Origin of the sequence: Brevundimonas sp. (assembly GCF_016742135.1) — a bacterium.
Lineage (GTDB): Bacteria > Pseudomonadota > Alphaproteobacteria > Caulobacterales > Caulobacteraceae > Brevundimonas.
In genome coordinates this window covers 1-52,051 of the sequence record NZ_JACVCG010000002.1, presented here as the reverse complement: position 1 = coordinate 52,051, position 52,051 = coordinate 1, and the positions used below count along the sequence as shown (strand labels likewise).

General features: G+C 66.3%; 69 protein-coding genes and 2 pseudogenes (1 of these 71 cut by a window edge). 22 read left to right on the top strand and 49 right to left on the bottom strand.

What is annotated here, in order from left to right:
* Positions 1–354, bottom strand: the 5' portion of a protein-coding gene (gene pdxH, locus IBJ06_RS03790) for a pyridoxamine 5'-phosphate oxidase (RefSeq protein ID WP_292157423.1). Its footprint begins 327 nt before the window's first position; the window shows 354 of its 681 coding nt (coding positions 1–354); its start codon is at positions 352–354; its stop codon lies off the left edge, out of view.
* 112 nt (positions 355–466) lie between these two features.
* On the opposite strand from pdxH, the gene IBJ06_RS03785 reads away from it, so the two are divergent.
* Positions 467–1,171 (top strand): DnaJ C-terminal domain-containing protein, encoded by a 705-nt coding sequence (locus tag IBJ06_RS03785; RefSeq protein WP_292157421.1) that lies wholly within the window; start codon positions 467–469, stop codon positions 1,169–1,171.
* Between the two features lie 12 nt (positions 1,172–1,183).
* Positions 1,184–2,269 carry a chorismate synthase gene (gene aroC / locus IBJ06_RS03780; protein ID WP_292157419.1) on the top strand — a complete coding sequence of 362 codons (1,086 nt, stop codon included), beginning with the start codon at positions 1,184–1,186 and terminating at the stop codon, positions 2,267–2,269.
* A gap of 19 nt (positions 2,270–2,288) precedes the next feature.
* On the opposite strand, the gene IBJ06_RS03775 is transcribed toward aroC, so the two are convergent.
* Positions 2,289–3,608, bottom strand: a complete 1,320-nt coding sequence (locus tag IBJ06_RS03775; RefSeq protein WP_292157417.1) for a PAS domain S-box protein — start codon at positions 3,606–3,608, stop codon at positions 2,289–2,291.
* Positions 3,609–3,805: 197 nt separating this feature from the next.
* On the opposite strand from IBJ06_RS03775, the gene IBJ06_RS03770 reads away from it, so the two are divergent.
* A complete protein-coding gene (locus IBJ06_RS03770; RefSeq protein WP_292157414.1) occupies positions 3,806–4,501 on the top strand; it encodes a pirin family protein in 696 nt (231 codons plus the stop codon).
* A 67-nt stretch (positions 4,502–4,568) separates the two neighbouring features.
* Positions 4,569–4,841 (top strand): hypothetical protein, encoded by a 273-nt coding sequence (locus tag IBJ06_RS03765; protein ID WP_292157412.1) that lies wholly within the window; start codon positions 4,569–4,571, stop codon positions 4,839–4,841.
* Between the two features lie 3 nt (positions 4,842–4,844).
* Here the strand turns inward: IBJ06_RS03765 and queE are convergent, their stop codons facing one another.
* Together queE and queC are read right to left on the bottom strand one after the other, a co-directional pair.
* Positions 4,845–5,477 (bottom strand): 7-carboxy-7-deazaguanine synthase, encoded by a 633-nt coding sequence (gene queE, locus IBJ06_RS03760; protein ID WP_292157410.1) that lies wholly within the window; start codon positions 5,475–5,477, stop codon positions 4,845–4,847.
* The gene (gene queC, locus IBJ06_RS03755; protein ID WP_292157408.1) at positions 5,474–6,190 is read right to left on the bottom strand and encodes a 7-cyano-7-deazaguanine synthase QueC; all 717 of its coding nucleotides are present in this window, start codon (positions 6,188–6,190) and stop codon (positions 5,474–5,476) included. The genes queE and queC overlap by 4 nt, the downstream gene beginning before the upstream one ends.
* A gap of 212 nt (positions 6,191–6,402) precedes the next feature.
* Between queC and IBJ06_RS03750 the strand changes: the two genes are divergently transcribed.
* The 7 genes from IBJ06_RS03750 (at position 6,403) to IBJ06_RS03720 (ending at position 10,975) form a co-directional block, all read left to right on the top strand.
* Positions 6,403–8,028, top strand: coding sequence for a response regulator (locus IBJ06_RS03750; protein ID WP_292157406.1), 1,626 nt, complete (start codon positions 6,403–6,405; stop codon positions 8,026–8,028).
* 52 nt (positions 8,029–8,080) lie between these two features.
* Positions 8,081–8,542: a PaaI family thioesterase gene (locus IBJ06_RS03745; RefSeq protein WP_292157404.1), complete on the top strand. Its 462-nt coding sequence runs from the start codon at positions 8,081–8,083 to the stop codon at positions 8,540–8,542.
* A complete protein-coding gene (locus tag IBJ06_RS03740) occupies positions 8,539–8,934 on the top strand; it encodes a PaaI family thioesterase (protein ID WP_292157402.1) in 396 nt (131 codons plus the stop codon). Before IBJ06_RS03745 ends, IBJ06_RS03740 begins: the two co-directional genes overlap by 4 nt.
* A 66-nt stretch (positions 8,935–9,000) precedes the next feature.
* Positions 9,001–9,375 (top strand): hypothetical protein, encoded by a 375-nt coding sequence (locus IBJ06_RS03735; RefSeq protein WP_292157400.1) that lies wholly within the window; start codon positions 9,001–9,003, stop codon positions 9,373–9,375.
* Between the two features lie 33 nt (positions 9,376–9,408).
* Positions 9,409–9,762 (top strand): hypothetical protein, encoded by a 354-nt coding sequence (locus IBJ06_RS03730; RefSeq protein ID WP_292157398.1) that lies wholly within the window; start codon positions 9,409–9,411, stop codon positions 9,760–9,762.
* A gap of 90 nt (positions 9,763–9,852) precedes the next feature.
* Positions 9,853–10,281, top strand: coding sequence for a hypothetical protein (locus IBJ06_RS03725; protein ID WP_292157396.1), 429 nt, complete (start codon positions 9,853–9,855; stop codon positions 10,279–10,281).
* 58 nt (positions 10,282–10,339) lie between these two features.
* Positions 10,340–10,975 (top strand): helix-turn-helix transcriptional regulator, encoded by a 636-nt coding sequence (locus tag IBJ06_RS03720; RefSeq protein WP_292157394.1) that lies wholly within the window; start codon positions 10,340–10,342, stop codon positions 10,973–10,975.
* A gap of 62 nt (positions 10,976–11,037) precedes the next feature.
* On the opposite strand, the gene IBJ06_RS03715 is transcribed toward IBJ06_RS03720, so the two are convergent.
* The 3 genes from IBJ06_RS03715 to IBJ06_RS03705 all read right to left on the bottom strand — a co-directional run bounded on the left by IBJ06_RS03715 (position 11,038) and on the right by IBJ06_RS03705 (position 14,995).
* Positions 11,038–11,517: an SH3 domain-containing protein gene (locus tag IBJ06_RS03715; RefSeq protein WP_292157392.1), complete on the bottom strand. Its 480-nt coding sequence runs from the start codon at positions 11,515–11,517 to the stop codon at positions 11,038–11,040.
* A 306-nt stretch (positions 11,518–11,823) separates the two neighbouring features.
* Complete coding sequence (locus IBJ06_RS03710) at positions 11,824–13,494, bottom strand: lysine--tRNA ligase (protein ID WP_292157390.1); 1,671 nt, start codon at positions 13,492–13,494, stop codon at positions 11,824–11,826.
* A gap of 37 nt (positions 13,495–13,531) precedes the next feature.
* Positions 13,532–14,995 (bottom strand): response regulator, encoded by a 1,464-nt coding sequence (locus tag IBJ06_RS03705; RefSeq protein ID WP_292157387.1) that lies wholly within the window; start codon positions 14,993–14,995, stop codon positions 13,532–13,534.
* 96 nt (positions 14,996–15,091) lie between these two features.
* On the opposite strand from IBJ06_RS03705, the gene queA reads away from it, so the two are divergent.
* Positions 15,092–16,177, top strand: coding sequence for a tRNA preQ1(34) S-adenosylmethionine ribosyltransferase-isomerase QueA (queA, locus tag IBJ06_RS03700; protein ID WP_292158509.1), 1,086 nt, complete (start codon positions 15,092–15,094; stop codon positions 16,175–16,177).
* Between the two features lie 456 nt (positions 16,178–16,633).
* A complete protein-coding gene (locus tag IBJ06_RS03695) occupies positions 16,634–17,377 on the top strand; it encodes a glutaredoxin family protein (protein WP_292157385.1) in 744 nt (247 codons plus the stop codon).
* An 11-nt stretch (positions 17,378–17,388) separates the two neighbouring features.
* Here IBJ06_RS03695 and IBJ06_RS03690 read toward each other — a convergent pair whose 3' ends face one another.
* The 4 genes from IBJ06_RS03690 to crcB are packed head-to-tail and all read right to left on the bottom strand — an operon-like array spanning position 17,389 to position 20,203.
* The gene (locus tag IBJ06_RS03690; RefSeq protein WP_292157383.1) at positions 17,389–18,150 is read right to left on the bottom strand and encodes an ATP12 family protein; all 762 of its coding nucleotides are present in this window, start codon (positions 18,148–18,150) and stop codon (positions 17,389–17,391) included.
* Positions 18,147–18,821 (bottom strand): HAD-IA family hydrolase, encoded by a 675-nt coding sequence (locus IBJ06_RS03685; RefSeq protein WP_292157380.1) that lies wholly within the window; start codon positions 18,819–18,821, stop codon positions 18,147–18,149. The genes IBJ06_RS03690 and IBJ06_RS03685 overlap by 4 nt, the downstream gene beginning before the upstream one ends.
* Positions 18,822–19,844, bottom strand: coding sequence for an RluA family pseudouridine synthase (locus IBJ06_RS03680; RefSeq protein ID WP_292157379.1), 1,023 nt, complete (start codon positions 19,842–19,844; stop codon positions 18,822–18,824).
* Positions 19,808–20,203, bottom strand: coding sequence for a fluoride efflux transporter CrcB (gene crcB, locus IBJ06_RS03675; protein ID WP_292157378.1), 396 nt, complete (start codon positions 20,201–20,203; stop codon positions 19,808–19,810). Before crcB ends, IBJ06_RS03680 begins: the two co-directional genes overlap by 37 nt.
* Before the next feature lie 251 nt (positions 20,204–20,454).
* On the opposite strand from crcB, the gene IBJ06_RS03670 reads away from it, so the two are divergent.
* On the top strand, positions 20,455–21,594 hold the full coding sequence (locus IBJ06_RS03670; RefSeq protein ID WP_292157376.1) for a hypothetical protein: 1,140 nt from the start codon (positions 20,455–20,457) through the stop codon (positions 21,592–21,594).
* 3 nt (positions 21,595–21,597) lie between these two features.
* Here IBJ06_RS03670 and IBJ06_RS03665 read toward each other — a convergent pair whose 3' ends face one another.
* The 4 genes from IBJ06_RS03665 to IBJ06_RS03650 form a co-directional block, all read right to left on the bottom strand.
* Positions 21,598–22,107, bottom strand: a complete 510-nt coding sequence (locus IBJ06_RS03665) for a hypothetical protein (RefSeq protein WP_292157374.1) — start codon at positions 22,105–22,107, stop codon at positions 21,598–21,600.
* 17 nt (positions 22,108–22,124) lie between these two features.
* Complete coding sequence (locus IBJ06_RS03660; protein WP_292157373.1) at positions 22,125–22,889, bottom strand: RluA family pseudouridine synthase; 765 nt, start codon at positions 22,887–22,889, stop codon at positions 22,125–22,127.
* Positions 22,890–22,930: 41 nt separating this feature from the next.
* Positions 22,931–23,371, bottom strand: a complete 441-nt coding sequence (locus tag IBJ06_RS03655) for a hypothetical protein (protein ID WP_292157371.1) — start codon at positions 23,369–23,371, stop codon at positions 22,931–22,933.
* A gap of 75 nt (positions 23,372–23,446) precedes the next feature.
* Positions 23,447–24,751: a replication-associated recombination protein A gene (locus tag IBJ06_RS03650; RefSeq protein ID WP_292157369.1), complete on the bottom strand. Its 1,305-nt coding sequence runs from the start codon at positions 24,749–24,751 to the stop codon at positions 23,447–23,449.
* Positions 24,752–24,794: 43 nt separating this feature from the next.
* On the opposite strand from IBJ06_RS03650, the gene IBJ06_RS03645 reads away from it, so the two are divergent.
* Positions 24,795–25,208, top strand: a complete 414-nt coding sequence (locus tag IBJ06_RS03645) for a VOC family protein (protein ID WP_292157367.1) — start codon at positions 24,795–24,797, stop codon at positions 25,206–25,208.
* Positions 25,209–25,215: 7 nt separating this feature from the next.
* Here IBJ06_RS03645 and IBJ06_RS03640 read toward each other — a convergent pair whose 3' ends face one another.
* Positions 25,216–26,598, bottom strand: coding sequence for a trypsin-like peptidase domain-containing protein (locus tag IBJ06_RS03640; RefSeq protein ID WP_292157365.1), 1,383 nt, complete (start codon positions 26,596–26,598; stop codon positions 25,216–25,218).
* Positions 26,599–26,752: 154 nt separating this feature from the next.
* Here IBJ06_RS03640 and IBJ06_RS03635 point away from each other — a divergent pair, with 154 nt between their 5' ends.
* Genes IBJ06_RS03635 through IBJ06_RS03620 form a run of 4 tightly spaced genes read left to right on the top strand, consistent with a single transcriptional unit; the run spans position 26,753 to position 30,410 of the window.
* Positions 26,753–27,667, top strand: a complete 915-nt coding sequence (locus IBJ06_RS03635) for an ABC transporter ATP-binding protein (protein ID WP_292157364.1) — start codon at positions 26,753–26,755, stop codon at positions 27,665–27,667.
* Positions 27,651–28,532: a hypothetical protein gene (locus tag IBJ06_RS03630; protein ID WP_292157362.1), complete on the top strand. Its 882-nt coding sequence runs from the start codon at positions 27,651–27,653 to the stop codon at positions 28,530–28,532. Before IBJ06_RS03635 ends, IBJ06_RS03630 begins: the two co-directional genes overlap by 17 nt.
* A gap of 3 nt (positions 28,533–28,535) precedes the next feature.
* Positions 28,536–29,465 (top strand): hypothetical protein, encoded by a 930-nt coding sequence (locus IBJ06_RS03625; RefSeq protein ID WP_292157360.1) that lies wholly within the window; start codon positions 28,536–28,538, stop codon positions 29,463–29,465.
* A gap of 21 nt (positions 29,466–29,486) precedes the next feature.
* Positions 29,487–30,410: a hypothetical protein gene (locus tag IBJ06_RS03620; RefSeq protein ID WP_292157359.1), complete on the top strand. Its 924-nt coding sequence runs from the start codon at positions 29,487–29,489 to the stop codon at positions 30,408–30,410.
* 57 nt (positions 30,411–30,467) lie between these two features.
* Here IBJ06_RS03620 and rplQ read toward each other — a convergent pair whose 3' ends face one another.
* The 31 genes and pseudogenes from rplQ to IBJ06_RS03465 all read right to left on the bottom strand — a co-directional run bounded on the left by rplQ (position 30,468) and on the right by IBJ06_RS03465 (position 48,846).
* Entirely contained in the window at positions 30,468–30,887 is a 420-nt protein-coding gene (rplQ, locus tag IBJ06_RS03615) for a 50S ribosomal protein L17 (protein WP_292157358.1), read from the bottom strand.
* Positions 30,888–30,996: 109 nt separating this feature from the next.
* Entirely contained in the window at positions 30,997–32,016 is a 1,020-nt protein-coding gene (locus tag IBJ06_RS03610) for a DNA-directed RNA polymerase subunit alpha (protein WP_292157357.1), read from the bottom strand.
* Positions 32,017–32,102: 86 nt separating this feature from the next.
* Positions 32,103–32,492: a 30S ribosomal protein S11 gene (gene rpsK / locus IBJ06_RS03605; RefSeq protein ID WP_209120471.1), complete on the bottom strand. Its 390-nt coding sequence runs from the start codon at positions 32,490–32,492 to the stop codon at positions 32,103–32,105.
* Positions 32,493–32,508: 16 nt separating this feature from the next.
* Complete coding sequence (gene rpsM, locus IBJ06_RS03600) at positions 32,509–32,877, bottom strand: 30S ribosomal protein S13 (RefSeq protein ID WP_123285870.1); 369 nt, start codon at positions 32,875–32,877, stop codon at positions 32,509–32,511.
* A gap of 135 nt (positions 32,878–33,012) precedes the next feature.
* Entirely contained in the window at positions 33,013–33,681 is a 669-nt protein-coding gene (locus IBJ06_RS03595) for an energy transducer TonB (protein ID WP_292157355.1), read from the bottom strand.
* Positions 33,682–33,789: 108 nt separating this feature from the next.
* The gene (locus tag IBJ06_RS03590; RefSeq protein WP_292157353.1) at positions 33,790–34,356 is read right to left on the bottom strand and encodes an adenylate kinase; all 567 of its coding nucleotides are present in this window, start codon (positions 34,354–34,356) and stop codon (positions 33,790–33,792) included.
* A gap of 15 nt (positions 34,357–34,371) precedes the next feature.
* Positions 34,372–35,757: a preprotein translocase subunit SecY gene (secY, locus tag IBJ06_RS03585; protein ID WP_292157352.1), complete on the bottom strand. Its 1,386-nt coding sequence runs from the start codon at positions 35,755–35,757 to the stop codon at positions 34,372–34,374.
* A gap of 260 nt (positions 35,758–36,017) precedes the next feature.
* Positions 36,018–36,464 (bottom strand): annotated as a pseudogene (rplO, locus tag IBJ06_RS03580) (50S ribosomal protein L15); the annotation flags it as partial.
* Between the two features lie 171 nt (positions 36,465–36,635).
* Positions 36,636–36,830, bottom strand: coding sequence for a 50S ribosomal protein L30 (gene rpmD / locus IBJ06_RS03575; RefSeq protein ID WP_292157350.1), 195 nt, complete (start codon positions 36,828–36,830; stop codon positions 36,636–36,638).
* 2 nt (positions 36,831–36,832) lie between these two features.
* Positions 36,833–37,441, bottom strand: coding sequence for a 30S ribosomal protein S5 (gene rpsE / locus IBJ06_RS03570; RefSeq protein ID WP_123285842.1), 609 nt, complete (start codon positions 37,439–37,441; stop codon positions 36,833–36,835).
* Between the two features lie 11 nt (positions 37,442–37,452).
* The gene (rplR, locus tag IBJ06_RS03565) at positions 37,453–37,815 is read right to left on the bottom strand and encodes a 50S ribosomal protein L18 (protein ID WP_292157346.1); all 363 of its coding nucleotides are present in this window, start codon (positions 37,813–37,815) and stop codon (positions 37,453–37,455) included.
* 3 nt (positions 37,816–37,818) lie between these two features.
* On the bottom strand, positions 37,819–38,352 hold the full coding sequence (gene rplF, locus IBJ06_RS03560) for a 50S ribosomal protein L6 (protein ID WP_292157344.1): 534 nt from the start codon (positions 38,350–38,352) through the stop codon (positions 37,819–37,821).
* A gap of 1 nt (position 38,353) precedes the next feature.
* Complete coding sequence (gene rpsH / locus IBJ06_RS03555; protein ID WP_292157342.1) at positions 38,354–38,752, bottom strand: 30S ribosomal protein S8; 399 nt, start codon at positions 38,750–38,752, stop codon at positions 38,354–38,356.
* 13 nt (positions 38,753–38,765) lie between these two features.
* A complete protein-coding gene (gene rpsN, locus IBJ06_RS03550; RefSeq protein WP_123285846.1) occupies positions 38,766–39,071 on the bottom strand; it encodes a 30S ribosomal protein S14 in 306 nt (101 codons plus the stop codon).
* 19 nt (positions 39,072–39,090) lie between these two features.
* Entirely contained in the window at positions 39,091–39,648 is a 558-nt protein-coding gene (rplE, locus tag IBJ06_RS03545) for a 50S ribosomal protein L5 (RefSeq protein ID WP_292157339.1), read from the bottom strand.
* The gene (rplX, locus tag IBJ06_RS03540) at positions 39,648–39,956 is read right to left on the bottom strand and encodes a 50S ribosomal protein L24 (protein WP_292157337.1); all 309 of its coding nucleotides are present in this window, start codon (positions 39,954–39,956) and stop codon (positions 39,648–39,650) included. The genes rplE and rplX overlap by 1 nt, the downstream gene beginning before the upstream one ends.
* 2 nt (positions 39,957–39,958) lie before the next feature.
* Positions 39,959–40,327, bottom strand: a complete 369-nt coding sequence (gene rplN / locus IBJ06_RS03535; protein WP_123285849.1) for a 50S ribosomal protein L14 — start codon at positions 40,325–40,327, stop codon at positions 39,959–39,961.
* 18 nt (positions 40,328–40,345) lie between these two features.
* A complete protein-coding gene (gene rpsQ / locus IBJ06_RS03530; RefSeq protein ID WP_292157333.1) occupies positions 40,346–40,594 on the bottom strand; it encodes a 30S ribosomal protein S17 in 249 nt (82 codons plus the stop codon).
* Between the two features lie 10 nt (positions 40,595–40,604).
* Complete coding sequence (gene rpmC / locus IBJ06_RS03525; RefSeq protein ID WP_292157331.1) at positions 40,605–40,802, bottom strand: 50S ribosomal protein L29; 198 nt, start codon at positions 40,800–40,802, stop codon at positions 40,605–40,607.
* On the bottom strand, positions 40,799–41,239 hold the full coding sequence (gene rplP, locus IBJ06_RS03520) for a 50S ribosomal protein L16 (protein ID WP_209120646.1): 441 nt from the start codon (positions 41,237–41,239) through the stop codon (positions 40,799–40,801). Before rplP ends, rpmC begins: the two co-directional genes overlap by 4 nt.
* A 3-nt stretch (positions 41,240–41,242) precedes the next feature.
* On the bottom strand, positions 41,243–41,995 hold the full coding sequence (gene rpsC, locus IBJ06_RS03515) for a 30S ribosomal protein S3 (RefSeq protein WP_286692693.1): 753 nt from the start codon (positions 41,993–41,995) through the stop codon (positions 41,243–41,245).
* Positions 41,995–42,375, bottom strand: coding sequence for a 50S ribosomal protein L22 (gene rplV, locus IBJ06_RS03510; RefSeq protein ID WP_123285854.1), 381 nt, complete (start codon positions 42,373–42,375; stop codon positions 41,995–41,997). The genes rpsC and rplV overlap by 1 nt, the downstream gene beginning before the upstream one ends.
* A 3-nt stretch (positions 42,376–42,378) precedes the next feature.
* Positions 42,379–42,657 (bottom strand): 30S ribosomal protein S19, encoded by a 279-nt coding sequence (gene rpsS, locus IBJ06_RS03505; RefSeq protein ID WP_209120648.1) that lies wholly within the window; start codon positions 42,655–42,657, stop codon positions 42,379–42,381.
* 2 nt (positions 42,658–42,659) lie between these two features.
* Positions 42,660–43,493, bottom strand: a complete 834-nt coding sequence (gene rplB / locus IBJ06_RS03500) for a 50S ribosomal protein L2 (RefSeq protein WP_292157322.1) — start codon at positions 43,491–43,493, stop codon at positions 42,660–42,662.
* Positions 43,494–43,497: 4 nt separating this feature from the next.
* The gene (locus tag IBJ06_RS03495; protein WP_292157320.1) at positions 43,498–43,803 is read right to left on the bottom strand and encodes a 50S ribosomal protein L23; all 306 of its coding nucleotides are present in this window, start codon (positions 43,801–43,803) and stop codon (positions 43,498–43,500) included.
* Positions 43,803–44,441: a 50S ribosomal protein L4 gene (gene rplD, locus IBJ06_RS03490; protein ID WP_292157318.1), complete on the bottom strand. Its 639-nt coding sequence runs from the start codon at positions 44,439–44,441 to the stop codon at positions 43,803–43,805. The genes IBJ06_RS03495 and rplD overlap by 1 nt, the downstream gene beginning before the upstream one ends.
* On the bottom strand, positions 44,441–45,211 hold the full coding sequence (gene rplC / locus IBJ06_RS03485; protein WP_292157317.1) for a 50S ribosomal protein L3: 771 nt from the start codon (positions 45,209–45,211) through the stop codon (positions 44,441–44,443). Before rplC ends, rplD begins: the two co-directional genes overlap by 1 nt.
* Before the next feature lie 19 nt (positions 45,212–45,230).
* Positions 45,231–45,536, bottom strand: coding sequence for a 30S ribosomal protein S10 (gene rpsJ, locus IBJ06_RS03480; RefSeq protein ID WP_003164367.1), 306 nt, complete (start codon positions 45,534–45,536; stop codon positions 45,231–45,233).
* Positions 45,537–45,825: 289 nt separating this feature from the next.
* Positions 45,826–46,689: a DUF2807 domain-containing protein gene (locus IBJ06_RS03475; RefSeq protein WP_292157315.1), complete on the bottom strand. Its 864-nt coding sequence runs from the start codon at positions 46,687–46,689 to the stop codon at positions 45,826–45,828.
* 71 nt (positions 46,690–46,760) lie between these two features.
* Positions 46,761–47,681 carry a cupin-like domain-containing protein gene (locus IBJ06_RS03470; protein ID WP_292157313.1) on the bottom strand — a complete coding sequence of 307 codons (921 nt, stop codon included), beginning with the start codon at positions 47,679–47,681 and terminating at the stop codon, positions 46,761–46,763.
* Between the two features lie 16 nt (positions 47,682–47,697).
* Positions 47,698–48,846 (bottom strand): GNAT family N-acetyltransferase, encoded by a 1,149-nt coding sequence (locus IBJ06_RS03465; RefSeq protein WP_292157311.1) that lies wholly within the window; start codon positions 48,844–48,846, stop codon positions 47,698–47,700.
* A 191-nt stretch (positions 48,847–49,037) separates the two neighbouring features.
* On the opposite strand from IBJ06_RS03465, the gene IBJ06_RS03460 reads away from it, so the two are divergent.
* From IBJ06_RS03460 to IBJ06_RS03450, 3 genes are read left to right on the top strand one after another with little or no spacing between them, the layout of a single operon-like run.
* A complete protein-coding gene (locus IBJ06_RS03460) occupies positions 49,038–49,199 on the top strand; it encodes a hypothetical protein (RefSeq protein ID WP_292157309.1) in 162 nt (53 codons plus the stop codon).
* Positions 49,199–49,969, top strand: a complete 771-nt coding sequence (locus tag IBJ06_RS03455) for an SGNH/GDSL hydrolase family protein (RefSeq protein WP_292157307.1) — start codon at positions 49,199–49,201, stop codon at positions 49,967–49,969. Before IBJ06_RS03460 ends, IBJ06_RS03455 begins: the two co-directional genes overlap by 1 nt.
* 56 nt (positions 49,970–50,025) lie before the next feature.
* Entirely contained in the window at positions 50,026–51,144 is a 1,119-nt protein-coding gene (locus IBJ06_RS03450) for a L,D-transpeptidase (RefSeq protein ID WP_292157305.1), read from the top strand.
* Here the strand turns inward: IBJ06_RS03450 and IBJ06_RS03445 are convergent.
* Both IBJ06_RS03445 and tuf read right to left on the bottom strand, forming a co-directional pair.
* Positions 51,141–51,473 (bottom strand): hypothetical protein, encoded by a 333-nt coding sequence (locus IBJ06_RS03445; RefSeq protein WP_292157303.1) that lies wholly within the window; start codon positions 51,471–51,473, stop codon positions 51,141–51,143. The two genes, IBJ06_RS03450 and IBJ06_RS03445, sit on opposite strands and share 4 nt — an antisense overlap.
* A 195-nt stretch (positions 51,474–51,668) precedes the next feature.
* Positions 51,669–52,051, bottom strand: a pseudogene (gene tuf, locus IBJ06_RS03440) (elongation factor Tu); the annotation flags it as partial.

Genomic DNA, 52,051 nt, shown 5'->3' with positions numbered 1-52,051 from the left:
AACCTGCCGCCGCAGGGATTTCCAGTGGAACATCAGGGCCGCTCTGGGCTGCCCTTCCAGCTGCTGTCCCTTGTCGCTCTCACGGTTGGAATAGAAGGTCAGACCGGCCCGGCCGACATCCTTGAGCAGCACCATGCGACAGTCCGGCAATCCTTCGTCATCGACGGTCGCCAGCGCCATGGCGTTGGAGTCGTTGATCTCATGCGCCTGCGCGTCGGCCAGCCATCGCTCCAGCAGGGCGAAGGGTTCGTCGCACGCGAACTCGGTTTCATCGCTGTTGGCGGCAAGCGCGGCGGCATAGTCGCGGGCATAGTCCTCGCGCGACGGGCTGGGCGGGATGACGGGGATGCTCATGGTGGCGTTCTAGCGCTGACCGACGCCTCCTGCGAGGGCCAGCGTCACGGTTAACCCGGCATTGACCCTGTTCGTGGCTTTTGGTCGCATGAACGGTGCGGACACCTCCCCCTTGACCTATCGCCAGGCGCTTGCGGTGCTGGGCCTGCCCGGTCCGGTGGATCATGAGACGACGCGTCAGGCCTTTCTGCGCGCGGTCAAGGCGGCGCGCCCCGACCATTCCGCCGGGGACGCCGAACGGTTCCGCGAGGTCATCGCCGCCTGGCATGTCATACAGGCCGAGGGCCCGGCCCGGCCCGCCCTGGCCCCGCCGATGCGTCGCACGGCGGCCCTGCCGACCCTCTCGATCGATCCCGTGTTGGCCTTGCATGGGGGCCCGGTCATCACGCGCCACCGGGGACGAGCCTTCCGCCTGACCCTGCCCGCCGGTCTGAGGGCGGGTGACCATGTGCGGCTGAAGGGTGCCGGTCGCGACGAGAGCGACCTGTTCCTCGCGGTCCGGATCCGGGCGGCCGACGGACTGTCGGTGCTGGGCGACGACCTGTTCATGCAGGCCGAGGTCTCGCCCCGGGTGCTTCAGGACGGCGGGCGTGTCGAGGTGCTGACCCACGCCGGCCCCCGCAATGCCTGGGTGGTCGCGGGTCTCGAGCCACCCGTGCGTCTGCGGCTGAAGGGGCTGGGCCTGCCCGCGCGGGGCCGTCATGGTCAGGGCCACCTGTTCATCACCCTGACGCCGGCCGAGGAAGCGCCCTCGGCGGCCGAACATCTGCTGGACCGCTTCGCCCGGGTCTGGACGACCGCGCCGCTTGCGGCCTAAGGCCAGAGGGCCATGTCCCACAACAGCTTCGGCCATCTGTTTCGCGTGACCACCTGGGGCGAAAGCCACGGGCCGGCGATCGGCTGTGTCATCGACGGCTGCCCTTCCCGGATCCCCCTGACCGAGGCCGACATCCAGCCCTGGCTGGACCAGCGGAAGCCGGGTGGCAGCCGCTTCGTCACCCAGCGACGCGAGAGCGACACATTGCGCATCCTGTCGGGCACCTTTGACGACGGCGATGGCCCGGTCACGACAGGCACCCCCATCAGCCTGCTGATCGAAAACGAGGATGCGCGATCGAAAGACTATGGCGAGATCGCCCGCGCCTTCCGCCCCGGTCACGCCGACTACGTCTATCAGGCCAAATACGGTGTGCGGGACCACCGGGGCGGCGGCCGCTCCTCGGCGCGCGAAACGGCCCTGCGGGTGGCGGCGGGCGCGGTCGCCCGGCTGATCCTTGGCCCCGACGTCGCCATCCGCGCGGGCGTGGTCCAGATCGGCCCACACCGCATCCCGGACGACGCGCTCGACTTCGGCGCCGTTCAGGACAATCCGCTGTTTGCCGCCTCAGCCGACGTCGTTCAGCCCTGGTCCGACTATCTGGACGGCGTGCGAAAGGCCGGGTCCTCGATCGGAGCCGTGGTGGCGCTGGAAGTCACCGGCGTGCCCGTCGGCTGGGGCGCGCCGCTTTATGCCAAGCTGGATGCCGAACTGGCCGCCGCCCTGATGTCGATCAATGCCGCCAAGGGGGTCGAGATCGGCGCCGGTTTCGCCTCGGCCGAACTGTCGGGCGAGGACAATGCCGACGAGATGCGGCTGGGCCCTGACGGCCAGCCGGTCTTCCTGTCGAACAAGGCCGGCGGCATCCTGGGCGGCATCTCGACCGGCCAGCCGATTACGGCGCGGGTGGCCTTCAAGCCCACTTCTTCCATCCTGACACCGCGCCGGACTATCACTCGCGACGGCACCGAGACCGAACTGCGGACCAGGGGCCGTCACGACCCCTGCGTTGCCCTGCGCGCCGTGCCGGTCGTCGAGGCCATGGCCGCCTGCGTCCTGGCCGACGCCCTGCTGCGGCACCGGGCGCAAGCGGGGTGATGAGCCCACATTTCCCGCGTCAGAGCGGGAATGCGACCTTCACGACCAGCCCGGTCGGTTCCCACTCGCGGCTGAGGGTGCCGTTCAACTGGCGCACGACATTGACCTGGAGCGATGATCCAAAGCCCTCTCGCAGCGGGGCGACCACGGCCGGGCCGCCGGACTCGCGCCACACCAGCATCACCTGACGCGCCTCGAGCGTCCAGGTGACCGAGACACGCCCGCCACCACTGCTGCAGGCCCCGTATTTGTTGGCGTTGGTCGCCAGCTCATGGAGCAGCATGCTGAGGGGCTGGACCTGATCGGGTGACAGCATGACCTCGGGGCCGCTGGCGTCCACACTGTCCTTGGGACACAGCGCTTCCAGTTCTTCCCGCACGACGTCTTCCAGCCGCCCGCCTTCCCATTTGCGGCTGGCCAAGGACGTCTGGGCCCGCGCCAGGGCGCTGATGCGACCCGCAAGGATCTGCTTGTAGGTTTCAACATCATCGGCGCGCGTCAGGCGCGTGAGCGACTGCACGATCGAAAGGACATTGCGCGCCCGGTGGTCGACCTCATGCATCAGAAGCCTGCGCGCCTCCTCGCTGCGCTTCTCCTCGCTGATGTCCCGCACCTCGATCACGGTGCCGACGACGTTCGCCGCATCATCCCGGATCGGGCTGGCGGTAAAGGCGACCGGATAGAAGGAGCCGTCCTTGTGGACAAAGACTTCTTCCCCTTGGGTGCCGACCTTCTCGGGGAAGGCGCGGTCGATGGCGCATTCCGAGAGGGGGAAGGGCGAGCCGTCCGGATAGGTGTGGTGGATGACGTCGTGCAACGGGCGCCCGATCGTCTCATGGAAGGCATAGCCGGTCAGCTTTTCCGCCGCCCGGTTCATGAACACACAGTGTTGCCGCTCATCCATCAGGAAGACGGACATGGTCGTATTGCTCAGGATGCCGTCCAGTCGCAGGGCCGTGGCACGGAGCTCGGACTCCATGCGACGGTAATCTGTCGTGTCCTGGATCGCCGCATAGAAGACGGCATCATCCCCGTCGGCGATCAGCTGCAGCTTCACAGCCACATCATACTCTGTTCCGTCCTTGCGTCTGTGAACGGTGTCGAAGTCCAGCCTTTCGACCTCGCCCGCCTTGAGCGGTTCAATCAGGACAAGAAAGGCATCGCGGGTCAGGCGCGGCTTGAGGTCCCACGGCGTCAGACCCGCCAGCTCCTCGATGCTGTATCCCAGGTTGTCGCGGGCCCCCTTGTTCACGAGCCGGAACCGGAAATCTTCGGCGCCGAATATATAGACTTCGCTCGCGGCGCCCTCGACGATGCGGCCAAGGCGTTCGCTCGTCATACCTCCGGAATTTGGCATGACGAGAAAACTGTCGCTCCGGCGGGCAAAGGGAAGGACTATCCGTATAGAAGCGCCAAAGCCGTGGCAATGATCGCAGCCCGGCGCATCAACACCCTTTTCGTCACTGACACTGTTACCTATATAGCCCCCGAACCGACGCGGCATCGCCCGCGTTCCACCCTCAGGGAGACCGCATCATGATCGACGTCCGACCCTTCAACACTCTCGGCGGTGCAGACCACGGCTGGCTGAAGGCCCGCCACCACTTCTCGTTCGCCAACTACTACGACCCGAACCGCATGAGCTGGGGCCGGCTGCGCGTCTGGAACGACGACGAGATCGCCGCCAAATCGGGCTTCCCGCCCCACCCCCACGCCGACATGGAGATCATCACCTATGTCCGCACGGGTGCCATCACCCACGAGGATTCGATGGGCAATCGGGGTCGCACCGGCGCGGGCGATGTCCAGGTGATGAGCGCAGGCACCGGCGTGCGCCACTCCGAGTTCAACCTCGAGGACGAGACCACCACCCTGTTCCAGATCTGGATCGAGACCGACAAGCCCGGCGCCAGACCCGGCTGGGGCATGAAGCCCTTTCCCAAGTCCGACCGCAGCGGCAAATTCCAGGTGCTGGCCTCGGGTGACCCCGATGACGGTGCCCTCGACATCAACGCCGACGCCCGCGTGCTGGGCGCGACGCTCAAGGCCGGCGAGAGCCTTACCTATGACCTGGCCGAAGGCCGCCGCGCCTATCTGGTGCCGGCCGTCGGCACGGTCGAGGTCAATGGGACCGTGCTCAGTGCGCGCGACGGTGCCGGTATCAAGGACGAACCCACGATCACGGTGACCGCCCGCGAGGACGCCGAACTGGTCATGGTCGACAGCCGCTAGACCCGTCCTCAGTCCTTGTTCATCATTGGCCGGTAACCCTGTTTCCGACCTCGGGGAGTACCGGCCAATGATCCGTCCTGCATCGCGTGTGATTTCGCTCGCCGCCCTCGTGGGCTGCACCCTCATGCTGCAGGGCTGCCTGGTCGGCGCCGTGGTGGGCACCGGCGCGGCGGTGGTCGGCGGCACCGTCAAGGCCACCGGGGCCGTGCTGGGGGCCGGGGTCGATGCTGTCACCACTTCGGACGAAGAAACCCGACTGAAGCGCGAACGCGAACAGCGCGACTGGGAGCGCGAGCAACGCCGCTGCGAACAGCGCCGCGCCTCGGGCCGCGCCTGCTAGGCCTTACCGCACGCCGATGTATTTGTGGGTCTGGACACTCAGCCGCCACCGGGGGTGGGTCAGGCAGTAGTCGAAGGCGGCCGCAGTATTGGCCGCTACGTCGGGGCCGTCCATCGGCTGCAGCCAGAACCGCTCGAAGTCGAGATCGGCGAACCGTTCAGGCCGAGCCGTATCCTGCGGATAGACCAGTTTCAGTTCCTGACCCGAGGTCTGGACCACCGGCGCATCGGCCTTGGGGCTGACGCAGATCCAGTCGATACCGGCGGGGGCCGCGATCGTGCCGTTGGTCTCGACCGCGATGTCAAAGCCCCGCGCATGCAGGGCGTCGATCAGCGGAACATCGAGCTGAAGCAGCGGCTCGCCCCCGGTACAGACGACCAGGGGCCGTCCTCCCTGTCCGGTCCAGAACCCGGCCACATGGTCCGCCAGCATCTCTGCGGTCGTGAACTTGCCCCCGCCGTCGCCGTCGGTGCCGACAAAGTCGGTGTCGCAGAAGGTGCAGACGGCGGTCGCCCGGTCCTGTTCGCGCCCGCTCCACAGGTTGCAGCCGGCAAAGCGCAGAAAGACAGCCACGCGCCCGGCCTGCCCGCCCTCGCCCTGCACTGTCAGGAAGGTCTCCTTGACCGAATAGGTCATGCCGCCACCCATTCGGCATGGCCGCGCGCCCGCAGCTCGCACGCCGGGCAGGTGCCGCAGCCATAGCCCCAGGCGTGGCGCTGCGAGCGGTCGCCACGATAGCAGGTATGGCTGGCCTCAACGATCAACTCGACCAGAGGATCACCGCCGAGCTCATGGGTTAAGGCCCAGGTTTGGGCTTTGGTCAGGGCCATCAGCGGCGTCTCGATCTGGACCGGCTTGTCGAGGCCCAGCGACAGGGCGCGCTCCATGGCGTCGATCGTCTCGCGGCGACAGTCGGGATAGCCCGAGAAGTCGGTCTCGCACATGCCACCGACCAGCACGTCCAGCCCCCGCCGGTCGGCCAGCGCCGCCCCCACGCTCAGAAAGACCAGATTGCGTCCCGGCACGAAGGTGGTGGGCAGGCCGCGCGCATCCATCTCCATGGCCTTGTCGGCGGTCAGGGCGCTGTCGGCGATGGCACCATAGCCGGTCAGGTCGACGACATGGTCCGGGCCCAGACGGTCCGCCCGGTGCGGCAGGGCGGTATGCATGCCGTCACGCACCGCCAGCCGGGCCTGCATTTCGACTGCATGGCGCTGGCCGTAGTCGAAGCCGACCGTCTCGACGCGCGGATAGCGTTCCAGCGCCCAGGCCAGGCAGGTCGCACTGTCCTGACCGCCCGAGAACAGGACGAGGGCCGAGGCGGCGGGCTGTGGGTCGAAAGCGCTCATGACAAATCTGCGGTCGGCCCCATCCCGAAGGATTTCTGGCCGCGCGCATGCAAAAAAGCCCGTAAAGGCGGGAGATGCGCCTCATACACCCGCGACCGGGCCGATGCAAAAGCGTCAAAAATGCGGCGGGGAAATCGAAGTTTCCGATATTTACCAATCCGAAAATGGTTCCCGGTTAAGCCTCACATCCAGTTGAGGGAGTAACGGTCAGAATGCCGACGATCGAAACGCTGACCGAAAGGGCCGCGCCGGTCCCGCCCGAGACACTCGGAGCCGAGGTCCTTGCCCGCTTCAGGGAATTTCCTGACACGCTTGTGATACCGGTGGTCAGGAATGATCGACCCGTCGGCCTCATCGAGCGCAATACCTTCCTGCTCAAGATCGCGGGGCCGCTCGGCCATGCCCTTTACGCCAATCGGCCCATTACCGAGCTGATGGATGATGATCCCTCGGTGGTCGAAGCCGGGGTCCGCATCGACAGCTTCTGCGATGCCATTCTGGGTTCAGGGCCCGACGCGTTGACCCGGGGGTTTATCGTCACCCGTCAGGGCAGATACTGGGGCGTCGGCACGGTCATCTCCCTGCTGAAGGCCATCAATGACGAGCAGCGCCGCCAGAATGCCGAGCTGACCGAGCAGGCCCGCGTCCTGTCAGACTCCCGTACACAGGCCCTGTCAGCCGCCCGCGCCAAAAGCCAGTTCCTGTCGATCATGAGCCATGAGCTCCGCACCCCGCTGAACGGGGTGCTGGCCGTGGCCGAGCTGCTGCGCCGTCAGCCGTTGAACGCGACCGCCCAGTCGCACGTCCAGACGATCGTCGATTCCTCCGAGGTCCTGCTGCAGATCCTGCAGGATGCCCTGGATCTGTCGCGCGCCGAGGCCGGCGAACTGGACATCAACCTGCAGCCGACCCCGCTTCGGGCCCTGATGGATGATGTCGCCGCCATGTGGGAGCCGCGCGCCTCGCAGGACAACGTCCATCTGATCGTCAGCTATGAAGGCGACACCGAACTGGTGGCCCGGGTCGATCCCGTCCGGATCAAGCAGATCTTCAACAACCTGATCGGCAATGCCCTCAAATTCGCGCGCAACGGCATGGTCGAGGCCGGGCTCAAGGCCTGGATCGAGGACGACCGCGTCATCATGCAGGCGCGGGTTCGCGATGACGGCCCGGGGGTCGCCCCTGACCGCGTCGATGTCATCTTCGAGCCCTTCGTGCACGGCTCCGGGCCTGACGGAGCGGGTCTGGGTCTGGCCATCTGCCGCCAGATCGTGGACCGATTGGCCGGTCGTATCTGGGCCGAGAACAATCCGGGCCGGGGCGCGACCTTCGCCTTCGACATCTCGGCCGAGCGCGCCGAGCGACCCATAGAGGCCGAGAGCAATGTCTCGGACATGGTCGAGTCGGACATGATCGCCAATCCGCACATCCTGATCGTGGACGACAATGCCACCAACCGGGTTGTGGCCCAGGCCCTTTGCGAGATGTTCGGCTGCACGTCCGAAACCGCCGAGGACGGCATGGAAGCTCTGGACGCGGTCAAGGCCCGCGACTTCGATCTGGTCCTGATGGACATCAAGATGCCGCGCATGGACGGGCTTCAGGCCACCCAGGCGATCCGCAAGCTCAAGGGTCCGATGCGCGACGTGCCGATCATCGCCCTGACGGCCAATGCTGATCCCGAGGACGCCCGCCGCTATATCGCCTCGGGCATGGCCGCCGTGGTCGAAAAGCCGATCAAGCCCGAACGCCTGCGCCATGCGATGAACGCCGCCCTGTCCGCCCCCCATGCCGAGGACGAGGCCGCAACGGACGAACCGCAGGTCGCCGCGGGCTGACGCGGGACATTCCGCCATTTGCAGGCGTCGCCCGGCGCGATAAGCACGGGGCATGGACGTTCCCGCAATCGCCCCGCTTCTGCCGCAACTGGCCTCGGGCGCGGCCCACACCCACGCCCTCGGCTTCACCTATGAGTCGCTGGACGGTGACCGGGTTCGCATCCGGGTGCCCTGGCGCGAGGATCTGGTGGGTGATCCCGACACCGGGGTGATCGCGGGCGGCGTGGTAACCACCCTGCTCGATCATGTCGGCGGGCTGGCCGTCTGGGTGTCGCTGGACAATTTCAAGCCCCTGGCCACCCTGGACCTGCGCGTCGACTATATGCGCGCCGCCCGGCCGCGCACCGACCTGATCGCCGAAGCCCGCTGCTATCGCCTGACCCGGTCCATCGCCTTTGTCCGCGCCTGGGCGTTCGAGGACGCGCCCGACGATCCTGTCGCGGCGGCCCAGTCCGCCTATATCCTGACGACGACCCGGCCCCAGCGTCGTCCGAAGCCGGAGGCGGGGGAATGAGCCGCGTCATCGAGGCCATGCCCTATGCCCGCTTTCTCGGCCTGACCGTGGAACAGGCCAACGACACCCTGACCGTGACCATGCCCTTCTCGGATCATCTGATCGGCAATCCCATGCTGCCGGCCCTGCACGGCGGGTCGACCGCGGCCCTGCTGGAAATCACCGCCATGGCCCAGGTGGCCGAGAGCTTCCCCGGCATGCACCTGCCCCGCCCGATCAATGTCTCGGTCGCCTATCTGCGCTCGGGCCGGCCCCAGCACGTCCATGCCCGCGCACGGATCAACAAGGCGGGGCGTCGTGTCGCCCATGTGCTGGCCGAGGCCTGGCTGGAGGACGAGGCCCAGCCCATCGCCGCCCTGACCGCCCACTTCCTGCTTGAAGACAGCTTTTAGTTGTAAGTCATAATTAGTCATGGTTGCATGACCCCGTGGCAAGCCGCCACGGGGGGAGATTCGCACATGACCCGTTCCGATATCGGCCAGACCCTGGCCCTTCGCCTCTATGCCGCCGAGACGGCGATCGACTCAGCCCTGGTCCAGACCGCGCGACTGGCAGCCTATCTGCCCGAGGCCCGGGCCGGGGCCTATTTGTCTGCGGTCACGGGCCAGAAGGCCTTTGACGAGACGGCCCGCTCCGTTGTCGCCCTGGCCGAGGCCCGCGGCCACATCGTCCGCACCCATGGGTGTCTGGCCGCCCTCGCCCGAAAACTCGGTCTTGATGCCTTGGCGGTTGGTCCCGTCGACAAGCCTGAGGACGGCCCTCCCATCGGTGGCGGCTCCACCGGTGTCATTTCTTCAAAAACCCCAGTTTCAAGCAACGCTGAAGCGTGTTAAGGTTTCCTTAACCAAAGTTGCCTGGAGGCTTTTATGGACCGAACTCAAGTCATCGCCGGTGTTGCCAAGGATCTGCACGCCACGGAAAAGGCCATTGATGCGGCCATCACCCAGACCACCACCCTGGTCCAGTCGATGATCGGCGCCCGCGCCCTTCTGGAAGTGTCGCCCGTCGCCGGCGCCGGCAGCCAGGCCAAGGCCATGGAGACCATCGCCGCCCTGGGCGAAGCGCGTTCGGCCATCGTCGCCTGCCACGCCGAGCTGCAAAAGGACCATCGCAAGATGGGCTGGGGCGTCTATGCGGTCGGTCCGGTGAACAAGCCCGACGATTGGGAAACCCCCGTGGGTGGTACTCCTCCGACCAAGGGTCACCTGCGCGTCGCCTGAATTCGGCGTAATGTTTGATACCGGACATTCCGGTCAAACCCGATTCAATGCATGATCGCCCTCTGAGTGTTTCGCTCAGGGGGCGATCTCATGTTTGACACCCTGGCAGCACAGATCGGCGCGGTCTTCATCGTACTGGTTCTGGGCTTCGCCTTCCTGAAAGGCGAGGAGACCGAGCGGATCGCCGCCGGCGCCTACGGGCTTGGCTGGCTGGCGTCGCTGCTGGTGCAGACCGACAGTGACCTCTACAATGCCCAGTGGAGCATGCTGGGCATCGACATCGTCATGCTGCTGGTGCTGGGTGCCCTGGTGTGGAAATCCCACCGCACCTGGCCGACCTGGGCCTGTGCCGCCCAGCTACTGGTCGTCACCGCCCATGTGCTGATGGCGTTGGATACGCGGCCTTCGATCGCCTCCTACTACACCGTCATTAACCTGGCCGGTTACGGCGTGCTGGTCGCACTCGCCGTCGGCACCTTCTGGGCCTGGCAGGAACGCCGCGCGGCGGGGTTGGAATAGGCTTCTTTTCCTATATCCTGTCGTCCTGATTCGCGGAGCCCCCTGCCCCGGAGACTGTGTGCCGCTCGCTCATGCCCAGATATGGCGGGGCCTTGACCGGCTGGCGCAGGCGCAGGGGCTGACGGCGTCGGGGCTGGCGCGGCGGGCGGGGCTGGATCCGACCGCCTTCAACCCCTCCAAGCGTCAGGGACCACCCCCCGAGGGGCGGCTGCGCTGGCCCTCGACCGAAAGCCTGACCCGGGTTCTGGCGGTCTGTGGCCTGTCGCTGGGCCAGTTCGCCCGTCTGGCCGAGGATGCGGAAGAACCGCCCGCCGCCGTGCCCCTGCTGGGCCTGGCCCAGGCGGGTCAGGACGGCTTTTTCGACGAGGCCGGCCTGCCGACCGGTGAGGGCTGGCTGGAGACCGACCTGCCCCAGCCGCGCGACGGGCTGTACAGCCTCGAGGTGTCGGGGGACTCCATGGCCCCCCTGTACCGGCCGGGAGACAAGCTGATCGTCGATGCCGAGTCCCGGCCCGTCCGGCGCGGTGACCGGGTGGTGGTGCGCACCCGTTCGGGCGAGACCCTGGTCAAGGAGGTCGAGCGCGGCGACGCACGCGGCCTGACGCTGCGGTCGATCAATCCTGAGTATCCGCCGCGCCAGATCGAGACTGCCGATCTGGCCTGGGTCCGCCGCATCCTCTGGGTCAGCCAGTAGGGCGCAAGAAAACGGGGCGCGCCCCGCCGGACACGCCCCGCCCATCCCGCGTCAACGGGCGATCAGTAGGTCAGATAGTGGGCGCTGACCCAGCCGCCGTTGCTCAGCTGGACCCATTCACCCTGGGATCCCGTGGCCTGAACCGACTGGCCAGCGCTCAGGCTGCCGATCTGGCGATAGTTGGTCCCCGGGCCCGAGCGGACCCGCAGATTGCTGGTGGCGCGCAGGGTCGTGACGCCGCCTTGGGCCTGGGGGGCCTGTCGGGCGCGCTCACGCTGCTGCTGGCAGCCGATGTAGGAGCCGGCCGCGGCACCGGCCGCCGCACCGGCCACAGCGCCCAGTTCGCGCTCATTGCGGGACACCTGGCTGCCCGCCAGGGCGCCCAGCACGCCGCCGATCACGGCCCCGGTCTGTTGCCGTCCGCCCGGGGCGTCGCAGTTGGTGATACCGTTGGCAGCCTGGGCATTGGCGATACCCGGCACCGCCGACATCGCCACAAGGGCCGCACCGGCCATCAGGGCCCGGTTGATCATCTTCGACATGACTCACTCCTTCAGTGTCATCGATGTCGGGAAAATGCGCAGCCTCACCCAAAGGCTCCCGTGAACGGGTCGTTGTTTTCGGTTCATATTTCTGGCGCTACCGCTCGCGACACGGTCGCTCGCTGCTTGAGCGCGGGGTTTTTGCGCTACCGCTCGCGACGCGGTCGCTCGCTGCTTGAGCGCGGGGTTCTTGCGCTACCGCTCGGCTCGCGGAGCCTCGCTGCTTGAGCGCGGTACATTCCTCCCCCATCGGGGGAGGGGGACCCTCCGTCGCCCATGGGCGAAGGAGGGTGGAGGGGGCCGACCCTACCCCGCCAGCTCGCCGCGCGCGCCCTTCTCGATCAGCTTGATCGTCTGCGGCAGGCCATAGATGGCTGCGAACGACCCAAAGCGCGGCCCCTGCGACGCGCCCAGCAGCACCTCATACAGCGCCCCGAACCACGCCCGAAGGGGCTGGAAGTCGTGCGCCTTGCCGACCGCATAGACCTCGTTCTGGATCACCTCACCGTCGGTCGTGTCAGCCGGCAGGGCCTTCAGCCGCGCGGCCAGATCCTCGAACGCCGCCGTCTCCTGCTCCGTCGGGGCGCGATAGGTCTTCGCCGGCTTCACGAAGTCCTCGTAATAGTTCAGCGCATGCCCCATCAGCCGGTCCAGCGTCGGCTCGGTCTCCGGGGTGGCCTCCGGCAGATATTTGGCGAAATAGGCCCACAGCTGCGCCTTGGACGAGGCATTGGCCACGCCGACCAGGTTCAGCAGCAGGCTGAACGACACCGGGCTGGCGACCTTCGGCGGGGCCCCCGCATGGATCGACCAGACGGCATTGTCGATCCGCTTGGCCGGCTCCTGCGTCTGGAACTGGTCGATGAAGCTGAGATAGTCGTCGATCGCGCGCGGAATGACGTTGAAGTGCAGGCTCTTGGCCGACTTCGGCGACTGGAACATGTACCAGCTCAGGCTCTCGGGCGTGCCATAACGCAGCCACTCGTCCATCGTCAGGCCATTGCCCTTCGACTTGGAGATCTTCTTGCCCTCGATGTCGAGGAACAGTTCATAGTTGAAGCCCTCGGGCGGCGTGCCGCCCAGCGCCCGGCAGATCTTGGACGCTTCCCGCACGCTCTCGATCAGGTCCTTGCCCGACATCTCATAATCGACGTCAAGTGCCGTCCAGCGCATGGCCCAGTCGGGCTTCCACTGCAGCTTCACATGGCCGCCCGTGACCGGCACCTCGGTGCGGCCGCCCGCCGGATCGTCAAAGACGATGGTGCCCTTCTCGACATTCCGCTCCAGCGTCGGCACCTGCAGCACATGACCGGTCACCGGGCTGATCGGCAGGAAGGGCGAATAGGTGGCGCGCCGCTCCTCGCCCAGCGTCGGCAGCATGATGGCCATGACCGTGTCATAGCGCTCCAGCATGCGCAGCAGGGTCGCATCGAACCGGCCCGAGCGATACTGCTCGCTGGAGCTCATGAACTCATAGTCAAAGCCAAAACTGTCCAGGAAGGCCCGCAGCCGCGCGTTATTGTGCGCGCCAAAGCTGTCGTGCGTGCCGAACGGATCGCGCACCCGGGTCAGCGGCAGGTGCAGGTCCTCTCGCAGCATCTCCGGGTTCGGCACGCCGTCCGGCACCTTCCGCAGGCCGTCCATGTCGTCCGAAAACGCGATCAGCCGCGTCGGCCAGTGGTCACCGGTCAACGCGCGAAAGGCGTTGCGCACCATGGTCGTGCGCGCCACCTCGCCAAAGGTGCCCATATGCGGCAGGCCCGACGGTCCATAGCCGGTCTCCAGGATCACCGGTCGCCGCAGCGCCTCAAAGGTCGCCAGCGCCTCATCCGCCTTGCCCGCATCGATCAGCACCCGCGCGGCATTCAGCTCGGCGTCCGACAGCCGCTTCTTCAGCACATGGGCCAGCAGGTTGCGGGCTTGTTCAAACGGCCACGAGCGGGCCTCACGGGCGAGGGTTTCAAGGTTCTGCAGCATGCCCGAGCGTTTGCAGGGTCAGCGCCGCCCGGTCAACTCACGCCGCGGCGGCGCTCGCCTCCGCCCACTCTTCGCGCCAAGGGCGGTTGGCCTGGGTGAACAGTTTGTCGAACATCTCGGCGGCGTTCAGGGGCTTGGCGATGCAGTCGTCCATGCCGACGGCGAAATAGAGCTCCAGCTGCTCGGCAAGCGTATTGGCGGTCAGGGCGATGATCGGCGTCGCGGCGACCTCGGTGCCGAGCGCGCGGATGCGGCGGGTGGCCTCGACGCCGTCCATGACCGGCATCTGGATGTCCATCAGGATCACGTCCCAGCCACCGCGCCGGGCCGCCTCGACACCCTCGGCGCCGTCATCGGCGGTCTCACAGATCACACCCTGGGCGGTGAGCAGGGTCGAGACCAGCACCCGGTTGCTCTCATTGTCGTCGACATAGAGGACCACCATGGCCCGGCCCTCGCCTTCGTCGGCCTCTTCATCGGCGACCGGCACAGCCGCGTCCGACGCCGCAACCGACGACTTCGACCGCATCAGGGCGTCCATATCGATCGAACCGCCCCAGTCATCGCGCTGCGACAGGTCGATCATTCGCTCGACCACGGTGTGGAGGGCCTCACCTGCGGCCGTGATCCGCGCCAGATGCGCCGCCTGATCCGGGGTCAACCCGGCCCGGTCCAGCACATCGGCAAAGCCCATGACCGCGTTCAGCGGGGTGCGCAGTTCGTGGGACATGTCGCTGAGGAATCGCTGACGCGCCTCGGCCATGGCGACCTTCTGCTCGGCGGCGGCGCGCGCAGCCTCGGCCTCCACGCGGTCGGTCACATCGTGCTCGTTCAGCAGCACGCCGACGGCGCCCGTGACCGGATCCTGCACCGGTCGGCAGTCGATGTGGTGCCAGCGCGGTCCCTTCAGCGTGACCATCCGGTGGACCTCGGCGATCGTGCGCTCATCCAGAGCGGCGTCCAGAACCGCCTGTCCGGCACGCCGGTCCTCGAACCGGTCGACCAGGCCCCTGCCCTCGCCATAGGCCGAGAAGGCCCCCGGGTTGGCAAACAGGGCTGCCCCCGCCGCATCAAACAGGCCGATCGGGCCAGCAGAATGGCGCAGCGCCTCGACCGCCCGGCGTTCCTCGACCCCGACATCGGCTTCGGTCGCCTCGAACAGCAGCACTTCGCGGCCATCGTCCAGCGCGACCGTCGAAATCAGCGCCTGCACCGTCAGCGGCTCGCCGTTGGGATAGAAGGTCCAGCGTTCCTCGACCTGTTCGCCGCCTCCGGTGACGGCTTTCAGCCGGTCTGTCCGGGCCCGCACAGCCGGGGACAGTTTCGAGAAATCCCGCGACAGCAACTCGTCCAGATCGGTGGCACCCCACAGGGCCAGCGCCGTCCGGTTGGCATAGACGCCAAAACACCTATCCGGGTCGAACAACCACACGGCTCGTCGCAAGCTGTCCCAGGCGGTCAGCGGGGCCCCATCGGCCAGTCGCAGAAGTGCAAGCGTCATGGGGACTTACTGCCCGAAACGCCTGAAGTAACGCTTAAGGTGGCGCCATCGACGACTTGACCCCAAAGCACCGCCATGACCAAAACCGCCCCCGTCATGAAGACCGCCGATTTCGACTTTCACCTGCCCGAAGATCACATCGCGCTGCGACCGGCCGAGCCGCGCGATTCCGCCCGGCTGCTGGTGGTCCGTGATGGCGGTCTGGAGGATCGGATCGTCCGCGATCTGCCCGACTTTCTGCGCCCCGGCGACGCCCTGGTGTTCAACGACACGCGCGTCATCCCGGCCCGCATGCCCGGCAGTCGGCACCGCAGGGGCGAAGAGGGCCAGTGGCTGAGCGTGCCGGTCGAGGCGACCCTGCACCACCGCGACGCCCCGGATGTCTGGTCGGCTTTCATGAAGCCCGGCAAGCGCATCAGGCCCGGGGACCGCATCATTTTGGGCACGCAATGGGACTTTGCCCTGACCGTGGAAGGACTGGAGGCCACGGTGGTGGCCAAGGGCGAGGACGGCCTCGTCACCCTGAAATTCGACCTGTCCGGCCCCGATCTGGATGACGCTATCCGCGAGATCGGCGTCATGCCCCTGCCCCCCTATATCGCCGCCAAAAGGGCCGAGGACGACCGCGACCGGACCGATTACCAGACCGTCTATGCCGCGCATGACGGCTCGGTCGCCGCCCCGACGGCGGGCCTGCACTTCACGCCGGGACTGATGGACACCATCCGGGCAAAGGGCGTCAGCACCCATGCCGTGACCCTGCACGTCGGTGCGGGCACCTTCCTGCCGGTCAAGGTCGACGATCTGGCCGAGCACCGCATGCACAGCGAATGGGGCACGGTGTCCGAAGAGACCGCCGAGGCCCTGAACCGCGTACGCGCTACAGGGGGGCGCATCGTCTGCGTCGGCACGACCTCCCTGCGCCTGCTGGAGTCGGCCACCGGCGAGGATGGCGTGATCGGACCCTTCCACGGCGACACGGCCATCTTTATCACGCCCGGCTACCGCTTCCGGGCCGTCGATGTGCTAATGACCAATTTCCACCTGCCGAAATCGACCCTGTTCATGCTGGTCTCGGCCTTCGCCGGCCCCGACACCATGAAGGCCGCCTACGCCCATGCGATCGAGCGCGGCTACCGCTTCTACTCCTACGGCGACGGCAGCCTGCTGTTCAGGGGGTGAGTTCGGTGTCTCCTCCCCATCCCTGATGGGGAGGGGGACCGCATAGCGGTGGAGGGATTCTTGGCTGCATCCCCGCCATCAAGAGCCCCTCCGTCTCGGCGGCTATCGCCCCCTATCCACCTCCCCAACTTCGTCAGGGAGGAGACAGGTCTTGCGATAGCCGCCGCCTGAATGCCCAATCCTTTCAACACCCCTGCCCTACCTGGCACCGATCTTCCCGACCGGGTCTGCGCTTCTTCCATACTGTCGGGTTGCCATAACGGCGCCGGAGGCCCGCTTGATTTCAAGCCATTCAGACCATTCAGACGGTTCAGACGGTTCAGACGGTATTTTTCGCCGTATGAATTCCGCACGATCTCCAATTTCAGACTATTCAGACCATTCAGACGGTGTTTTCGCGATCAAGCCGGCCCCTCGGCTGATGGAACCAGCCCTTCACTGCTCCGCTTCCCTGTCATGACCGACCCCCGCCGCATCGCTACCCTCTACCGCATGGTCATGCCCGGCCATGTCTGTCCCTATGGCCTCAAGTCGCTCTGGCTGCTGCGGCAGAAAGGCTTCACGGTTGATGACCGGCACCTGACCACGCGGGAGGAGACGGACGCCTTCAAGGCCGAGCATGGCGTGAAGACCACGCCCCAGACCTTCATCGACGGCCAGCGGATCGGCGGCTGGGACGACTTGCGCCGCCATTTCGGCTGGCGGGTCTCCGGGCCCGGCAGCACCAGCTACATCCCCGTCCTGGCCGTGTTCGCCGTGGCGGCCCTGATCGCCCTGGCCATCGATTTCCTGACCACCGGCGGGATCAGCGGGCGCGTCCTGCCCAACTTCATCGCCACGGCCATGTGCTTGCTGGCCATGCTCAAGCTGCAGGATGTCGAGAGCTTCTCGTCCATGTTCCTCAACTACGACCTGCTGGCGCGCCGCTGGGTGCCCTATGGCTACATCTACCCCTTCGCCGAACTGCTGGCGGGGGTGCTGATGCTGGCGGGGATCCTGACCTGGCTGTCGGTGCCGGTCGCCCTGTTCATCGGCGGCATCGGGGCTGCCTCGGTCTTCAAGGCCGTCTACATCGACAGGCGCGAGCTGAAGTGCGCCTGCGTGGGCGGCGGCTCGAACGTGCCGCTGGGCTTTGTATCGCTGACGGAAAACCTCATGATGGTCGGCATGGCCGTCTGGATGGCCGCCATGGCCCTTTAGGGTCCAGGCCCCTAGAGGCCCAGCGCCCGGAACCAGGCGTCGATTTCCAGGGCCTCGGCGCGGATGGCGGCGGTGCGCTCGGCGGCCTCGGCGTCAATGCCCCACTGGCTTTCCTGGAAGGCCTCGTCCAGTCGGCTGAGATCGTGAGCGGCCTCGGCGGACAGCGCCCCTTTCAGCACCGCCAGGGCCAGCACCGCCGAGCCGTACAGGGGCACCAGCGAGGCCAGACCGGTCAGGGCAAAGTCGTCCAGTTCCAGCGCCAGGGCTTTCACCCGGGCCAGGGCCTCGGGCGACTGGGGCCGGTGGACGATGCCCGCGCCGGGCTCCAGCCGGATGCCGTGTTCGGCGGCCCAGGCGCGCCAGCGGCCCCATTCCGCCTCCTGCTTCGCACGCAGGCTGGCGGGCGCCTCGGCCGGGTAGCAGATCAGGTCACTGCCTGCGTATGCCGCGATCTCGTCGGCCACGGCCTCGCGCGCGCCGCTGACGGCGTCCAGCGCCGTCGAGGCCAGACGGGTGGCGGGCATGGTCGCGGGCTCGATCACCTCGGTCTGGCGATCCCATTCGGCCGCCACGCGCCGGGCAGTCTCGGCGGTCGGCAGCACCAGCGGGCGACCGGCGGGCGTTTTGGGCGTGCGCCCGTCCAGCTGCACGGCATGGCCTCCGTCGACCTCGGCCACACCGGCGGCCTTCCAGAAGCGCTTCGGCCGGTCGCCGGGCTCGCGAAAGCCCTTGGCGGCGGCGACATTGGGGTCCAGCGGCGGGATATGGCTCATGTCGTCTCCCTCAGGCGGGCGGCAAATGTCTCAAGCTGGCGGGCCAGATCGTCGAGGGTCGCAGCCACGTGATGGGCCCCGGCCTCGACTTGCTCGCTCTCCGTGTGAAAGCCCCAGCTGACACCCTGGGCCCACACTCCGGCGGCGCGGGCCATGCGCATGTCATGGCCGGTGTCGCCGATCATGACGGTCTGCTCCGGCCGGGCCTTACACGCGGTGATCGCCGCGTTCAGCATGGCCGGATGCGGCTTGCCCGGCCCGTCCTCGGCGCAGTGGCTGGACAGGAACAGGTCGGCCCAGCCCGCGCGGGCCAGATTGCGCGCCACCCCGCGCCGCGACTGACCGGTGGCCAGCGACAGCCGCCAGCCGCGCCGCTTCAGATCGGCCAGCAGGTCCATGGCCCCGGGATAGAGCGGCTCCTCGAACCCCGGCTCGGCATGCATGGCGACGAAGGCGGCCTTGTAATGGTCGGTATACCGATCGACCTCCTCCGGCCCCAGACCGGGTGCCAGCCGCGCCATGGCCTCGGTCAGCGACAGGCCCACTCCGCCCCGCACCACCTCATAATCCGGCTCGGACAACCCCATGGCTCGCGCCGCCGTCCGGGTCGCGCTCAGGATCGTCGCCCGACTGTCCACCAGGGTGCCGTCGATGTCGAACACTGCCAGCATCTAGCGCCGCACGCCCGCGAACGGGTCGTGATCGGACTCGTCCTCGACGAAGCCGAAATTCTCGAAACCGGCCTTCATCTCGGGGCTAAGCGGGGCTTCGACAATCAACTTGCCCCCGCCCGGGTGATCCAGCTCGATCCGCCGGGCATGCAGTTGCAGCTTCAGCGACCCCGACAGGGCCGCCGAGGTCTCGTCGCCGTACTTCGGATCGCCCAGGATCGGGTGCCCGATCGCCTTCATATGGGCCCGCAGCTGGTGCGTCCGGCCCGTGAACGGGCGCAGCGCCATCCACGCCACCTTCTGCCCGGCCCGCGACACCGTGGCAAAGGCGGTCTCTGCCGTTTCGGCCCCATGCTCCTTGATGTCGGCGGGGCGCATCATTTCGAAGTCATTGATGCCGGTCTTCTTCAGCGCCAGTTCGATCCGCCCGGACGCCGGCTTGGGCGTGCCCGCGACCAGCGCCCAGTAGGTCTTCTTGGCCTGCCGTCGGGCAAAGGCCCCCGCCAGCCGCTTGGCCGCCTCCGGCCCCTTGCCCAGCAGCAGCACACCGGTGGTGTCGCGGTCCAGCCGGTGAACCAGACGGGGACGCTCCAGCCCATCGCCCCAGGCCGACAGCAGGCCATCGATATGGCGCGAGGTCTTGGTGCCGCCCTGGACCGCCAGACCGTGGGGCTTGTTCAGCACGATGACCAGCTCATCCTCGAAGATCACCAGTGACCGGGCATAGGCGGCGTCGCGCGGGTTCAGGGCCTTGCGCTCGCCGGGCACCTTTTCCTTCTGCTCCGGGATCGGGGGCACGCGGATCATCGAGCCGGCGGCCAGCCGGTCTTCCGGCCGGGCGCGCGAACCATCCACCCGGATCTGGCCCGATCGCGCCAGCTTCTGGACCTGGATGTGCGAGACATGCGGCCAGCGCCTGCGGATCCAGCGATCCAGCCGGATGCCGTCTTCCTCGGCGGCGACGGGCAGTGTCTTGACTTCGCGGCTCACAACGCGCCTCCCGCCATCCGGCGCATGATCCATAGCCCCACGAACAGGGCCACAACGGCCACGATCACCGAAGCCAGGGCATACGCCATCGCCAGGCCCATCTGTCGACGTTCGATCATCAGGGCGATCTCGAGCGAAAAGGCCGAAAAGGTCGTGAACCCGCCCAGCAGGCCGACCCCGATCAGCAGACGCCAGGTATCGGCGTTGGCGGCACCCCGATGCGCCAGCCAGCCGACCAGCAGACCCATGGCGAGGCCACCCAGGCCATTGACGGCAAAGGTCCCCCACGGCCAGGCTGCGCCGGGCAGCAGACGTCCGAGGCCCAGCCCGACCCCGTAGCGCAGGGCCGCGCCGACCCCTCCGCCAGCCGCAACGATCAGAAAACGTGTCATGGGGCGGGCTTATACGCCTGTTCGAGGCAAAACGAAGGGCGGCACCGACCCGAAACACCTGACGCAATCTTCACTTGCCGAAACGGGCCGCGCGCGGTGATGGTTAACACGACGACGCCGGTTCGTGCGTCGGGAGAACGCCGGTGGCCGGATGGCGTGATCTGCGATACTGACCGGTCAGAGAAGCTGGGCTGTTTTCGATCATGACCGACCATACGCCACCACCGCCCCCGGGATCCGAGCCCGCGCCGATGACCGGGCCCGAGCCGGTGGCGGCTGCGCCGGCCCCGAATGCGCCGCCGCCCGGGGCCGCCGACCTCGAGGACCGCGAGGTCCCGGCCGGCCGACCACCCCGGCGCGACGCACACATGCGCACCGCCGACGGCATTCTGAAGCCCATCCAGGACAGCAGCTATTTCTCGCACGACCCCGATGAGGTGGCCATGGTGTCGGCCCACATCGACGAATACTACAATCAGGCGCTCGACATTTTTCCTTTCTGGGAAAAGGACGGAAAACCAGATCGTTTCCACGTGCTCTTTACGCGGCAGATCAATGAGCGCTTCCCGGCGGATTTGCCTCTGCGCAGCCACATCCACGACTATGGCCGCCGGGTATTCGCGGCACTGATGGTCCATGTGGGGGTCAAGCGCCTGACCCAGGCACTGGCATTGATCGGCCTGATGGTGCTGGCCACGGTCGGCCCGACCTGGCTGGCGGAATGGACCGGCTCGCGCCCTATCGGGCTGGGCCTCGCGGCGGGGGGCATGCTGGCCACGCTGGGGGTCTTCTGGGCGCTGCAGGCCATTCTGTTCATCCAGTACCGGTTCCGGCTGGAAAACGACTCCTACGAGCTCTCGCGCGAGATCGTGCAGCAGACGCGTGAGTTGCAGAACCTGTTCACCACCGCCCGCGCCATGGCGGACCAGGCCGAGACCCAGTACCAGATGGACGGCAAGGGCTGGGGCCAGCGCGCCCTCTATCTGACCCGCCTGACCATGTGGATCGGCGCGCGGATGGAATATCTGGAAAAGTACGTCCAGATGGAGCTGTGGCGCGTCCGGCGTGAGCGGTACTGGACGCGCTGGGTGTCGCGCATCGCCACGCCGCTGATCCTGATCATCTGGCTGGTGGCCTTTGCCTATGAGCGCCCGCCGATCGATGAAATGGCCTTCCGCGGACTTCAGGCCCTCGCGGTCGTGATCGGCATCATCATCAGCTGGCTGTCCTATTTCCGCTGGCAGACGCCGGTCGCGGCCATTCAGGACAAGCTGGGGGCCGACAGCTGGGTGCGCTATGCCTCGCTCGACGTCGACAATGCCGTGGCGGATCAGGTGCGTCGCGACAAGGAACGTCTGGTCGAATACCGGGCCCTGACGCGGGGACGCTAGGTTTTAGCGCCAGCCCAGCGCCCGGGTGACGTCGCGGGCGTCATAGGCGTACGGGCTGTCGGGTTTGGTCCCCCGGCCCATCACGACCTCGAGCGTGGTCGAGGTAGCCCCCGGTCCGGTCAGATTGAGGCCAAGACCGACGCCGACCCCTGACGTGGAATATCCGCCGTAACGGGCGGACCCCGCGCCGATCGAGACGCTGGGGCGCACCCCGCCGCGCGGATCGGGACGGCCGTCGGTCCACCGCTGGGTCACCTCGAACCAGTCATAGCCCCGGTCGAGGGTCAGCTCGGCCGCGCGCAGCAGGGCATAGTCGGCCACTGGCCCGGGATCTCCGACGCCGTTGTAGGTCACGCGATAGCGGTTCGACTCGATCGGAGCCTCGCTATAGCCCTGCCCGCCCTGCCCCATCTGCGGGCCATAGGGGGCCAGGCTGGCGCACGCGCCGAGGGTCAGGACTGCGGCCGCGATCAGGGCCAGTCCGGACGGTCTGGCCAGCATTCTCGTCTTCATGGCAAATCTCCGCTTTGTCAGGAAAAAGCGCCCGCCCCGCCGGAACGTTCCGGCAAGGCCAGCCCGGCCGCCGCCATCAGGGCCCTGAAGTCGTCCGGCAGGGGCGCCTCAACCTCGCGCACGCCCCCCTCGGGATGCGGAAAACGCAGGCGGGCCGCATGCAGCATCAGCCGCTCGGCTTTCCGGCCTGCGAGCGTCAGGGCACCCCCGTACCGGACATCTCCGACCAGCGGACTGCCCAGGTCGGCCATATGCACCCGCAGCTGATGCATCCGGCCCGTATGCGGCTCCAACTCGACCAAGGCACCCTGATCACTGCGCGCCAGCACCCGATAGCGGCTCTCGGACGGCTGGGCACCGGGCGTCTCGTCGGACACGGCCCGCATATAGCTTTCGCGGCCGATCTCCTGCCGCAACAGGGCCCGGCGGATCACGCCCTGATCCTGCGGCGGCGGCGTCTCGACCAGCGCCAGATAGGTCTTGGTCAGCTTGCGGGTCTGGATGGCCTTGCCCAGAAAGCCCGCCGCCGGCTTGGTCTTCGCCGCCAGAATGACGCCCGAGGTGTCGCGGTCCAGCCGGTGCACCAGATGCGGCCGCTTGCCGTTCGAGCGCGCGAAGGCCCACAGCAGATCATCCAGCGTATTCGCCTTGATCCGCCCGCCCTGGCTGGACAGGCCCGCAGGCTTGTTCAGCACCAGCACATGGGCGTCCTCGAACACCACCGACGCGCGCACGGCGGCGGTCTCGGCATCGGACAGGGTGACGGGCGGCTGGAAACTCACAGCCCGGCTTAGGCCATTCCGGCCGGCCCGTCAGCATCGGATCAGCGCAGGACGCCCTTCCGGGCCATCATGCGGCTGTACATCACGAAACCAATGGCAAGGAAGGTGACAACCGCCGTCTGGATTAACTCGGCCGTGGTGTAGACCTCCATGCCGTCGAATATGGTCAGGCTGGCGATGAGGCTGACCAGCATCGCGAGCAGCGAGGCCAGAAAGGCGTACATCGCCCATTTCATCCGCATCAACAGCAGCACGGCTCCCAGAACACCGCCCCAGACGCGGATGGCCCATAAGGCATTCATCCAGGCCGGCATGCTCGCCTGCCAGTCTATGGCTGCCTGGGTCGAACCCATGCTCCGCAGGAATTCCGCTCCCTGCATCTGGGTCATCACATACAGATAACCCCCGAAACCATTCCACAGCAGCGCCAGCGCGCCCACCGCCCAGAGATGCCAGGGCGTTCTTACCGTCATCGCGTTCATGTCTTTCCCCTCCCAAGGTTGACGTTGGGAAGGTTACGCCGAATTTCGAAAACGGCAACGCTTCTCGGGGCGATGCTATCCGCCGCTCAGCTGCGCGCGAAGGGCGGCCCAGCGGTCGAGGCGCTCCTTGATCTTCGCCTCATGGCCTTCGCCCTTTGGCGTGTAGAAGACGCGGCGGTCCATTTCGTCCGGGAAGTAGTTGGCACCGGAGAAGCCCTCGGGCGTGTCGGGGTCGTACTGATAGCCCTTGCCATAGCCCAGCGACTTCATCAGCTTCGTCGGCGCGTTGCGGATATGGGCGGGGGGCATCAGGCTGCCGGTCTCGCGTGCGGCCTTGGCTGCGGCCTTATAGGCCTCATAGACGCCGACTGACTTGGGCGCGGTCGCCAGATGGACCACCGCCTGGGCCAGCGCCAGTTCCCCCTCGGGGCTGCCGAGGAAGTCATAGGTATCCTTGGCCGCATTGGCGACCAGCAGTGACAGGGGGTCAGCCTCGCCGATGTCCTCGACCGCCATGCGGACGATGCGCCGCGCGAGATAGAGCGGGTCCTCGCCCCCGTTCAGCATGCGCGCCAGCCAGTAGAGGGCCGCGTCAGGGTCGGAACCACGAACCGATTTATGTAGTGCAGATATAAGGTTATAGTGCTCTTCTCGACTCTTGTCGTAAGCGGGGGCGCGCTTCTGGAGGGTGCCTGCCAGCCCCTGCACGTCCAGCGGTGCTTCGCCGGACAGGCCGAACAGCACCTCGGACATGGTCAGCAGATAGCGGCCGTCGCCGTCGGCCAGCGCCAGCAGGGCGTGGCGCGCTTCCGGCGTCAGGGGCAGGGTCTTGCCTTCCTGCGCCTCGGCGCGCGTCAACAGTTGATCCAGCGCCTCATCGTCCAGCCGCTTCAGCACAAACACCTGTGAGCGGGACAGGAGCGCACCGTTCAGTTCAAACGACGGGTTCTCGGTCGTAGCCCCGACGAGGGTCACAATCCCCTCCTCCACAAAGGGAAGAAATCCGTCCTGCTGGGCGCGGTTGAAGCGATGGATTTCATCGACGAACAGCAGGGTCGACTGGCCGGCGGCGCGGCGCATCCGGGCGGCCTCGAACGCCTTCTTCAGATCGGCCACGCCGGAAAAGACGGCCGAGATCTGCTGATACTCATAGCCCGCCGCCCGGGCCAGCAGGCGGGCGATGGTGGTCTTGCCGGTGCCCGGCGGCCCCCACAGGATCATCGAGCCCAGCCGTCCGCCCTCGACCATGCGGCGGATCGGCCCGCCCTCGCCCAGCAGGTGATCCTGCCCCACCACTTGGTCCAGTGCGGTCGGCCGCAGGCGGTCGGCCAGCGGCGCGTCAGGCGGGTGGATACCCGAGGCTTCGAAAAGATCGCTCATGCGCTTATGTAGGAGCAGCCTCGCCCGCGACAAAGGACAACTTATGGCCGATACCGCCCCGCCGACCTCCATTGGACTGATCCCGTATCTGACCATTCCCTCGCGGGGTGGACAGGCGGCCGTGGAATTCTATCGCGCGGCCTTTGGCGCCGAGGAGCTGTTCCGCAATCTGGCCGATGACGGTGAGCGCCTGATGCACAGCCGGCTGACGATCAACGGCAGCGTCATCATGCTGTCCGACGAGTTTCCGGAATACGGCCAGACGCCGGACATCAAGCCCGAGGGCATCGCGCTTCACCTGCAGGTCGATGACGCCGACGAATGGTGGAACCGCGCCATCGTCGCCGGAGGCATTCCAGTGATGCCTTTGGCCGACCAATTCTGGGGCGACCGCTATGGTCGGCTGATGGACCCGTTCGGCCATACATGGTCGATCGGAGCTCCGATCAGGCGCTGAGCCCCGATCAGCGCATGGTGCCGTTCAGCCGCTGACCACGCCGCAAGATCTCGACGCGACTGCCGCGCTGAAGCCCCGACAGGGCATTCGCGGTGGTGACGCCTCGGTCGTTGACCGCGAGAACGATGTCAGAGTTGCGGAATCCCTGGGCGAAGGCCATCGAATTGCGGGGGGCCTGGGTCACGATCACACCCGTCGCGAACGGGTCCCCCAGCAGGCGGTCGGCGATGGCGGGGTTAAGCGCCAGCACCTGGGCCCCGGCCATGGCGCCCTCGCGGATGACCACAGCGGCCTCGAGGTTGATCTCGCCCGGCAGGGGCTGGACACGCGCGTTCACGCGTTGCTCGCGCCCGTCACGCAGCAGGGTGACCGCCACGGTGTCGCCCGGGGCCCGGGTGCCGATGCGAAAGTTCAACCCGCCCTGATCGTTGATCTCATTATTGCCGACGGCGACGATCACATCGCCCTGTCGGATGCCCGCGCGGGCGGCCGGTCCGTTGGCGAACAGATCGGTGACCTTGAGCCCGCGCGGCCGGTCCAGGCCCATACGCGTGGCCTCCTCGGCCGTCAGGGGTTCACCCTTAACCCCCAGCCACGGACGAACGACCGTGGTTTCCCCGTCCAGAGCGGCATCGACGACACGCTGGACCATGGTGGCGGGCACTGCAAAGCCCACGCCCGAGGACGACCCCGAGCGCGAAAAGATCGCCGTATTGATGCCGATCAGGTCGCCGTCCATGTCGACCAAGGCGCCCCCGGAATTGCCAGGATTGATGGCTGCATCGGTCTGGATGAAGGAGCCGGAATCCGAAATGCCGGTCTCGGTCCGGTTCAGCGCCGAGATAATGCCGTTCGTCACGGTCTGGCCGACGCCGAAGGGATTGCCGATGGCCAGCACCAGATCGCCGATCTGCTGATCCTCGCCCACATCGATCCGCAGCACCGGCAGAGGCTCCTCGACCCCTTGCAACTGCAGGACGGCGATGTCGGAGCGCTCATCGGCCAGCAGGACCTTGGCGGTAAACTGGCGGCGGTCATTCAGGCCGACGACGATTTCATTCATGCCCTGGATGACGTGGGTGTTGGTCACTACCACACCGTCGGCCCGCACGATCACCCCGGACCCGACCGAGCCGGTCGGTTGTTGACGGAACTGGCCCCAGAAGGGATCGCGATAGGTCTGGACCCCGCGCGCCGAAATATTGACCACGGCCGGTGCCGCGGAGCGCACCACAGGGGCAAAGCTGGCCTTGACCTCGGCCGCATCGCGAGGGACCGCACGCTCGGCGGCGGGCTCGAACACACTGTCCTGGGCGCGGGTCTCATCCGGCGAGCCGCAAGCGGTCAAGGCAAGGGCCAGGGCGGATACAGCAAGAGACGGGAACTTCATCGGCAATCCACTGAAATCGTCAGACGGGCTGGATCGATAGTGCACCGCCGCAATGGGACGGCATCAAGGCATGACCGAACCATGGAGAATCCTTAATCTGCAACCGGCGGTTTCCGGCTTGCGGCAAGGCGCTCCGCCGGTCCACCCTCCCGGCATGAACGCAGTCATCGAAACCCGCAATCTTACCAAGACCTATAGCACGGTCAGAGCCCTGGATGGTCTCAGCCTGACCATTCCCAAGGGCGGCGTCTATGGCGTGCTGGGACCGAACGGGGCCGGCAAGTCCACCCTGTTCCGGATCCTGCTGGGCCTGATCGCACCCACGGAGGGTGAGGCCACCGTCATGGGCGGGGCCATCCGCGACCCCCGGGCCATGCGGCGGATGGGCTCGATGATCGAGACGCCGCGCTATCCGCCGTACATGAGCGCGCGCCAGGTGCTGACCTGGCTGTCACTGGCCCATGGGTTGACGTCCGACACGACGCGCACCGATCGCTGGCTGGAGCGGGTCGGCCTGACCGAGGCCGCAGACCGCCGGGTCCGCGGCTTTTCGGTCGGCATGCTGCAACGGCTCGGCGTCGCCGCCGCCCTGATCACTGAGCCGGAATTGATCATTCTGGATGAGCCGACCAGCGGCATGGATCCGCCCGGTATTCAGGAAATGCGCGCCCTGATCCGCAGTCTGGCGCATGACGACGGCCTGACGGTCGTGCTGGCCAGCCACCAGTTGCTGGAGGTGCAGCGCGTCTGCGACCGCGTCGCCATTCTCAACAAGGGCAGGCTGGTCCGCGAGGGCACGGTGTCCGAGCTGACCACCACGGGCGAGCGCCTGCGCCTGTCGGTCTCGCCGCTGGACAAGGCCACCACCCTTCTGGGCGATCGCGGCACGGTGGACGGCGCCGCCCTTCTCGCCAATGTGGCCCGCACCGAAGGCCCGGCCCTGATCCGCGCCCTGGTCGAACAGGGCATCGACATCGACGAGGCGCGCTGGGTCGGCACCGACCTTGAGAGCGTCTTTTTCACCGAGACGGGTTCCATCCAGACGCCGGAGCATGACCATGTGGGCTGATGCCATCCGCGCGGAAGCCTTCCGCCTCTCCAAAAGCCGCACGACCTGGTTCTGGAGCGTTTTCTTCGCACCGATCCTGATGCTCATCATGGGCGCCATCAGCAGCTTCGTGATCGACGCCAATGCCACCAAGCTGGCCGCCGACCCCGAGGCTCCGCCCGAACTGACCCAGATGATGGCCACCACCCCGCTGGATCTGGGCCAGGCCATGGTCACCAACGCGGGCAACCTGTCCAACGCACTGGTGCTGTTGTTCATCCTGATCGGGGCGGCCACCGTCTATGCCGGTGACTATCGCTGGGAGACCTGGCGCCTGATCAGCGCGCGCAACACGCGGCCGAACCTGCTGCTGGGAAAGCTGGCCGTCGTCACCGGCCTGTCTCTGGTCGCCATGCTGGCCATGCTGATCTCGGGCACCCTCAGCGACCTGATCCAGGCCGCCGTCTTCGACCGGGGGCTGACCTTCACCATGGACGCGGGGGATGTAGGCCAGTTCTTCCTGCTGGCAGGGCTGTCGCTGCTGCGGATCCTGCAGTTTACCATGGTCGGTCTGCTGGCGGCCGTCATGACCCGCTCGCTGCTGGTGGCCCTGTTCGTGCCGCTGGTTCTGGGGATCGCCCAGTTCTTCCTGCCGATGCAGGTGTTGCCGCCGATGGGCTTCATGCCCGACAGCTGGCTGTCGATCCTGATCAATCCGGGCGGTGCGCTGGACTCGATCAAGAACCTCGTGCGCGGAGGCGAGGCCGCCGCGGCCGTGGCCGACCATGTACCTGTGAGGGCGTGGATCAGCATCGCCCTCTGGACCCTCCTGCCCGCCGCCGGTGCCATCGCCTGGTTCAACCGCCAGGATCTGTCGAAGGAGTAGACCGTGAGGTCGAGGGTTTCGGTCGCCGCCCTGCTCGCCCTCGCCTGCGCGGTGCCGGGTCTCGCCCGGGCACAGGAGACGCCCGAGACCCCGGTCGAGGACATCGTGGTCCTCGGCACGCCCTTGCGTGAGCAGGTCGAAACCTTTGCCGATACCGTGGTCGCTCCACCGCACGGGCGTGGGCCGGCCCGCTGGAGTGCGCGGTCCGGCATCTGCGTCGGCGTGGTCAATCTGCAGCGCGATGCGGCCCAGGCCATGGTCGACCGGGTGTCAGAGGTGGCGCTGGAGCTCGGCCTGCCCATCGGTGAGCCGGGCTGCAGTCCCAATGTGCTGATCATTGCTACCGACGATGCGCCCACTCTCACCGCAGCCCTTGTCGAGCGCAGCCCCAATGCGTTTCGCCCGCCCTATGCCGGGTCCTCCCGCTCCCGACTGCAGCTGCGGCGCTTCATAGAGACGGACCGACCGGTGCGCTGGTGGCATATCAGCATGCCGGTCCATAGTGAGACAGGACGGATAGCGGTCAGCCTGCCCGGTTACCCTCCTGCGCGCGTCAGGGCTTTGAGCAGCCGCTTGACGACCCTGATCCAGAACGACCTGATGCGCGCCTATGTGATCATCGACATCGACCAGATTGAGGGCGTCAGCTTTCAGCAACTGGCCGACTATGTCGCCATGGTCGCCTTTGCCCAGGTCGACCCCGACGCTGACCTCAGCGGTTTTTCGACCATTCTCAATGTCTTCGACAACCCGAATATCGCCTACGGTCTCACAGACTGGGACCAGTCTTACCTGGGCTCTCTCTACGGGGCCGAGTTGAACCAGCGGAATCCCAATGCCCAGTCCGGGGCCGTAGCTGCCCTGATGTTCCGCGAGCGCAGGCGCGCCGAAGATGACAGCGAAGTCAAATTGGACGAAGCTGAGGGTGAGTGATCAACCTTTGGGGTAACAGTCATGCGCCTCTCATGCACCGGCATCGCTGTCGCCCTTCTTGCCGGTCTGGTCTCCTCGTTTGCCCACGCGCAGGAGACACCCGAGACCACGGTCGAGGATATCGTGGTGCTGGGCATGCCTCTGCGCGAACAGGTCGAGACCTTCGTCGACGTCGTCACGGCCCCTGCAACCGGCTGGGGCCCGGCCCGCTGGGATGAACGATGGGGTATCTGCGTGGGTGTGGTCAATCTGCGCGGCGATGTCGCCCAGGCCATGGCAGACCGGATCTCCGAGGTCGCGTTGGGTCTCAATCTGACCGTTGGTGAGCCAGGGTGCAGCCCGAACGTCCTGATCATCGCGACCGACGATGCCCCCACCCTGGCGAGAGCGATGGTCGAACGCAGTCCCAACGCATTCCGACCCCGCTATTCCGGCGCGGCACGGCCGGCGTCCCAGCTGGAAATCTTCCAGACCCGCGACAGCCCCGTGCGCTGGTGGCACGTCAGTATGCCAGTCACCCGGGACACCGGTCGCCCCGCCGTTGCCCTGCCGGGCATGGACCCGCCAATGATCAACAGCTGGGGGAGCCGCCTGACGACGCCGATCACCAGCCGGCTGCTGCGCGCCTATGTGATCATCGACGTCGATCAGGCCGAGGGGCTCAGCTTCAGGCAGCTGGCCGACTTCGTCGCCATGGTCACCTTCGCCCAGGTCGATCCGGATGCCGAGATCTCGGGCTTTCCGACCATCCTCAATGTTATTGACAACCCGAACATCGCCTTTGGACTGACCGACTGGGATCAGGACTATCTTGAGGCGCTCTATGGCTCCGAGATGAACCAGCGCCACCCCAATCAGCAGACTGGTGCCGTGGCCTCCCTGATGTTCCGCGAACGCCGTCAGGCCCAGCGAGACGCGGACACCGACACCCTCGAAGCTGAATAGACAAAGGGCGGTGGATCACTCCACCGCCCTTCAAATCCATCCGCCGCTGAGGGCGCCCTAGTCTTCGGCGTCGTCGTCGCTGCTGAACACGGGGCCCGAGTCCTGGCCCTTGGCCGACGTGTCGCGATCCACGAACTCGATGACGGCCATGGCGGCATTGTCGCCGTGACGGAATCCAGCCTTCATGATGCGGATGTAGCCACCGTTGCGGTCGGCATAGCGCGGTCCGATGGTCTCGAACAGCTTGCCGACCTGGGGCACGTCACGCACCTGGCTGATGGCCTGACGACGGGCGTGCAGGTCGCCCTTCTTGGCCAGGGTCACCAGCTTCTCGACGAAGGGGCGAAGCTCCTTGGCCTTGGGCAGGGTCGTGGTGATCTGCTCGTGCTTGATCAGCGAGGCCGCCATGTTGGCGAACATGGCCTGGCGGTGACTGGTCGTGCGACCGAGCTTGCGATAGGCGGCGCCGTGGCGCATCGGGGTCTCTCCTACTCAGTCCCGGTTCCCGCACATTTCCGTGGCGGGCCTGGGCCTTTTCCTTCTAACCGCTCCGTCAGCCGTCTGGCCGGGGGCGGAGGGGTTGAACTCAGATCTGGTCGTCGAACTTCTTGGCCAGGTCTTCGATGTTTTCCGGCGGCCAGTTGGGCACATCCATGCCCAGGCTGAGGCCCATGGTCGCCAGCACTTCCTTGATCTCGTTCAGCGACTTGCGACCGAAGTTCGGGGTACGAAGCATTTCGCCCTCGGTCTTCTGGATCAGGTCACCGATGTAGACGATGTTGTCGTTCTTCAGACAGTTGGCCGAGCGGACCGACAGTTCCAGTTCGTCGACCTTCTTAAGCAGGGCCGGGTTGAACGGCAGCTCGGGCTTGCCGTCCGACTGTTCGACCACGGCCTTCGGCTCGTCGAAGGTGATGAAGATCTGCAGCTGGTCCTGAAGAATGCGCGAGGCATAGGCCACGGCATCGACCGGCGAGACCGCGCCGTTGGTCTCCACTTCCATGATCAGCTTGTCATAGTCCAGCGACTGGCCCTGACGGGTCGGCTCGACGCGGTAGGCGACGCGCTTGACCGGCGAATAAAGGGCGTCGACGGCGATCAGGCCGATCGGCGCGTCTTCCGGACGGTTGGCTTCCGAAGCGACATAGCCCTTGCCGTTCTGGACGGTCAGTTCCATGCGCACCGAGGCGCCGTCATCCAGGGTGCACAGCACGTGGTCGGGGTTCAGAACCTCGATATCGTGGGGCACCTCGATCTGACCGGCGGTCACCGGACCGGGGCCGGTCGCCTTCAGCATCATGCGCTTCGGACCTTCCGAGTGCATGCGCAGCGCCAGTTGCTTGATGTTCAGCACGATGTCGACCACGTCCTCGCGCACGCCTTCCAGCGACGAGAACTCGTGAACCACACCGTCAATCTGGATGGCGGTCACCGCAGCGCCTTGCAGCGACGACAGCAGCACGCGGCGCAGGGCATTGCCGAGCGTCACACCGAAACCGCGCTCGAGAGGTTCGGCCACCAGGCGCGCCTTGCGCAGCGGGTCGGTGCCGGTCTCGATTTGCGGTTTCTCGGGACGGATCAGCTCTTGCCAGTTTCTTTCGATCATAGGGTCCCTCGAACGGGTTTCGTCGATCTGGAAGATCCGCGACTGCGAACCACCCGACCAACGGGAAAAGAATGCTTCAGCGGGCCTTAGACGCGGCGGCGCTTGGGCGGACGGCAACCGTTGTGCGGCATCGGCGTGACGTCACGGATGGTCGTGATGGTCATCCCGACGGCCTGCAGGGCGCGCAGGGCCGATTCACGGCCGGAACCCGGGCCCGAGACGTTCACTTCAAGCGTCTTCACGCCATGCTCTGCGGCCTTCTTGCCGGCGTCCTCAGCGGCCATCTGCGCCGCATACGGGGTCGACTTGCGCGAGCCCTTGAACCCCATGTGACCGGCCGAGGACCAGGAAATCGCATTCCCCTGGGCGTCGGTGATGGTGATCATGGTGTTGTTGAAGCTGGCATTCACATGCGCCACGCCCGAGGTGATGTTCTTGCGCTCGCGGCGTTTGACGCGACCCGTGTCCTTGGCCATCGATCAGCTCTTTCTCTTACTTCTTCTTGCCGGCGATCGGCTTGGCCGGACCCTTGCGGGTGCGGGCATTGGTGTGGGTGCGCTGGCCGCGGACCGGCAGGCCCTTGCGGTGACGCAGGCCGCGATAGCAGGCCAGGTCCATCAGGCGCTTGATGTTCATCGAGGTTTCGCGGCGCAGGTCGCCCTCGACCGTGTGGTCGGCGTCGATCGTCTCGCGGATCTGCAGGACCTCGGCGTCGGTCAGGTCATTGACCCGGCGCGCGGCCTCGATGCCCACCTTCTCGGTGATTTCACGGGCGGCGGCGGGGCCGATGCCATGAATGTACTGAAGCGCGATGACAACGCGCTTGTTGGTCGGAATGTTGACGCCAGCGATACGGGCCACGAATATCTCCAATAACGCGTTTCCAGACGCAGAAACCGCTCCGGTCAACAGACCAGGAGCGTGTCGCGCCCTTCGCGGAAGCGGGCCTTATACAGGGGATTCAGCTTGCGTCAATGGTTGGCGGACCGATGGGCGTCAACGGGGACGCCCAAAGTCAATTCCTACCACGATGCGGCGGCCCGGCTGGGGCCTGCCGCCTTCAGACGGCGGTCGGAACCGGAAATATTGTGACACGACCAGGCCCGCCTGGCCAAATCCCAGCCCCGGAGGGGACTCGCTGACCACCTGACAGGCCTCCAGCCGCTCATCCAGACGGATAATGCAGGATAATTCAACACGCCCGTAGCGGCTCCGGGCATTGGCGGGATGGTGCGCGCGGATCTGGTCGAGGGTCGGCCCGACGACAAGACGCGCCGGGGTGCTGCCGCTGCCCGGACCGAAACCCTCGCCCGTGCCGGTTCCCGTGCCTGTCCCCTGCCCGCCCAGCCCTTGCCCGGGCGTAGGGGTCGGAAGCGGCGCAATACCCACCTGAGGGGTGGGCTCCGGTGCCGGCTCAGGCGGGGCGACCAACTCGCGCTCCAACTCGGGCGGCGGCTCGGGCGGCTGATGGATTACGGATGGACTGGCCGGAGCCCCTCCCCCGGTCGCGGCGGCCGGCTCGGTCGGCGGAGGCGGCGGCGGAGGGGGCGGCTCGGGCGCATAGAGGAAGACGTCGACGATTCTCAGCGGTGCTGCGGGCGGGGCCGGTGTCGAACGACTAAGGGCAAGCAGGATCAGGCCGTGCAGGACCAGGACCACAGCCATGGCTCCGCCCCAGCGCGAGACCCGGCGCTGTCTGGCGGTCAGAGAAGAAAAGGACAGGCCCATCGGCCCAGCTTAACGCCCGAAACCCGCTTCGGTCGCCTGTCGCGATCAGCCGTCGGCCAGAACCGCGTCGATAGCCCCGGCAACGACATCGATCGACGCCATACCGTCGATCTCGACCAGCTTGCCCTGCCCCTCATAGTAGGGAAGCAGCGGGGCGGTCTGGCGATTGTAGGCCTCCAGCCGCACGCGGAAGCTGTCCGGATTGTCGTCCGGACGCCCCTGTTCGGCATAGCGCTGGGCGATACGGGCCTTGAGCGCCTCGTCATCGACCTTCAGGCGCACCACCCGGTCGATGGTCGAACCGCGACGGGTCAGCATGGCATCCAGGGCCTCTGCCTGGGCCACGGTGCGGGGAAAGCCGTCGAAAATGGCGCCGCCCGCAGCTTCGGCCTCATCCAGCCGCGCCTCGATCAGAGCCACCACGATCTCGTCCGTGACCAGTTCGCCACGTTCCATGATCCCCTTGACCGTCTGGCCGAGCTCGGAGCCGGAGGCGATTGCGGCGCGCAGCATGTCGCCGGTCGACAGCTGCACCATGCCCCGCGTCTCGACCAGCCGCTTGGCCTGCGTGCCCTTGCCCGCCGCCGGCGGTCCGAACAGGATCAGGTTCATGCGTTTCCCCCTGGCCTAGCGGCGCGCGGGCGCCGGCATGCCACCCCGTCCACCGCCACCGCGTCCACGCAGCTTGGCCTTCTTGATCAGCCCCTCATACTGATGCGCCAGCAGGTGCGACTGAATCTGCGCCACCGTATCCATGGTCACGGACACCACGATCAGGATCGAGGTACCGCCGAACAGCAGCCCGCCCAGCGAACTGGCCAGGAACTCCGGCAGCAGACAGACAGCGGTGATGTAGGCCGCGCCGATCACCGTCAGGCGGGTCAGCACATAGTCCAGATATTCCGCCGTGCGCTTGCCCGGACGGATACCCGGCAGGAATCCGCCGTACTTGCGCAGGTTATCGGCCGTGTCCTCGGGGTTGAAGGTGATCGAGGTGTAGAAGAAGCAGAAGAAGATGATCAGGAAGGCGTACAGCGCCATGAACAACGGCTGGCCGTGCGACATCTGGGCGGTGACGAACGGCAGCCACCCCATCCACGAGGGCAGATCCGCATTGGCCGTCATCTGGGCCACGGTCGCCGGCAGCAGCAGCAGGGACGACGCGAAGATCGGCGGAATGACGCCCGCGGCATTGACCTTGAGCGGCAGGAAGCTGCGCTCGCCACCGGCCATGCGGTTGCCTTCCTGACGCTTCGGATACTGGATCAGCAAGCGCCGCTGGGCACGCTCCATGAAGACGATGAAGACGACGGTGGCGATCGCGAGTGCGCCGAGGAACAGCAGCAGGAAGGCCGACATCTGACCTTGCTGGGCCAGGCCCAGCAGGCGCGCGACGCTGGACGGCAGGACCGCGACAATACCGGCGAAGATGATCAGCGAGATGCCGTTGCCGACACCGCGCGCCGTCACCTGCTCACCCAGCCACATCAGGAACATGGTGCCGCCGGTCAGGCTGACGACGGTCGAGACGATGAAGAAGATGCCGGGCGCATCGACCAGATTGGCCTGGCCGTTCAGGCCGATGGCAATGCCGAACGACTGCATCAGTGCCAGCAGCACGGTCAGATAGCGGGTGTACTGGTTCAGCTGTTTGCGGCCGGCCTCGCCGCCTTCCTTCTTCAGCTTTTCCCAGGGCGGATAGACCGCCCCCATCAGCTGCACGATGATCGACGCCGAGATGTACGGCATGACGTTCAGGGCAAACACCGCCATCCGCTCGACCGCCCCGCCCGAGAACATGTTGAACATGTCCAGGATGCCGCGCTGGCCATCGGGGTTCTGGAAGAACTGCAGGAAGGCCTCGGAATTGATTCCGGGGATCGGCACGAACGTCCCGATCCGGTAGACCAGCAGCGCGCCCAGCGTGAAGAGCAGACGCTTGTGCAGCTCGGTCGCTTTCGCGAACGAGCCGATGTTCATATTGGCAGCAAGTTGTTCGGCGGCCGAAGCCATAGCGGTTTACCCCGACGTTTCAGTCCATGACCGGCCGCGCGCGACCGGATGCCCATTCCCAGATAGGCGAAGGGCGGCCTCTTAGCGAGACCGCCCCGGCGGGTTTATTTTCCGGCCTTGTCCGCCGCCTGGCGGCGGGACCGGGCCGACACCTTGTTGGCGTCGCCCTTGGGGGTCTTCGGCGCGGGGGCCTTGCCCTTGGCCGCGTTGCGCTTTTCGACCCGAGCCTTGGCCTTCTCTTCGGCCTCAATTCGCTGCTGGACGACCGAGCCGCCGGCGGCCTCGATGGCCTTGACCGCGCCGGCCGAGGCCGACCAGACGACCAGGTTCAGCTTGGCCTTCAGTTCACCGGTACCCAGCAGGCGCACACCGTCCTTGACGCGACGCAGCACACCGGCGGCCACCAGGGCGTCGCCGTTGATCTCGGTCTTGGCGTCCAGCTTGCCGGCATCCACGGCGTCCTGCAGACGCCACAGATTCACTTCCGCCAGCTTGAGCGCGTTCGGATTGTTGAAGCCGCGCTTGGGCATGCGCATGTACAGCGGCATCTGGCCGCCCTCGAAGCCCAGCAGGCTGACGCCCGTCCGCGACTTCTGACCCTTGACGCCGCGGCCCGAGGTCTTGCCCTTGCCGGAACCGGGGCCCCGGCCGACGCGCATGCGCTTCTTGTGAGCGCCTTCGTTGTCACGGATTTCGTTCAGTTTCATGTGCCTGATCCTTTCGGGTGCTAGCGCCTGGCACGGCCAGACTCGGCGTTGAAAAAAGAAAGTGGCGAGTGGCGAGTGATGAGTGCCGAGTCAAGCAAAATCGGTTGAACCGACCCCCTGCCTACTCGCCACACGCCACTCACCACTCGCCACTTCACGTAGCGAATTCGCTTATTTTTCGACCACTTCGACCATGTGGCGGACCTTGGCGATCATGCCACGGACGGCCGGGGTGTCTTCCAGGGTCGATTCCCGACCCATGCGGTTCAGACCCAGGCCCATCAGGGTGGCGCGCTGATCCGACTTGCGGCGGATCGGGCTGCCGGTCTGGCGGATGGTGACGGTTGCGGTGTCTTTCTTGGCCATGATCAGCTCTCGACGGCTTCCGGTGCCGAGGCACCGTCATTGCGACGTCCCATCAGATCCGCGACCTTTTTGCCGCGCTTGGACGCGATCTGGCGCGGCGAGGACTGGACCTTCAGCGCTTCAAAGGTGGCACGGATCATGTTGTACGGGTTGGACGAACCGGTCGACTTGCCGACCACGTCCTGCACGCCCAGGGTTTCCAGAACGGCCCGCATCGGGCCGCCCGCGATCACGCCGGTGCCGGGAGGGGCCGAACGCACCATGATCTTGCCGGCGCCCCAGCGGCCGTTGCCGTCGTGGTGCAGGGTGCGGTTCTCGCGAAGCGGAACGCGGATCATGGTCTTCTTGGCTTCTTCCGTCGCCTTGCGGATGGCTTCCGGCACTTCGCGCGCCTTGCCGTGACCGAAACCGACGCGGCCCTTGCCGTCGCCGACGACCATCAGGGCCGCGAACGAGAACCGGCGGCCGCCCTTCACAGTGGCCGCGACGCGGTTGATGTGAACCAGCTTTTCGATGATGTCCGAGTCCGGACCCTCGGCCTGGGGTGCGTTGCGGTTGTCACGACGATTGCGATCGTTGCCGCCGCCGCCGCGTTGGGGTTGATGCGCCATGCTGCGGTTCCTTAGAAGTTCAGGCCGGCTTCACGCGCGGCATCCGCCAGCGCCTTCACCCGACCGTGATAGATGTAGCCGCCCCGATCGAAAACGACGTCGGTGACGCCCTTTTCCTTGGCGCGGTCGGCGATCAGCTTGCCGATACGCGCCGCAGCGGCGGTGTCGGAACCCTTCTGCTTCTTGCCCTTCTCGCCTTCCAGCGAAGAGGCTGAAACCAGGGTGACGCCGTTGGCGTCGTCGATGATCTGGGCCGAGATGTTCTTGTCCGACCGATAGACCGACAGGCGCATGCGACCGTTGGCCACCGCCTTGAGACGGCGACGGGTGCGCTCGGCGCGACGCTTGGCATTCTGTTTGAGCGTAGTGGCCATGACTTACTTCTTCTTGCCTTCCTTGCGCCGGACGGTCTCGCCCGCATAGCGCACACCCTTGCCCTTGTAGGGTTCCGGCGGACGCAGCTTGCGAATAACGGCGGCGATCTGACCGACGGCCTGCTTGTCATTGCCCGAGATCTTCACTTCGGTCTGCTTGGGCACGGCAAAGGTGATGCCGGCCGGCGGAGCGATGTCGATCTCGTGCGAGAAGCCGAGCTGCAGCGACAGCGACTGGCCCTTCAGCGCGGCACGATAGCCGACGCCGACCAGTTCCAGGGTGCGCTCGAAGCCTTCGGTGACCCCGGTGACCATGTTGTCGACCAGGGTGCGCGACAGACCCCACATGGCACGGGCACGCTGGGTGTCCGCGCGCGGCGCGAGGCTGAGGCCGTCATCACCCTGGGTGATTTCAATCTCTTCAGCCACGGTCCAGGAGCGTTCGCCCTTGGGACCCTTCACCACGATGGTCTGGCCGTCGAGGTTGACGGTCACACCCTTCGGGATGGCGATGGTTTTCTTACCGATACGGGACATCTTAGTAGACCCTGCAGAGGACTTCGCCGCCGACGTTGGCGTCGCGGGCAGCCGTGTCGGACATGACGCCCTTGGAAGTCGAAAGGATCGAGATGCCGAGGCCGTTCTTGATCGGCTTCAGGTCGCTGATCGCCGAATAGACGCGGCGGCCCGGCTTGGACACGCGGCTGATCTCGGCGATGACCGGCTGGCCGTCGAAGTACTTCAACTCGATCTCGAACTGCGGGAATTCGCCGGGGTTCTGGACCAGCGAATAGCCGCGGATGTAGCCCTCGTCCTTCAGCACGTCGAGGACGCGCTGGCGCAGACGCGAGGCGGGGGTGAGCACCTTGGAACGCTTGCGGGTCGCGGCGTTCTTGATGCGAGCGATCATGTCGCTCAGGGGATCATTGATCATCATGGCGTTCTTCCCCTTACCAGCTCGACTTGGTCAGGCCGGGGATCTGACCCTTGTTGCCCAGTTCGCGCAGCGCGATACGGCTCATCTTGAGCTTGCGGTAATAGGCGCGCGGGCGGCCCGTCACCTCGCAGCGGTTGCGGATACGGCTGGGCGCGGAGTTGCGCGGCAGAGCGGCCAGCTTGAGGCGCGCTTCAAAGCGTTCCTCCAGCGGCAGCGATTCATCGTTGGCGGTCGCCTTGAGGGCGGCCCGCTTCGCGGCATACTTCGCAACAAGCTGCTTGACGTGCTCGTTCCGGTTTACGGCGCTTTTCTTAGCCATTGTGCTTTTCCTTTCCCGCTCAGTTCACGAACGGGAATTTGAATTCGGTGAGGAGAGCCTTGGCCTCTTCATCCGTTTCGGCCGTGGTGCAGACGATAATGTCCATGCCCCACATCTGGTCGATCTGGTCGTAGTTGATCTCCGGGAACACGATGTGCTCCTTCAGACCCATCGCATAGTTGCCACGACCGTCGAACGAGGTGCCCTTCAGGCCCCGGAAGTCCTTCACGCGCGGCAGGGCGATCGTGATCAGACGGTCCAGGAACTCGTACATCTGGTCGCCGCGCAGCGTGACCTTGCCACCGATGACCATGCCCTCGCGCAGCTTGAAGCCGGCGATGGAGTTACGGGCCTTGGTCGGCACGGCCTTCTGACCGGCGATCGCGGTCAGATCCTTGAGGGCGGCGTTCGCCTTCTTGGAGTCGGCCACGGCTTCACCGATACCCATGTTCAGGACGATCTTGTCCAGCTTGGGCATCTGCATCGGGTTGGTGTAGCCGAACTTTTCGGACATCACCTTCTTGATACGGTCGTTATACTCGCCCTTGAGGCGCGGGGTGTATTTGGTGTCGGCCATCAGATGACGTCTCCCGTCGTCTTGGCGAAGCGGACCTTCTGGTCGTTTTCCACCCGGAAGCCCACGCGGGTCGCCTTGCCGTTGGCGTCTGCGATCGCGACGTTCGACAGGTGAAGCGAGGCTTCCTTGTTCTTGATGCCGCCTTGCGGATCAGCCTGGGTCGGGCGCGTGTGGCGCTGAACCATGTTGATGCCTTGCACGACGACGCGATTTTCGGTCGGCAGAACCTTCAGCACCTTGCCGGTGCGTCCCTTGTCCTTGCCGGTCAGGACGACGACGGTGTCGCCCGATTTGATCTTGGCGGCCATGGTTACAGGACCTCCGGAGCCAGCGAGATGATCTTCATGTGGTTCTTGGCGCGCAGCTCGCGCGGAACCGGGCCGAAGATGCGGGTGCCGACCGGCTCGTTCTGCTTGTTGACGATCACGGCGGCCGATTTGTCGAAACGGATAACCGAGCCATCCTTGCGTTGGATGTCCTTGGCCGTCCGGACGACGATGGCGCGCACGACGTCACCCTTCTTCACCCGGCCGCGCGGAATCGCTTCCTTGACCGAGGCGACGATGGTGTCACCAACCGAGGCGTAGCGACGCTTCGCGCCGCCCAGCACCTTGATGCACATGACCCGGCGAGCGCCCGAATTGTCGGCCACCTCCAGGTTAGTTTGCATCTGGATCATGGGATCCGATCCTTCTTCTTACGAAGCCGAGGCGGGGGAGTCGGAGACGACTTCCCAGCGCTTCAGCTTGGACTTCGGGGCACACTCGACGATGCGGGCCAGGTCACCGACCTTGAGGGCATTCGCTTCGTCGTGGGCGTGATACTTCTTGGACAGACGGACGGTCTTTTTCAGGACCGGGTGCAGCAGGGTGCGCTCGACCTTGACGACGACCGTCTTGTCGCCCTTGTCGGAGACGACCACGCCTTCGAGAATTCGTTTCGGCATCTTCGTTCCTTTAAGCCGCAGCCTGCTTCTGGCGCAGAAGCGTCGAGATGCGGGCGATGTCCTTGCGCACTTCACCCACGCGGTGGGTTTTCTCCAGCTGGCCGGTGGCCGCCTGGAAGCGCAGATTGAACTGTTCCTTCTTGAGCTTGAGCAGCTCGTCGGACAGCTGGTCGGGCGTCAGGGCCCGCAGGTCGGCGATCTTGGTCATGCCGCTTGCTCCGTGTGGCCGATGCCGGCATCCAGGCGGGTGACCACCTTGGTGCGGACCGGCAGCTTGGCAGCACCCAGACGCAGCGCCTCGCGGGCGATGTCGTCCGGCACGCCGTCGATTTCAAACAGGATCCGGCCCGGGTGGCAGCGTGCCGCCCAGTGGTCCACGGCGCCCTTGCCCTTGCCCATCCGGACTTCGGCCGGCTTGCCGGAAACCGGCACGTCCGGGAAGACGCGGATCCAGACGCGGCCCTGGCGCTTCATCTGGCGGGTGATCGCGCGGCGGGCCGCCTCGATCTGACGCGCCGTGATGCGTTCCGGCTCCAGCGTCTTCAGGCCATAGGAGCCGAAGTTCAGCGAGAAGCCACCCTTGGCCGAGCCATGGATGCGGCCCTTGAAGGCCTTGCGATATTTGGTCTTCTTCGGTTGCAGCATGACTTAGCTCTCACGTCCCCGGTCACGGCGCGGGCCGCGATCACCGCGGGGGCCACGCTCGCGGCCTTCATTCGACGACGGACCGGCAGCTTCCTGGGCCCAACGCTTGTCCTGGGCCATCGGGTCGTGCTCCAGCACCTCACCCTTGAAGACCCACACCTTGACACCGATGATGCCGTAGGTGGTCTTCGCTTCGTACACGCCGTAATCGATGTCGGCGCGCAGGGTGTGCAGCGGCACACGGCCTTCGCGGTACCATTCCATCCGGGCGATTTCGGCACCGCCGAGGCGGCCCGAGACGTTGATCCGGACGCCCTTGGCACCCAGACGCATGGCCGACTGCATGGCGCGCTTCATGGCGCGGCGGAAGGCCACGCGGCGCTCCAGCTGCTGGGCGATGTTCTCGGCGATCAGCTGGGCATCGACTTCCGGCTTGCGGACCTCGACGATGTTCAGGTGAACCTCGCCGTCCGTCATGGCGGCGATGTCCTTGCGCAGCTTCTCGATGTCGGCGCCCTTCTTGCCGATCACGACACCCGGACGGGCGGCATAGATCGTCACGCGGCACTTCTTGTGCGGACGCTCGATGATGATCCGCGACACGCCGGCACCCGACAGGCGCTCACGCAGCCACTCGCGCAGCTTCAGGTCCTGGTGGAGCAGCTTGGCGTATTCCTGGCCGCCGGCGAACCAGCGGCTGTCCCAGGTGCGGTTGACACCGAGCCGGAGCCCGATCGGATTGATTTTCTGACCCATCAGGCGGCCTCGCCGGCTTCACGGACCACGATGGTGATCTCGCTGAACGGTTTCAGGATACGCGACGAGCGACCACGAGCGCGGCTCGCGAAACGCTTCATCACCAGGTTCTTGCCCACGAAGGCCTCGGCAACGATCAGGTTATCGATGTCCAGGTTGTGGTTGTTCTCGGCGTTGGAAACGGCCGAGTACAGGACCTTGCGGACGTCGGTCGCGATGCGCTTGCGGCTGAATTCCAGCTCGTTCAGCGCCTTCTGAACCGGCAGGCCACGGATAGACTGGGCCACCAGGTTCAGTTTCTGCGGGCTGATGCGAACGTTGACCAGCTTGGCGCGGGCCTCGGTCGTCGACACGCGACGGGGATTTTTGGTCTGGGCCATCGGTTACTTCCTCTTGGCCTTCTTGTCCGCCGCGTGGCCCGGGAAGGACCGGGTCGGGGAGAACTCGCCAAACTTCATGCCGACCATTTCTTCGGACACCGACACCGGCACGTGCTTCATGCCGTTGTGCACGCCGAACGTCAGACCGACGAACTGAGGCAGGATGGTGGAACGACGCGACCAGGTCTTGATCACGTCCTTGCGGCCCGACGCTTGCGCGGCCTCGGCCTTCTTCAGCAGATACCCGTCGACGAACGGGCCTTTCCAGGAGGAGCGGGCCATCTTTAGCGAGCCTTCTTAACGTGGCGGCTACGGATGATGAACTTGTCCGTGGCCTTGTTCTTGCGGGTGCGGGTGCCCTTGGTGTCCTTGCCCCAGGGCGTGACCGGCGTACGGCCGCCCGAGGTCCGACCTTCACCACCACCGTGCGGGTGGTCGATCGGGTTCATGGCGACACCGCGGACGTGCGGACGGAAGCCCATGTGGCGCTTGCGGCCGGCCTTGCCCAGGTTCTGGTTCATGTGGTCGGGGTTCGACACCGCGCCCACCGTGGCCATGCAGCCGTCCAGCACCATGCGCAGCTCGCCCGACCCCAGACGGATCTGGGCGTAACCGGCGTCGCGGCCGACCAGCTGGGCATAGGCCCCGGCCGAACGGGCCAGCTGGGCGCCCTTGCCCGGCTTCATCTCGATGTTGTGGATGATCGTCCCCACAGGCATCGAGCGCAGCGGCATGGCGTTGCCCGGCTTCACGTCGGTCTTTTCGCCGGCGACCACCGTGTCGCCCGCCTTCAGGCGTTGCGGCGCGATGATGTAGGCCTTTTCGCCGTCCTCATAGGTGATGAGGGCGATGAAGGCGGTCCGGTTCGGATCGTACTCCAGGCGCTCGACGGTCGCCGACTGGAACTTGCGACGCTTGAAGTCGATCTTGCGGTACAGGGTCTTGGCACCACCGCCGCGGAAGCGGACGGCGATACGACCACCGGCACCGCGACCGCCCGACTTGGTCAGGCCTTCGGTCAGCGACTTCTCCGGACGCCCCTTGTGGAGCTCCGAACGGTCGATCAGCACCAGGGCGCGGCGGCCCGGCGACGTCGGATTATATGTCTTCAGAGCCATTGGTTCAGAGCCCCGTGGTGACGTCGATCGACTGGCCCTCGGCCAGCGTCACGATCGCTTTCTTGATGTCGACCCGACGGCCCTGAATGCCGCGGAAGCGCTTGGTCTTGCCCTTCTGGACCAGGGTGTTGACCTTGACGACGCTGACCTTGAACAGGCTTTCGACCGCCGCGGCGATCTCGTCCTTCGAGGCCTTGTCGGCGACGCGGAAGACGACTTTGTTCTGCTCGGACAGGATCGTCGCCTTCTCGGTGATGATCGGCGACAGGATGGTGTCGTAGTGTTTGGCGGTGGGTTGAGCGCCGGCCATTATGCGGCCTCCTTCTCAGAGAAGCGCGCCTCGATCGCCTCGACGGCGGCCTTGGTCAGCACCAGCTTGTCGGCCCGCAGGATGTCATAGACGTTCAGGCCGGCATTCGGCAGCACGTCGATGTGCGGGATGTTGCGCGCCGCCAGACCGAAGCCGGCGTCGACTTCCGGACCGGCGATGATCAGGGCCTTGGTCCAGCCCAGCTTGCCGAACTGCTCGCGCAGCTTGGCGGTCTTGGGTTCCTTGACCGAGACGCTGTCGACCACGATCAGGTCGCCCGAGACGACCTTGGACGACAGGGCGTGGCGCAGGGCCAGGGCACGGACCTTCTTGGGCAGGGAGAAGCCGTGGTCGCGAACGACCGGGCCGAAGGCGCGCGAACCACCGACGAACTGCGGGGCGCGACGCGAACCGTGACGGGCGCCGCCGGTTCCCTTCTGCTTGTACATCTTCTTGCCGGTGCGCGAGTTTTCGTTGCGCGTCTGGACCTTGTGGGTACCGGCGCGGCGCTTGGCCAGCTGCCAGTTCACATAGCGGGCCAGCAGGTCTCCGCGGATGTCGGTGATGCCGAACACGGCATCCGACAGCTCCACATCGCCCGAGGCCTTGCCGTCGAGTTTGATGACCGAGAGCTTCATTACGCTTCACCGCCTTCTTGGGTCTCGGCGACGGGCGCGTCCTCGGCCGGGGTCTCGGCAGGCGCTTCAGCAGCGGCCTTGGCCGACTTCACGGCACCGGGGAACGGAGCGTCGGCCGGACGGGCCTTCTTGATGGAGTCGCGAACCTTGACGTAGCTACCGTCGTGACCCGGGACAGCGCCCTTGATCAGGATCAGGCCACGGTCGGCGTCGACGCGGAACACAGTCAGGTTCTGCAGGGTGACGGTTTCCTGACCCAGGTGACCCGCCATCTTCTTGCCGGCGAAGGTCTTGCCCGGATCCTGACGGTTACCCGTCGAACCGTGCGAACGGTGCGAGACCGAGACACCGTGGGTGGCCCGCAGACCGCCGAAGTTCCAGCGCTTCATGGCACCGGCGAAACCCTTACCGATGGTCTGGCCCTGGATGTCCACGGTCTGACCGGCGATGAAGTGGTCCGCCGTCAGCTCGGCACCGACGTCCAGCAGCGCGTCTTCCGACACGCGGAATTCGCTGACGATGCGCTTGGGCTCGACCTCAGCCTTGGCGAACACAGTCCGCTGGGCCTTGTTGGTCTTCTTGGCCTTGCGGGCACCGGCACCCAGTTGCAGGGCGACATAGCCGTCCCGGTCCTTGGTGCGTTGACCCACGACCTGACAACCATCCAGCTGCAGCACGGTCACAGGGACATGCGCGCCATCTTCAGCGAAGATACGCGTCATTCCCAGCTTCTTGGCGATCACGCCCGTTCTTTGCGCGTCTTTGCGCATCGGATCCCGCCTCTTCTTCTTAAATCTTGATCTCGACGTCCACGCCGGCGGACAGGTCGAGCTTCATGAGCGCGTCCACGGTCTGCGGAGTGGGGTCGACGATATCGAGGACACGCTTGTGCGTGCGGATTTCAAACTGCTCGCGCGACTTCTTGTCGACGTGCGGCGAGCGGTTCACGGTGAACTTTTCGATCAGGGTCGGCAGCGGGATGGGACCGCGAACAGTCGCACCCGTGCGTTTGGCAGTGTTGACGATTTCGCGCGTCGAAAAGTCGAGGACGCGATGATCGAAGGCCTTGAGCCTGATGCGGATGCTTTGATCCATATCGGTCGTATTTCCCAAGCAGGCGAACCTGCGTCCCTGTGAACCATTTCAAAGACCGGAGCCTTCAGGCCGAAGCCCTCAGAGTACGCACGTCCGCAAAAACGAGCGGCCCACGCAGTTACCCGCGAAGGCCGTTTAAGTCCTGGATCGCTGCAAAGAACAGGGTCTCAGGTCGTTCCTGCGAACCGCGTCTGCACTTCATACTCACGCGAAGTGCACAGCCGGTCCAACAAGAGTGGGGGCTTATGCCGTTCGATTCCGCCTGCGTCAAGGGCGGAATCCCCGGATTTCAGCGACCGATGCGAATGTCGCCCGAGCCGAGCACGGCGCGGTTCACCTGGCCCGTGACCTCATACACCCGGACATCACCCGATCCCGCAATCGATACGCTCAGATCGCCGACCGTCCCCCTGAATTCGACATCTCCGGAACCCGCGATGGAGATATTCATCCGGGGAGCAGTCCCGCCGCGCACCAGCAACTCGCCGGAACTGCCCACGGCCAGTTTGACCGGACCGTTCACACCGGCCACCTCCACGTCGCCGGAGCCACCGATGGAGACATCCAGATCGCGGGTCGCTCCTGCTCTCACATTGCCGGACCCTCCGATGGCGATCTTCAGTCTGTCGGATGTGCCGACCACGGCGTCGCCCGATCCGCCCATCGACAGGTCCAGTGTCCCGTCGACATTGGCAATGGTCCAGTCCCCACACCCACCGTTGCCGAATTCCACAGTCCTGGCCCCCCGACCGATGGTGCCGAAGACGGCACCCGAGGCGCTCACGTCGACCGTGCGGGGCGTTCTCACGACGATCAGCGGGGCCTCCTCCAGATCGACCCGACCGATGTTGCGCAGATCGACGGAGGCCCCCTCTCCCGGCTGTCGCGCGCCGGCGGGCCCCGAGCGACAGTTCCGGATGGCACGGCGGGGCAGGTTGCCGTTGACCTCGATCCGGCGGCCTCGCTGGCGCACTGTGGGTACCGGCAGGTCTGCGCGGCCCCGTTCGATCTCGACCGCGACATCGCTTCGATCCTCGACCAGGACGATGACCCGGGCGACGGCGTTTTCGATCTGGACGTCCTGGGCCTGGGCCGTGCCGCCCAGCGCGGTCGTCGACAGCAGGGCGGCGGACAGGATGAGTGCGGTTTTCATGGGTGTTCCTCCCTTTCCCAAGGTGAGGAAAGGATGCGCCCTGCCGCCAGCCCTGTCATTTTAACTCGAGGTCATGACCTCGAATTAATGGAACCCGCCCCGTCGACCGCCCCCACCTGGGGCTCAAAGTCGCGTTCAAACCGGGCGATCTGGTCCGGCATCAGGTTCAGCTTCCTGAACGCCAGCGAGGCGGCCCAGCGGGCGGCCAGGCCCACCGTGCCGAGACTATCGGTCGAGCGCGGCTGCCGGCCCCGTGCCCGCGCCACGGCATTGGCATAGAGGGCCCCGTTGCGGAACCGGGTCGGCCAGGTCTGGAAGTCCATCGACAGGGACACGCAGAACCGATCCAGATTCTCGACCCGGTGCGGCGCATAGAAGGGCCAGGTCAGCGCCTGCCCCGGCTCCAGATCGACGACCTGGGCATCGGCTTCAAAGCTGCGCGTATAGGGCACTTCCTCGGTCGTCTGGCGGGCAACCACCTGTTCCATGGCGATCTCGGGCAGGTGCAACTCATCCCCCGGATACACGAATACCCGCTTGCGCCCCCGCAGGTGGAACAGCACCACACCGGCCGCATCGAAATGATAGGGCACCCGTGCCTTGGGCGACGACAGGATCAGCTGCCCGGCATTGCGGACGGCCCTCAGGCCGGGATACCGCGTCTGAATGGCGGCGAACTCACCCATGGCCGCCTGCCACAGCTCGGGCCAGCCCCGCTCGACCGAACGCAGATTGACCCAAAGCCGCCCCTGCTTGATCGCCTCCAGCAGTTCGACACCCGACAGCTGACCGCGTGCGCCCGTGCGCAGGCGCGATTGGCCGTCCTCGTCATAGTCATACAGGTTGATATCGAACAGCTCGGCGGGGTAGCGGTCCAGCAGGGCGGCGAGCGCCTCGTCAGAGGCAAATCCCCGGTCGACCAGCGCATGGGGGTGCACATCGGCTTTCCGGATCGGACCGGTGTAGCGTGTACCGGCGGTCTTCTGCAGCATGGCTCTCTCCGGGCGATCAGGCCGAGGCGGTCAGGATGTCGGGCGTTTTCCTGAGCGCCGCCCGGGCCGCGACGGCCAGGCCACGGGCGCGCGCCAGACCATCCACCTCACAGGCCTCGATAGCCGACCAGCGACGTCGCAGACTGGTTCGCAGCGCCTCCCCTCGCCCGGCACCGACCAGGGTCTCCAGGGTCGCAACCGCGGCATCCCCGAGCGCCGCCGAAAGGCCGGGCTTGTGGATCACCGCCTCGTGCAGGCTCTGCGACGCATTGCAGAAATACTTCTTGTAATGCTCGCCGCCAAAGCCGAAGTCGAACACCCGATAGCCCAGCTTCGAGCCCTGTCGCATCGTATCGAGACTCAGCAGGACTCCCGGCGAACAACGCGCCAGACCGGGCACATAGGCCGGGAACCAGAAGTGATAATGGCTGTCGGCGTGAAGCGAATATTCCAGGGCGCAGAGCCTGTCACCCGCCCACAGGGCCGCGATGCTCGCACCGAAATCGCCATCTGCCCGCATCAGCGCTTCCAGCAGTCGCACCGTCCAGCCGCAGGCGAACACATCGTGCAGCCCGCTGCGGCGATACTGGTCACGCTTCAGGTCAATGACCTTCGTCAGCAGCTTGGGATCGCGCAGGCCCAGTTCCACCCGCACGGGACCCAGTTCCGCCTCGAGACTCCGGCGAGCGCGTTCCTTGTCCTTGAAATACTTGCCCTGGGTCGTCCGCCGCTCGGCGTACCAGGGCTCAAACCCCTCCTCCGGCAGGACCGACATGACCGCCTCGCGCACCTGTCCCGCCCCGCCGGGACCCACCCAGCCACTGACGTTCAGCCGGTTGCCGCCCAGCAGGTCCGCGACATGGTTCAACGTGGGAGCCGTCTCGGGCAGACTGATGATCCCATGGTAATCGTTCAGGGGTGCCGCCAGCGGCTGGATCGCGCCGCCGCGCGTCTGATGCGGAAAAAAGCCCACCACATCCCCGCCCCGGTGCAGCACCGCCACCCGCGCGCCCGGCGTCACCTCTGCGGCAATGCGGGTAAATTCGGGTCGAAAATAGGGGCTGGACAGCGCCGGATTGGCCAGACGCATCTGGTTCCAAAGCGCCCAATGATCCGCCGACAGCGCATCGACGCCCAGCATCTCGACCCTCAGACCCATCTGCATACCCGTCCTGTCCGCCTCGATGGCCACGCCGGTCGCGCACCCTTCCGCATCAGCCTAGCCCCACAGCCTTGAATCGGAGTTGAGAGCCATGGTGAACGCGGGATTAGTGACACCGGGGCGGATGGAGCCGTCGGGCACCCTCGGGCGTTGGAGGCTCACAGCCCTGATTATGCCTTCAGAGGATCTCTCCCATGACCGACACTCGCCCCGATAACCGCGCCGTTGAGAACGAAGACCTGCGTCCCGACGAAGACGGCAAGCCGCCCCGTCCGGCCACCGAACCCCGTGGCGCAGAAGGCTCAAGCAATTCGGGCGAGACCGAAACCGATCCGGCCACCGGCGAACAGAATTGATGCGGCGTGCCGACATCTTCGTTCCCGTACTGGCAGTCTTGACGCTTGGAGCCTGCGCCCCTGCCCTCGCCCCTTCGACGATCCGGGCGTTCGACGTTCCGGCGGCCTGCCCGATCTCTCCCGGCGGCTTTCAGGAAAACGACGGACTGAACCGTACCCGGGCCGCGCTTCGGGCCGGCCAGTTGACCATACTGGCGGTCGGCTCCTCCAGCATCGAGGGCGTCGGTGCCAGCAGGCCTGATCTCGGCTATGTTCCGCTGGTGGAGGCAGGTCTGCGTGAGGCCTTTCCCGACGCCGTCATCACGGTCGTCAATCGGGGCATCGGCGGCGAGACGACCGCCGATACGGTCAACCGCCTGCGGGCCGAGATCGAGGCCGCCCGCCCCCATCTGGTGATCTGGCAGCTGGGCACCAATGACATGCTGCGCGACCTGACGGTTGCAGCGGTGGTCCAGGATTTCGACAGGGGTCGGGACATTCTCGGTGCCGCAGGCGTCGACGTCATGCTGATCGACCCCCAGCGCCTGCCCGAAGAGACGGACAATGAGGGTTTCCGGGGCCGCAATGCGCTCCTGGCCGCCGTGTCGGGCACCATCGCCTATCTGGGACGGCGGAACGGCTATGCCGTCGATCCGCGCTTCGGTCCGATGTCTGGCTGGACTGGTCTGGAGGGCGGCGGGGTCGGCCCCGACGACCTGCATCTCAATGACGCGGGCTATGCCTGCTGGGCCGCCAACACCGTCGCGGGTCTGGGAGACGCGCTGCGCTGAGGGGAACGCGGGCGGCCCTGCGGGGTTGGACAGGGGCCCTCCACCGGAGCCTGTTCATGATCCTTCGCCGCCCTCTCCCCGCTGTCCTCCTTGCCGCCCTGCCCCTGCTAGCGACGGCTGCCTGTGGTGACGACGCGCGTGAACGATCCCAACCGGAGGCGTCGAGTCCGGCCCGGGATGAGGCGACCCGTCTGCGCCAGTCGATCGAGTCCGCGACCGTCACCCCGCCCACGTCCAATGCAGACGCAGGCACCGCGCCCGGAGACGGCCAGACTGCCGACTCATCGGAGCGCGGCGGTGCGGTCACCGAGGCCCTGCCCGACGAGGCGCGGCCGGATCCGGCCATGGTGCGGGCCCAGATATTGCTGGACCGGACGCGCTTCTCCCCCGGCATCATCGACGGGCTGGGCGGCGAGAACACGCGCCGGGCCATCGCCGCCTTCCAGGAGGCCAATGACCTTGAGGTGACCGGTGAACTGGACGCCGAAGTGTTCGAGCAGCTGACCTCGGGCGACAGCAACCGGGTGCTGACCGACTACACCGTCACCCGGACTGACGTCGCCGGCCCCTTCATCGGCACCGTGCCTGAGGATATCGCCGCCATGGCCGAGCTCGAGACGGTCGGTTATGCCGACGCCCGCGAAGCGCTGGCCGAGAAATTCCACATGAGCGAGGCCCTGCTCGACGCCCTCAACCCCGGCGTCGATTTCGGTCGCGCGGGCCAGACCATCGTGGTCGCCTCGACCGGCCCGAACACGCTTGACGGCAAGGTCGCCCGCATCGTTATCAACAAGGCGGAGAATTCCCTGCGCGCCTTTGACGCCGACGGCACGCTGCTGGCCTTCTATCCCGCCACCATCGGCAGCGGCGAGATGCCGTCGCCGTCCGGCACCCACACGGTCAAGCTCATCGCGCCGCGACCCAACTACACCTATGACCCATCCCGGGTCACCTATGGCGACGGTGGCAGCAAAGTCGTCGTGCCCCCGGGCCCCAACAATCCGGTCGGGTCGGTCTGGATCGGCCTGTCGCGCGACACTTACGGCATCCATGGCACCGCCGATCCGGCCAAGATCGGCAAGACCGCCTCCAGCGGCTGCGTCCGCCTGACCAACTGGGACGTCGAACAGCTGGCAGGCGCTGTCGAGGCGGGCGTTACGGTGGAGTTTATCTAGGCCCCCGCCGGGTCGAGGCTGGCGTACCAGTCGGCATAGGGCGTCGTGCGCGCCAGATGCCGGTTGAGGTCTGGCGCCCCGTCCGTCCACCACACCGGACCGCGTTCTCCCAGCGCGACCTTGGCCGCGTCGACCGCCTGCCCGGCCGCAGCCAGCGCCTCGCGGTCGCCCGCCTTTCGCGCGCGCCCCACCTCGCGGCGTGCGGCCATGAGCCCCTTGACCAGAGGGGCCTTCTCCTCTGTCGACAGCGCAGGATTGGTCGCGCGCCACAGACGGCCGCGCACCACGAAATATCGGCCATCAGGCGTGGTCGGATAGGTCGGCTTCATCCTGCCCCAACGAAAACGGCCCCCGGATCGCTCCGGGGGCCGTTCTGTCTTTTCTCAGGCCTATGCTCTCCTCGCCGCGCTCAAGGAGCGAGCGACCGCGTCGCGAGCGTTAGCGCCCTTTACTCCGTGATCTTCGACACCACGCCGGCGCCGCCAGCCGTCCGCGCTTGTCGCGGACGGGGCACGTTTCGACGATTACTCCGTGATCTTGGAGACCACGCCGGCGCCGACGGTGCGGCCGCCTTCGCGGATGGCGAAGCGCAGCTTTTCTTCCATGGCGATCGGGGTGATCAGCTCGACGTTCAGCTCGGCGTTGTCGCCGGGCATGATCATCTCCACACCTTCCTTCAGGTGCACGATGCCGGTCACGTCCGTCGTGCGGAAGTAGAACTGCGGGCGGTAGTTGGTGAAGAACGGCGTGTGACGGCCACCCTCTTCCTTGGTCAGGATGTAGGCCTCGGCCAGGAATTTGGTGTGCGGGGTGATCGAGCCCGGCTTGCACAGCACCTGGCCGCGTTCGACGTCCTCGCGCTTGGTGCCGCGCAGCAGCACGCCGACATTGTCGCCCGCCTGGCCCT

Coding starts and splice junctions, on each gene's coding strand:
- aroC (WP_292157419.1), top strand. CDS start 1,184: ATGTCCCACAACAGCTTCGGCCATCTGTTTCGCGTGACCACCTGGGGC.
- IBJ06_RS03775 (WP_292157417.1), bottom strand. CDS start 3,608: ATGACGAGCGAACGCCTTGGCCGCATCGTCGAGGGCGCCGCGAGCGAA.
- IBJ06_RS03770 (WP_292157414.1), top strand. CDS start 3,806: ATGATCGACGTCCGACCCTTCAACACTCTCGGCGGTGCAGACCACGGC.
- IBJ06_RS03765 (WP_292157412.1), top strand. CDS start 4,569: ATGATCCGTCCTGCATCGCGTGTGATTTCGCTCGCCGCCCTCGTGGGC.
- queE (WP_292157410.1), bottom strand. CDS start 5,477: ATGACCTATTCGGTCAAGGAGACCTTCCTGACAGTGCAGGGCGAGGGC.
- queC (WP_292157408.1), bottom strand. CDS start 6,190: ATGAGCGCTTTCGACCCACAGCCCGCCGCCTCGGCCCTCGTCCTGTTC.
- IBJ06_RS03750 (WP_292157406.1), top strand. CDS start 6,403: ATGCCGACGATCGAAACGCTGACCGAAAGGGCCGCGCCGGTCCCGCCC.
- IBJ06_RS03745 (WP_292157404.1), top strand. CDS start 8,081: ATGGACGTTCCCGCAATCGCCCCGCTTCTGCCGCAACTGGCCTCGGGC.
- IBJ06_RS03740 (WP_292157402.1), top strand. CDS start 8,539: ATGAGCCGCGTCATCGAGGCCATGCCCTATGCCCGCTTTCTCGGCCTG.
- IBJ06_RS03735 (WP_292157400.1), top strand. CDS start 9,001: ATGACCCGTTCCGATATCGGCCAGACCCTGGCCCTTCGCCTCTATGCC.
- IBJ06_RS03730 (WP_292157398.1), top strand. CDS start 9,409: ATGGACCGAACTCAAGTCATCGCCGGTGTTGCCAAGGATCTGCACGCC.
- IBJ06_RS03725 (WP_292157396.1), top strand. CDS start 9,853: ATGTTTGACACCCTGGCAGCACAGATCGGCGCGGTCTTCATCGTACTG.
- IBJ06_RS03715 (WP_292157392.1), bottom strand. CDS start 11,517: ATGTCGAAGATGATCAACCGGGCCCTGATGGCCGGTGCGGCCCTTGTG.
- IBJ06_RS03710 (WP_292157390.1), bottom strand. CDS start 13,494: ATGCTGCAGAACCTTGAAACCCTCGCCCGTGAGGCCCGCTCGTGGCCG.
- IBJ06_RS03705 (WP_292157387.1), bottom strand. CDS start 14,995: ATGACGCTTGCACTTCTGCGACTGGCCGATGGGGCCCCGCTGACCGCC.
- queA (WP_292158509.1), top strand. CDS start 15,092: ATGAAGACCGCCGATTTCGACTTTCACCTGCCCGAAGATCACATCGCG.
- IBJ06_RS03695 (WP_292157385.1), top strand. CDS start 16,634: ATGACCGACCCCCGCCGCATCGCTACCCTCTACCGCATGGTCATGCCC.
- IBJ06_RS03690 (WP_292157383.1), bottom strand. CDS start 18,150: ATGAGCCATATCCCGCCGCTGGACCCCAATGTCGCCGCCGCCAAGGGC.
- IBJ06_RS03685 (WP_292157380.1), bottom strand. CDS start 18,821: ATGCTGGCAGTGTTCGACATCGACGGCACCCTGGTGGACAGTCGGGCG.
- IBJ06_RS03680 (WP_292157379.1), bottom strand. CDS start 19,844: ATGGATCATGCGCCGGATGGCGGGAGGCGCGTTGTGAGCCGCGAAGTC.
- crcB (WP_292157378.1), bottom strand. CDS start 20,203: ATGACACGTTTTCTGATCGTTGCGGCTGGCGGAGGGGTCGGCGCGGCC.
- IBJ06_RS03670 (WP_292157376.1), top strand. CDS start 20,455: ATGACCGGGCCCGAGCCGGTGGCGGCTGCGCCGGCCCCGAATGCGCCG.
- IBJ06_RS03665 (WP_292157374.1), bottom strand. CDS start 22,107: ATGAAGACGAGAATGCTGGCCAGACCGTCCGGACTGGCCCTGATCGCG.
- IBJ06_RS03655 (WP_292157371.1), bottom strand. CDS start 23,371: ATGAACGCGATGACGGTAAGAACGCCCTGGCATCTCTGGGCGGTGGGC.
- IBJ06_RS03650 (WP_292157369.1), bottom strand. CDS start 24,751: ATGAGCGATCTTTTCGAAGCCTCGGGTATCCACCCGCCTGACGCGCCG.
- IBJ06_RS03645 (WP_292157367.1), top strand. CDS start 24,795: ATGGCCGATACCGCCCCGCCGACCTCCATTGGACTGATCCCGTATCTG.
- IBJ06_RS03640 (WP_292157365.1), bottom strand. CDS start 26,598: ATGAAGTTCCCGTCTCTTGCTGTATCCGCCCTGGCCCTTGCCTTGACC.
- IBJ06_RS03635 (WP_292157364.1), top strand. CDS start 26,753: ATGAACGCAGTCATCGAAACCCGCAATCTTACCAAGACCTATAGCACG.
- IBJ06_RS03630 (WP_292157362.1), top strand. CDS start 27,651: ATGACCATGTGGGCTGATGCCATCCGCGCGGAAGCCTTCCGCCTCTCC.
- IBJ06_RS03620 (WP_292157359.1), top strand. CDS start 29,487: ATGCGCCTCTCATGCACCGGCATCGCTGTCGCCCTTCTTGCCGGTCTG.
- rplQ (WP_292157358.1), bottom strand. CDS start 30,887: ATGCGCCACGGCGCCGCCTATCGCAAGCTCGGTCGCACGACCAGTCAC.
- IBJ06_RS03610 (WP_292157357.1), bottom strand. CDS start 32,016: ATGATCGAAAGAAACTGGCAAGAGCTGATCCGTCCCGAGAAACCGCAA.
- rpsK (WP_209120471.1), bottom strand. CDS start 32,492: ATGGCCAAGGACACGGGTCGCGTCAAACGCCGCGAGCGCAAGAACATC.
- IBJ06_RS03595 (WP_292157355.1), bottom strand. CDS start 33,681: ATGGCTGTGGTCCTGGTCCTGCACGGCCTGATCCTGCTTGCCCTTAGT.
- IBJ06_RS03590 (WP_292157353.1), bottom strand. CDS start 34,356: ATGAACCTGATCCTGTTCGGACCGCCGGCGGCGGGCAAGGGCACGCAG.
- secY (WP_292157352.1), bottom strand. CDS start 35,757: ATGGCTTCGGCCGCCGAACAACTTGCTGCCAATATGAACATCGGCTCG.
- rpmD (WP_292157350.1), bottom strand. CDS start 36,830: ATGGCCAAGAAAGACACCGCAACCGTCACCATCCGCCAGACCGGCAGC.
- rpsE (WP_123285842.1), bottom strand. CDS start 37,441: ATGGCGCATCAACCCCAACGCGGCGGCGGCGGCAACGATCGCAATCGT.
- rplR (WP_292157346.1), bottom strand. CDS start 37,815: ATGGCCACTACGCTCAAACAGAATGCCAAGCGTCGCGCCGAGCGCACC.
- rplF (WP_292157344.1), bottom strand. CDS start 38,352: ATGTCCCGTATCGGTAAGAAAACCATCGCCATCCCGAAGGGTGTGACC.
- rpsH (WP_292157342.1), bottom strand. CDS start 38,752: ATGATGATCAATGATCCCCTGAGCGACATGATCGCTCGCATCAAGAAC.
- rpsN (WP_123285846.1), bottom strand. CDS start 39,071: ATGGCTAAGAAAAGCGCCGTAAACCGGAACGAGCACGTCAAGCAGCTT.
- rplE (WP_292157339.1), bottom strand. CDS start 39,648: ATGGCCGACACCAAATACACCCCGCGCCTCAAGGGCGAGTATAACGAC.
- rplX (WP_292157337.1), bottom strand. CDS start 39,956: ATGGCCGCCAAGATCAAATCGGGCGACACCGTCGTCGTCCTGACCGGC.
- rplN (WP_123285849.1), bottom strand. CDS start 40,327: ATGATCCAGATGCAAACTAACCTGGAGGTGGCCGACAATTCGGGCGCT.
- rpsQ (WP_292157333.1), bottom strand. CDS start 40,594: ATGCCGAAACGAATTCTCGAAGGCGTGGTCGTCTCCGACAAGGGCGAC.
- rpmC (WP_292157331.1), bottom strand. CDS start 40,802: ATGACCAAGATCGCCGACCTGCGGGCCCTGACGCCCGACCAGCTGTCC.
- rplP (WP_209120646.1), bottom strand. CDS start 41,239: ATGCTGCAACCGAAGAAGACCAAATATCGCAAGGCCTTCAAGGGCCGC.
- rpsC (WP_286692693.1), bottom strand. CDS start 41,995: ATGGGTCAGAAAATCAATCCGATCGGGCTCCGGCTCGGTGTCAACCGC.
- rplV (WP_123285854.1), bottom strand. CDS start 42,375: ATGGCCCAGACCAAAAATCCCCGTCGCGTGTCGACGACCGAGGCCCGC.
- rpsS (WP_209120648.1), bottom strand. CDS start 42,657: ATGGCCCGCTCCTCCTGGAAAGGCCCGTTCGTCGACGGGTATCTGCTG.
- rplB (WP_292157322.1), bottom strand. CDS start 43,493: ATGGCTCTGAAGACATATAATCCGACGTCGCCGGGCCGCCGCGCCCTG.
- IBJ06_RS03495 (WP_292157320.1), bottom strand. CDS start 43,803: ATGGCCGGCGCTCAACCCACCGCCAAACACTACGACACCATCCTGTCG.
- rplD (WP_292157318.1), bottom strand. CDS start 44,441: ATGAAGCTCTCGGTCATCAAACTCGACGGCAAGGCCTCGGGCGATGTG.
- rplC (WP_292157317.1), bottom strand. CDS start 45,211: ATGCGCAAAGACGCGCAAAGAACGGGCGTGATCGCCAAGAAGCTGGGA.
- rpsJ (WP_003164367.1), bottom strand. CDS start 45,536: ATGGATCAAAGCATCCGCATCAGGCTCAAGGCCTTCGATCATCGCGTC.
- IBJ06_RS03475 (WP_292157315.1), bottom strand. CDS start 46,689: ATGAAAACCGCACTCATCCTGTCCGCCGCCCTGCTGTCGACGACCGCG.
- IBJ06_RS03470 (WP_292157313.1), bottom strand. CDS start 47,681: ATGCTGCAGAAGACCGCCGGTACACGCTACACCGGTCCGATCCGGAAA.
- IBJ06_RS03465 (WP_292157311.1), bottom strand. CDS start 48,846: ATGCAGATGGGTCTGAGGGTCGAGATGCTGGGCGTCGATGCGCTGTCG.
- IBJ06_RS03460 (WP_292157309.1), top strand. CDS start 49,038: ATGACCGACACTCGCCCCGATAACCGCGCCGTTGAGAACGAAGACCTG.
- IBJ06_RS03455 (WP_292157307.1), top strand. CDS start 49,199: ATGCGGCGTGCCGACATCTTCGTTCCCGTACTGGCAGTCTTGACGCTT.
- IBJ06_RS03450 (WP_292157305.1), top strand. CDS start 50,026: ATGATCCTTCGCCGCCCTCTCCCCGCTGTCCTCCTTGCCGCCCTGCCC.
- IBJ06_RS03445 (WP_292157303.1), bottom strand. CDS start 51,473: ATGAAGCCGACCTATCCGACCACGCCTGATGGCCGATATTTCGTGGTG.